49 protein-coding genes and 1 pseudogene (1 of these 50 running past the window's edge) are annotated in these 57,671 nt (G+C 52.0%); 18 read left to right on the forward strand and 32 right to left on the reverse strand.

Features of this window, described 5'->3' with window-relative positions:
* Positions 1–143: 143 nt before the first annotated feature.
* Positions 144–299: pseudogene (locus tag EKM90_RS13300) on the forward strand (site-specific integrase); the annotation flags it as partial.
* A gap of 157 nt (positions 300–456) precedes the next feature.
* Here EKM90_RS13300 and EKM90_RS04115 read toward each other — a convergent pair.
* The 3 genes from EKM90_RS04115 to EKM90_RS04125 all read right to left on the reverse strand — a co-directional run bounded on the left by EKM90_RS04115 (position 457) and on the right by EKM90_RS04125 (position 2,559).
* Positions 457–1,659, reverse strand: a complete 1,203-nt coding sequence (locus EKM90_RS04115; protein ID WP_125579964.1) for a tyrosine-type recombinase/integrase — start codon at positions 1,657–1,659, stop codon at positions 457–459.
* A complete protein-coding gene (locus tag EKM90_RS04120) occupies positions 1,652–1,864 on the reverse strand; it encodes a DUF3173 domain-containing protein (RefSeq protein WP_125579966.1) in 213 nt (70 codons plus the stop codon). The genes EKM90_RS04115 and EKM90_RS04120 overlap by 8 nt, the downstream gene beginning before the upstream one ends.
* Before the next feature lie 173 nt (positions 1,865–2,037).
* On the reverse strand, positions 2,038–2,559 hold the full coding sequence (locus EKM90_RS04125) for a helix-turn-helix transcriptional regulator (RefSeq protein ID WP_125579968.1): 522 nt from the start codon (positions 2,557–2,559) through the stop codon (positions 2,038–2,040).
* Positions 2,560–2,981: 422 nt separating this feature from the next.
* Between EKM90_RS04125 and EKM90_RS04130 the strand changes: the two genes are divergently transcribed.
* Complete coding sequence (locus EKM90_RS04130; RefSeq protein WP_125579970.1) at positions 2,982–4,127, forward strand: replication initiation factor domain-containing protein; 1,146 nt, start codon at positions 2,982–2,984, stop codon at positions 4,125–4,127.
* A gap of 57 nt (positions 4,128–4,184) precedes the next feature.
* Positions 4,185–4,571, forward strand: coding sequence for a hypothetical protein (locus EKM90_RS04135; protein WP_125579972.1), 387 nt, complete (start codon positions 4,185–4,187; stop codon positions 4,569–4,571).
* Between the two features lie 50 nt (positions 4,572–4,621).
* Here the strand turns inward: EKM90_RS04135 and EKM90_RS04140 are convergent, their stop codons facing one another.
* From EKM90_RS04140 to EKM90_RS04150, 3 genes are all read right to left on the reverse strand, one after another.
* Positions 4,622–7,387 (reverse strand): DNA methyltransferase, encoded by a 2,766-nt coding sequence (locus EKM90_RS04140; protein ID WP_125579974.1) that lies wholly within the window; start codon positions 7,385–7,387, stop codon positions 4,622–4,624.
* Positions 7,388–7,509: 122 nt separating this feature from the next.
* Positions 7,510–7,788: a helix-turn-helix domain-containing protein gene (locus EKM90_RS04145; RefSeq protein ID WP_016363707.1), complete on the reverse strand. Its 279-nt coding sequence runs from the start codon at positions 7,786–7,788 to the stop codon at positions 7,510–7,512.
* A 1-nt stretch (position 7,789) separates the two neighbouring features.
* The gene (locus EKM90_RS04150; RefSeq protein ID WP_125580175.1) at positions 7,790–8,149 is read right to left on the reverse strand and encodes a type II toxin-antitoxin system RelE/ParE family toxin; all 360 of its coding nucleotides are present in this window, start codon (positions 8,147–8,149) and stop codon (positions 7,790–7,792) included.
* A gap of 209 nt (positions 8,150–8,358) precedes the next feature.
* Between EKM90_RS04150 and EKM90_RS04155 the strand changes: the two genes are divergently transcribed.
* Positions 8,359–9,192, forward strand: a complete 834-nt coding sequence (locus tag EKM90_RS04155) for a DUF6414 family protein (protein ID WP_125579976.1) — start codon at positions 8,359–8,361, stop codon at positions 9,190–9,192.
* Positions 9,192–10,337 carry an AAA family ATPase gene (locus EKM90_RS04160; RefSeq protein ID WP_125579978.1) on the forward strand — a complete coding sequence of 382 codons (1,146 nt, stop codon included), beginning with the start codon at positions 9,192–9,194 and terminating at the stop codon, positions 10,335–10,337. The genes EKM90_RS04155 and EKM90_RS04160 overlap by 1 nt, the downstream gene beginning before the upstream one ends.
* A gap of 174 nt (positions 10,338–10,511) precedes the next feature.
* On the opposite strand, the gene guaA is transcribed toward EKM90_RS04160, so the two are convergent.
* Together guaA and coaA are read right to left on the reverse strand one after the other, a co-directional pair.
* On the reverse strand, positions 10,512–12,062 hold the full coding sequence (gene guaA, locus EKM90_RS04165) for a glutamine-hydrolyzing GMP synthase (protein ID WP_125579980.1): 1,551 nt from the start codon (positions 12,060–12,062) through the stop codon (positions 10,512–10,514).
* A 92-nt stretch (positions 12,063–12,154) separates the two neighbouring features.
* Complete coding sequence (gene coaA / locus EKM90_RS04170; protein WP_125579982.1) at positions 12,155–13,078, reverse strand: type I pantothenate kinase; 924 nt, start codon at positions 13,076–13,078, stop codon at positions 12,155–12,157.
* A 344-nt stretch (positions 13,079–13,422) separates the two neighbouring features.
* Here coaA and EKM90_RS04175 point away from each other — a divergent pair, with 344 nt between their 5' ends.
* Complete coding sequence (locus EKM90_RS04175) at positions 13,423–14,436, forward strand: NAD(P)-dependent oxidoreductase (protein WP_125579984.1); 1,014 nt, start codon at positions 13,423–13,425, stop codon at positions 14,434–14,436.
* A gap of 52 nt (positions 14,437–14,488) precedes the next feature.
* On the opposite strand, the gene EKM90_RS04180 is transcribed toward EKM90_RS04175, so the two are convergent.
* The 10 genes from EKM90_RS04180 to helD form a co-directional block, all read right to left on the reverse strand.
* Positions 14,489–15,511 (reverse strand): branched-chain amino acid aminotransferase, encoded by a 1,023-nt coding sequence (locus EKM90_RS04180; protein WP_125579986.1) that lies wholly within the window; start codon positions 15,509–15,511, stop codon positions 14,489–14,491.
* A 107-nt stretch (positions 15,512–15,618) separates the two neighbouring features.
* Positions 15,619–16,434 carry a DUF2785 domain-containing protein gene (locus EKM90_RS04185; protein ID WP_225422716.1) on the reverse strand — a complete coding sequence of 272 codons (816 nt, stop codon included), beginning with the start codon at positions 16,432–16,434 and terminating at the stop codon, positions 15,619–15,621.
* A 98-nt stretch (positions 16,435–16,532) separates the two neighbouring features.
* Complete coding sequence (locus EKM90_RS04190) at positions 16,533–17,348, reverse strand: MurR/RpiR family transcriptional regulator (protein ID WP_125579988.1); 816 nt, start codon at positions 17,346–17,348, stop codon at positions 16,533–16,535.
* A gap of 54 nt (positions 17,349–17,402) precedes the next feature.
* Complete coding sequence (locus EKM90_RS04195; RefSeq protein ID WP_125579990.1) at positions 17,403–18,698, reverse strand: PTS sugar transporter subunit IIC; 1,296 nt, start codon at positions 18,696–18,698, stop codon at positions 17,403–17,405.
* Positions 18,699–18,703: 5 nt separating this feature from the next.
* On the reverse strand, positions 18,704–20,230 hold the full coding sequence (locus EKM90_RS04200; protein WP_125579992.1) for a DUF4127 family protein: 1,527 nt from the start codon (positions 20,228–20,230) through the stop codon (positions 18,704–18,706).
* A 3-nt stretch (positions 20,231–20,233) separates the two neighbouring features.
* Positions 20,234–21,013 carry a Cof-type HAD-IIB family hydrolase gene (locus tag EKM90_RS04205; RefSeq protein WP_225422717.1) on the reverse strand — a complete coding sequence of 260 codons (780 nt, stop codon included), beginning with the start codon at positions 21,011–21,013 and terminating at the stop codon, positions 20,234–20,236.
* 16 nt (positions 21,014–21,029) lie between these two features.
* Positions 21,030–21,716: an N-acetylmannosamine-6-phosphate 2-epimerase gene (locus EKM90_RS04210; protein ID WP_125579994.1), complete on the reverse strand. Its 687-nt coding sequence runs from the start codon at positions 21,714–21,716 to the stop codon at positions 21,030–21,032.
* A 447-nt stretch (positions 21,717–22,163) separates the two neighbouring features.
* A complete protein-coding gene (locus EKM90_RS04215) occupies positions 22,164–24,725 on the reverse strand; it encodes a BspA family leucine-rich repeat surface protein (RefSeq protein WP_164507847.1) in 2,562 nt (853 codons plus the stop codon).
* Between the two features lie 133 nt (positions 24,726–24,858).
* On the reverse strand, positions 24,859–25,326 hold the full coding sequence (locus EKM90_RS04220; RefSeq protein WP_125579998.1) for an acyl-CoA thioesterase: 468 nt from the start codon (positions 25,324–25,326) through the stop codon (positions 24,859–24,861).
* A 4-nt stretch (positions 25,327–25,330) separates the two neighbouring features.
* Complete coding sequence (gene helD, locus EKM90_RS04225; protein WP_275403564.1) at positions 25,331–27,619, reverse strand: RNA polymerase recycling motor HelD; 2,289 nt, start codon at positions 27,617–27,619, stop codon at positions 25,331–25,333.
* Between the two features lie 767 nt (positions 27,620–28,386).
* On the opposite strand from helD, the gene EKM90_RS04230 reads away from it, so the two are divergent.
* From EKM90_RS04230 to EKM90_RS04255, 7 genes are all read left to right on the forward strand, one after another.
* On the forward strand, positions 28,387–30,210 hold the full coding sequence (locus EKM90_RS04230) for a monovalent cation:proton antiporter family protein (RefSeq protein WP_125580000.1): 1,824 nt from the start codon (positions 28,387–28,389) through the stop codon (positions 30,208–30,210).
* 48 nt (positions 30,211–30,258) lie between these two features.
* Complete coding sequence (locus EKM90_RS04235) at positions 30,259–31,164, forward strand: proline-specific peptidase family protein (protein WP_125580002.1); 906 nt, start codon at positions 30,259–30,261, stop codon at positions 31,162–31,164.
* A gap of 65 nt (positions 31,165–31,229) precedes the next feature.
* Positions 31,230–32,069, forward strand: a complete 840-nt coding sequence (locus tag EKM90_RS04240) for an aminoglycoside 6-adenylyltransferase (protein WP_164507848.1) — start codon at positions 31,230–31,232, stop codon at positions 32,067–32,069.
* Positions 32,070–32,444: 375 nt separating this feature from the next.
* The gene (locus EKM90_RS04245) at positions 32,445–33,107 is read left to right on the forward strand and encodes a histidine phosphatase family protein (RefSeq protein ID WP_125580006.1); all 663 of its coding nucleotides are present in this window, start codon (positions 32,445–32,447) and stop codon (positions 33,105–33,107) included.
* Between the two features lie 10 nt (positions 33,108–33,117).
* On the forward strand, positions 33,118–33,672 hold the full coding sequence (locus EKM90_RS04250) for a TetR/AcrR family transcriptional regulator C-terminal domain-containing protein (RefSeq protein ID WP_225422719.1): 555 nt from the start codon (positions 33,118–33,120) through the stop codon (positions 33,670–33,672).
* 146 nt (positions 33,673–33,818) lie between these two features.
* Entirely contained in the window at positions 33,819–33,962 is a 144-nt protein-coding gene (locus EKM90_RS12755; protein ID WP_164507849.1) for a hypothetical protein, read from the forward strand.
* 30 nt (positions 33,963–33,992) lie between these two features.
* Entirely contained in the window at positions 33,993–35,687 is a 1,695-nt protein-coding gene (locus EKM90_RS04255) for an oleate hydratase (protein ID WP_125580010.1), read from the forward strand.
* 79 nt (positions 35,688–35,766) lie between these two features.
* Here the strand turns inward: EKM90_RS04255 and EKM90_RS04260 are convergent, their stop codons facing one another.
* The 3 genes from EKM90_RS04260 to EKM90_RS04270 form a co-directional block, all read right to left on the reverse strand.
* Positions 35,767–36,291, reverse strand: a complete 525-nt coding sequence (locus EKM90_RS04260; protein ID WP_125580012.1) for a hypothetical protein — start codon at positions 36,289–36,291, stop codon at positions 35,767–35,769.
* Positions 36,292–36,626: 335 nt separating this feature from the next.
* A complete protein-coding gene (locus EKM90_RS04265) occupies positions 36,627–38,438 on the reverse strand; it encodes an FtsX-like permease family protein (protein ID WP_125580014.1) in 1,812 nt (603 codons plus the stop codon).
* 11 nt (positions 38,439–38,449) lie between these two features.
* Positions 38,450–39,208, reverse strand: coding sequence for an ABC transporter ATP-binding protein (locus tag EKM90_RS04270; protein WP_125580016.1), 759 nt, complete (start codon positions 39,206–39,208; stop codon positions 38,450–38,452).
* Between the two features lie 311 nt (positions 39,209–39,519).
* Between EKM90_RS04270 and EKM90_RS04275 the strand changes: the two genes are divergently transcribed.
* The gene (locus tag EKM90_RS04275; protein WP_125580018.1) at positions 39,520–41,163 is read left to right on the forward strand and encodes an APC family permease; all 1,644 of its coding nucleotides are present in this window, start codon (positions 39,520–39,522) and stop codon (positions 41,161–41,163) included.
* Positions 41,164–41,316: 153 nt separating this feature from the next.
* Entirely contained in the window at positions 41,317–42,966 is a 1,650-nt protein-coding gene (locus EKM90_RS04280; protein ID WP_125580020.1) for an APC family permease, read from the forward strand.
* A 305-nt stretch (positions 42,967–43,271) separates the two neighbouring features.
* Here the strand turns inward: EKM90_RS04280 and EKM90_RS04285 are convergent, their stop codons facing one another.
* On the reverse strand, positions 43,272–44,366 hold the full coding sequence (locus EKM90_RS04285; RefSeq protein WP_125580022.1) for a DUF871 domain-containing protein: 1,095 nt from the start codon (positions 44,364–44,366) through the stop codon (positions 43,272–43,274).
* 167 nt (positions 44,367–44,533) lie between these two features.
* On the opposite strand from EKM90_RS04285, the gene EKM90_RS04290 reads away from it, so the two are divergent.
* Both EKM90_RS04290 and hflX read left to right on the forward strand, forming a co-directional pair.
* Entirely contained in the window at positions 44,534–45,460 is a 927-nt protein-coding gene (locus EKM90_RS04290; protein WP_125580024.1) for a diacylglycerol/lipid kinase family protein, read from the forward strand.
* Positions 45,461–46,092: 632 nt separating this feature from the next.
* A complete protein-coding gene (gene hflX / locus EKM90_RS04295) occupies positions 46,093–47,370 on the forward strand; it encodes a GTPase HflX (protein ID WP_125580026.1) in 1,278 nt (425 codons plus the stop codon).
* Between the two features lie 59 nt (positions 47,371–47,429).
* On the opposite strand, the gene brnQ is transcribed toward hflX, so the two are convergent.
* On the reverse strand, positions 47,430–48,812 hold the full coding sequence (brnQ, locus tag EKM90_RS04300; protein ID WP_125580028.1) for a branched-chain amino acid transport system II carrier protein: 1,383 nt from the start codon (positions 48,810–48,812) through the stop codon (positions 47,430–47,432).
* 465 nt (positions 48,813–49,277) lie between these two features.
* Here brnQ and EKM90_RS13180 point away from each other — a divergent pair, with 465 nt between their 5' ends.
* Positions 49,278–49,361, forward strand: coding sequence for a type I toxin-antitoxin system Fst family toxin (locus EKM90_RS13180; protein WP_225422724.1), 84 nt, complete (start codon positions 49,278–49,280; stop codon positions 49,359–49,361).
* A 187-nt stretch (positions 49,362–49,548) separates the two neighbouring features.
* Here EKM90_RS13180 and EKM90_RS04310 read toward each other — a convergent pair whose 3' ends face one another.
* From EKM90_RS04310 to EKM90_RS04350, 9 genes are all read right to left on the reverse strand, one after another.
* On the reverse strand, positions 49,549–52,242 hold the full coding sequence (locus EKM90_RS04310; RefSeq protein ID WP_225422725.1) for an alpha-mannosidase: 2,694 nt from the start codon (positions 52,240–52,242) through the stop codon (positions 49,549–49,551).
* Positions 52,242–52,649: a hypothetical protein gene (locus tag EKM90_RS04315; protein ID WP_125580034.1), complete on the reverse strand. Its 408-nt coding sequence runs from the start codon at positions 52,647–52,649 to the stop codon at positions 52,242–52,244. Before EKM90_RS04315 ends, EKM90_RS04310 begins: the two co-directional genes overlap by 1 nt.
* A 263-nt stretch (positions 52,650–52,912) precedes the next feature.
* Positions 52,913–53,566, reverse strand: a complete 654-nt coding sequence (locus EKM90_RS04320; protein WP_125580035.1) for an amino acid ABC transporter permease — start codon at positions 53,564–53,566, stop codon at positions 52,913–52,915.
* A gap of 15 nt (positions 53,567–53,581) precedes the next feature.
* Positions 53,582–54,226 (reverse strand): amino acid ABC transporter permease, encoded by a 645-nt coding sequence (locus tag EKM90_RS04325; RefSeq protein WP_125580037.1) that lies wholly within the window; start codon positions 54,224–54,226, stop codon positions 53,582–53,584.
* Complete coding sequence (locus EKM90_RS04330; protein WP_125580039.1) at positions 54,226–55,050, reverse strand: transporter substrate-binding domain-containing protein; 825 nt, start codon at positions 55,048–55,050, stop codon at positions 54,226–54,228. Before EKM90_RS04330 ends, EKM90_RS04325 begins: the two co-directional genes overlap by 1 nt.
* A gap of 11 nt (positions 55,051–55,061) precedes the next feature.
* Positions 55,062–55,799, reverse strand: coding sequence for an amino acid ABC transporter ATP-binding protein (locus EKM90_RS04335; RefSeq protein ID WP_125580040.1), 738 nt, complete (start codon positions 55,797–55,799; stop codon positions 55,062–55,064).
* Positions 55,800–56,090: 291 nt separating this feature from the next.
* On the reverse strand, positions 56,091–56,924 hold the full coding sequence (locus EKM90_RS04340; protein WP_125580042.1) for a DUF6681 family protein: 834 nt from the start codon (positions 56,922–56,924) through the stop codon (positions 56,091–56,093).
* A 15-nt stretch (positions 56,925–56,939) separates the two neighbouring features.
* Complete coding sequence (locus EKM90_RS04345; protein WP_125580044.1) at positions 56,940–57,371, reverse strand: hypothetical protein; 432 nt, start codon at positions 57,369–57,371, stop codon at positions 56,940–56,942.
* Between the two features lie 115 nt (positions 57,372–57,486).
* On the reverse strand, positions 57,487–57,671 hold the 3' portion of the coding sequence (locus tag EKM90_RS04350; RefSeq protein ID WP_125580046.1) for a Fur family transcriptional regulator. 253 nt of this gene lie beyond the right edge of the window; only the last 185 of its 438 coding nucleotides appear in the window; its start codon lies off the right edge, out of view; its stop codon occupies positions 57,487–57,489.

Genomic DNA, 57,671 nt, shown 5'->3' on the forward strand with positions numbered 1-57,671 from the left:
AGTTGTTGGTAATGCTTGTGGGTGTTAGTCTGAGAGTGGGTCATGAAGATTCCTGCTTTCTTGTTTAGCTAGTACTAACAAGAATAGGTCTTCATGGCCTTTTTGGTCTAGTCGTCAGGGTGTTGCACTTGAATTGTAAACTGGGGCTCGGAACTTACGGGCATTTATATCCGAATATGAACTTTGAGGCCGCCAAACGGCTGAATGGTCTAGTCGAAATTTCGACCGCTAAATCAGACGTGGCGCAGGTTCAAAACAACGGTGTTACCGCTGGACTTGCGCCAGAAGTTGCACGATAGTTGCACGAACGGGTTAGGCAGTCATCAAAACGTTGATATACCGGCGTTTAAAAGCCGATTTTGTCTATTCCCATTCGAGGAAAGTTGGCCCTCATGAAACGTTGCTACATCAGTGTTTAGAGGCTTCCACTTTCCATTTTGGCAGGGTTTTGGCAGGCTAGTATTTTATTGACTGATTACCATTAAAATCGACGCCTGATTCAGTCGCCGAATCAAATTTGATGTTGCCACTCATCTTCGCCGCAAGTTCCTCATCGCCACGGCTCCACAAGTGCGAATAATGCTTCAACGTGATCTCTGGTGATGAGTGGCCTAATCGTTTCGATACATGTAACACATTCGCGTTAAATTCGTTGATCAAGTAACTCACATGTGAGTGCCGTAGACCTTTAGCTTGAATGTCTACAACATCTGCCAGCTTCGCATAACGCGTGATCACTTTCATCACAGTTGAGCGGTACGTCGGCTTGCCCGTTGCACTCATCACAAAATTCTTCACGCCATGTGCTTCTTGAACGGCCTGCCACTCTTTCAATACAGCGATCGTATCGTCATCAAGCGAAATGGTGCGCATACCCTCTACTGTCTTGGTATATGGTTTGCGCGTCCAATCATTTTGGTTTCTCATATCAAGCGTATGATGAACGCGCATTTTCTTACTACCAAAATCAATATCGCTCCACCAGAGCGCCAAACCTTCGCTGACACGAATGCCGGTCATGTAATACACCCACAGCATGACGAAACACATATGCTCGTAGAAGTCCTCGCAATAGATTTTTGACAAGACTGCTTCAAACTCGTCCTTCGTCCAAAACGCGACGGCAGCTTTACCTTTAGGAATGGCCTTAGTTCGCTTTGAAATATTACTTGATAGAAAGTTGAGTGTCACCGCATAATCTAACGTTGTTCGCAGCATTGTGTACACCAGCGACGAGTAGGCTTGCGATAGCCCTGAATCATTAAGCAACCAGATACGGAACCGCTCACAGTCGCCAACTTCGATGTCACGTAACTTCATTTTACCGAAACGGTCAGTAAGAATCTTCATGGTTGATTGCCGAGAGTTCCACGTACTATCTTCAACAATCGAGCGATAATATGGCTTATAGGTCTGAGCCATGAACTCGTCATAGGTCAAATTATAGTTGATCAGCCCGTTTGAAAGTTGATACTCATGCTTGACGCGAATCAGCTCTTTGTGCGCGGCATAGGCGGTAGCAAACGGCTGACCTAACTGATCTTTACGGCTTTTACATTGAATGCGCTCGCCAGTTGCTTTATCTACCCCCAATTCAGTTTGATAGAAGAACTTTCCGTTGGCGTCCGAGTAGACACCGGTATATTTAGTTTTAGACATGGTCTTGCTCCTCGTTTCCGAGTGAACAGCCAATGATTTCTTCGACAACGCTAAGCGGTACGTCACCTAGCCGACGATTACTGTAAAACGGGTAGCCTCTTTGCACCATGATGATCTTGGCTTGACGGATGATCATCATCGCGGTGTGTTCGCGGTAATGACCAAGCCGCATCAATTCGGCTTTATTGATTGTACTGTTTTTCATGGTTACCTCACTTGTAATGTTTTCCCTGCCTGTGAGATAATCAATCCAGATAGGACCCATATCTTATCTGTGTGAGGTGACTACTTGCTTTGGACGGCGTAGTCGCCTTTTTGATTACCCACGATTTCTTATTATTGACGCACTGCCCTTTGCATACGAATGGCCGCACGATTCTAAAGCTTGTCCTCATTCTTCAACACATAATCAATTTTCTTGACGATCTCATCCAGTTTGTCTAACGGCAATCGGGTAATCTTGCCTGGGAACATCCGCACCTTGTTATCATCGTCTAGAATTGGCATCGCATCCTCATCGTAAAGTGGATGCGGCGCAAAGAAATTCATCACATGATCGACTTGGTAGGCAATCTTGTCTAGATCAGAAGCTGAGTAATGATCCATCAACGTGCCAATCTGGAAAATAGTTCTGATTCTCTCATCGTATGCGTCAATGCGATCTAAGATTACTGGCACATCATTCAAGGCCACTTCTTTTGGCGAACCAAACAACTCAACTGGTGTTGCATTAAACACCTTGGCAAATTTCTCAAGCGTCTCAAACGTTGGATAGCGCACACCGCGCTCAATGTTTGAGATGCTTTGTTTTTTTACACCAATCTTGTTCGCCAGATCCTCCTGCGACATATCGTACTGCTTTCGCAGACGCGCAATGTTACGGCCAAAATTTTCAATCATTCTAATCACCTCGTTTTTATTCGGGAAGTCCCCGTAAGCACATCATAAATGGAGTTGTTTGTAAAGTCAATATGGATAGTCCACAAAGTTACCAAATAGTTCAAATTGTTTTTAATTGACATCTATACTTAAATGGATTATTCTGTGTTTACGAACTCAATAGTTTTCACATGAGTTCTAATTGAACTACTAGAAAACTAAAAAGGAAGGTGAATACGAATGCTAGATGTATTTCAAGAGTCGCTCTCAATATAACTCTGAGTAGTATGCCCCGGTCGGCACGGCCAGCGGCATAAGTGCCGGCCGAGGGCAAATCACAATTCAGGGTGCCTTTCTAATAGCACCCTGTAAGGAAACAAATAAATGCGCAAATTAACCTGCGCATAAGCATCAATACCGTGTTGTATCAGATTTTCACGACAATGTTAAAAGTTGCAACTAGTCGCAACTTTAAGGAGGTGAACAATATAGTTACATCGCAACCCACTACGCAAAACGTACTCGGCAAAGTCGACTGGTTACAAATCATCTTCGTAAATGTACAATGGCAAACCATCTTCTCTGACGTCTTGTTGATCACACCTGACTGTGTCACCAGTGAAGCCGGTTCGTTAAAGCACGAAGAGTATGACATTGTTTACGCTTGCGGATCAATCCGCTACTACACAACCGAAGACCACGGCACACGCGGTACTCTAGTCATGAGCGGCCAAGCCTGTACCATGTATGAATGGGGTATGTTGGCAGCCGATACCCAACAGAACGTTTTCCAAGAACTTGCCTTACGGATTATCGAGCTGGCAACCAACCACGCCGCCACGTTTGAAATCAGTCGCCTCGATCTGGCGCTAGATGATTATAATACCAAGCCATTCTTTGGCATTGATACCATCATCGGCAAGGTACGCCGTAAGCAGTTCTTATCCAAGGGTCGTTCCGCACAACTAATTGATAGTGAGTTCGACAAGCGTACTCGATCTAAGACCCAACAAATCGGGTCTCGTGGCTCCGACTGCATATTCCGGTTCTATGAGAAAGCTAAGGAATTGGCGCATAGTCTCTCTGGCGTTGACCGCGAAAAAATGCTGGACGAAGCACCACAAATTCGGCTTGAGGCAGAAACTCGACACGATACTGCCAAAAGCCTGCTAATGGTAATCGCGTACATGACCCAAGAGCAAACGCTAAGTAATCTCATTCGCGGTTTTGTCAAAACCGAACTGAACTTCTACACATCAACTGACTACACAACCGTCGCCCGCTGGTGGATAAACTTTCTCAAGCCTTGTTTTGTACCGACGATTCGTCGGCAAAAACCACGAACAGATTTTGACAAATCAATGTACTGGTTTGAGCACCAAGGCGGTTTTGCAATCACCCAAGCACTATACTTCTTGGTCAGCCACCAAATGATTGTTCCACCTACACTGCTAGCGGAGGATCCAGAATATCTGTGGAACTCAGAGCTTGCCAACAAGTTGATTGATTTTGTGATCATCAATGACCGGCCAGACTTGGTTCCATTGATCCAAAGACGCATCAAAAAACCGCTCACTCCTGAACAGTGAACGGCTTAGGAAAATACCCAATAACAAGTATACTCAACTTCGAAAGGAAATTACACTATGGCTAAAATGTTAAGCATGCGCGATTTCGACTACTCCAAGATCGGCAACATCTTTGAACTAGACGAAGTCACCCCTAAAATGGCTACGGAAGAACGCCTTGATGATTCTGGCAACAAAATCATGGGCAATGATGGTACACCGCGAAAATTCAACACTGATGAAATTGTCGGCTATAAGTATTCCGTCACGATTCTGGAAGGTGAACATCGTAAGAAGTCCACTCAGATCACCGTTTCTGGTCTCGATTGTCCAATCAACAACGCGGAAATCATGAAACGTGACAGCGTGAAATGCCGCTTTACCGGTTTAGAACCGAGCATGGTCGGCAACCCAATCTACTACAAGGCCGAAAAGATTGAATTAGTGGCCCCACAGGCCAAATAAAAACACTCTGGGCTACCCAATCTAAACGGGTAGTCCTTTTTCTCGAAATTCTACTTGGTCAGTTGCCGATAACGTTCAAACAGCATGGCGACCGTATCACTCTCGGTGGTGCCTTTAATTGTCAGCCCATATGCCCGCATAACGGCTCGATCGTTATCTTGGTGTGCCTTGCGCAGTTCAGGAACCGTCGCCAACGGATCATAAAGATCAGCTAAGCTACTATCTGGATAGAGCTTACGGGCATCCAGAATTCCTTGGGCGGTTTGTTCAATTTGCGTCTTTTGCTTGTCATCAACTTCCGGCCACGGGAAATTTGCATAGACGGTTGGCGAGTAACTGTAATCGCTCTTCATCCTACCAGCAACCGCACGCATCCACGCCATATGCACATTAGAAGTCATCACGCCGAACATATACAGGCTGGCATTCGGAACGAGATACAGCTTGTTGCTGGCAATAATATCTGGTGGCATCCACCCCATCGGCACATAACGGCGGTTTTCGCTCGAAACCTCGGGGACCGCTAGATAGTTTGAATCCGGTTGACGAATTTCAGTGAATAACATGGGCATTTCCGCCAATGCCTTAACTGACGGCGTAGGGCTCTTCAATCTTGCTTCGGTGACGGCCGCTAATCGTTCCATGATCGGTGGAACAGAGCGAAACTGACTTGGTGAGACACCCTTTAACCAAATGCAGTAACGCTCAACATTATTGATAAAGTCTCTGGAGCCAACATAACGTCGAATATAACTTTCAGTTTGCGGGTACTGCTTAATTAACGCCGCTCGTTCCGCTGGAGAAAGAATCAAGTTACCACCATCAACTGGTTTACTACCCTGCGACATCATTGGAAATTGAGAACCAGACACACTAATCTTTCGCCGAGGTTGTGGGTAAACATTCGCTCCCTCGGTAAGATACGCATTGATGTGATCAACCAGCTTCATCTGGCCGCCTTCAAACAGACGCTTATTTCCCTTGCGTGGGTAGCCGGTGAACCCAATGATGACCACATGAACTTGCGCTTTTTCCTTGGCTTCACTGCTCCAGCGGAATGTCCGGTACGCGAATTGAATCTCGATCCCTTTTTCGAATAGCTTTGGCCAAAGTGTTGGGGCTTGCTCACCTTGGGTGATCGAGTTAGTCGAAACAAAGGCGACTTCGGTCGTTTTACCTTGAATGAAGTCTGCCGCTTTGTTGTACCACGCCGCGACATAATCCAGCTTGCCGTACTTGCTAAAATCATGGAAGGCAATATCCATATCTGCAGCTTGCGCACGTGTCCGCTTCTCGTGACCATAAAATGGTGGATTGCCAATGATATAAGTAATCCGTTCACCGCCAACTACCGTTTCCCAATCGAGACGGATGGCATTGCCTTCTGTGATGTTGGTATATGTCTTCAGGGGTAAGAAGTCCATATTCGCGTAGACAATCGCCGCCGTTTCTTCCATCATCTGCGATTCAGCGATCCACAACGCTGTCTTGCCGACGGACACCGCAAAGTCATTGATTTCAATACCATAAAACTGTTGAATGGACACCTTGATCAAATCGTCATCAACTGCCAACATACTTTCATTCCCGTAAATCAAGCTGATAACCTGGTTTTCGAGCTTCCGCAATGACAAATAGGTTTCAGTCAGAAAGTTACCTGACCCACACGCTGGATCAAAGAAACGCAACTTACCGAGCCGGGCTTGAAAATCTGTCGCGCGTTGAATCATGGTCTTACGTTGCTTAATTTGCTTGATTTCAGTCAGCTCATCTCGGAGACCGTCTAGGAACATTGGATCAATGACTTTATGAATATTGGCAATCGAGGTATAGTGCATGCCACCTTCACGTCGCGTGTCTGGGTTCAAGGTACTCTCAAACACCGCACCAAAAATTGTTGGGCTGATCTCAGACCAGTCAAACTCCTTGCTGGCTTGATCTAGAATCAAAGCGCGCAACGAATCGGTGAATTGTGGAATCTCAACTTCCTCATTAGCAAACATTCCGCCATTCACATACGGAAACTCAGCCAACTTTTCTTCCAGATATGGGTCGCGTTTATCGATTGGCGTATCCAGCACACGAAACAGGTCTATCAAGGCCGTGCGCAGATGCCGCGTCTCAAATTCATTGAGATAGTCGTGAAACATACCATGACGGCCAAACATGCCAGCATCTTCAGCGTACAAGCAAAACACTAGACGCACCGACAACTCGTTGATACTACGCTGACTGCTGGCATTAGTAGGATCGCGATATTGCGTGAAAAGTTCATCGTAAATCTTGCCGACCAACTCACCAGCTTGCATTGAAACTTCCATCTCTTTATCGAGATGTGGGTTCAACTGATCAACGATAAAGTCCAGACGGTAATACTCGGTCGGTAAGTCCTTAAGCTGGATCACTGCCGGCTCGCCATTAGGTTGCTCCATATCATACACGAAGAACTGGGTGAAGTTGCTCGTGATAATCCAGCGCGGCCGCTTAGAGTACGGTAAATTGGCGGAGTATCGTTTTGCTTGCTCAAACGGAGACAGCAAACTGCCGTCAGATTGCCGTATGCCATCAAACAAGCTCTTATTTCGGCCTTTCTGTTCAATCAACACCTTGGTTGTGTCAATGAAACCGTCAATAAAGCTGGTGTGATCCAGCATTACTCGGTCTTCAAAACTGATGTACTCGCCAGGATTAGGAATATCATAGACAGTCTCCAGCAAGTCCAACCAGAAGGTCTGACTATCCTGTCGTTCATTACCACGATCTTGCCAACGCTTGGTAAAAGCCGTAGCAGCTCGTTTTTGATCTGCTTCCTTCATGAAACAGCCTCGATTCGTCAGTATTATGTTTCAAGTATCACGCATCAATCATATAAAGAAAAGCGCCAGTCTCGAAGTTCCGAAAACTGACGCTCACAAACATTAGGACACATCTCTATATTTTAAGTGAATTCAACTTTGAGCTTTTTTCCCAGTGCAAAGGCAATCTTGCTCATGGTATCGAAGCTAGTATTCTGGCCATGTTCAATTCTTGCAATCGTTGACTGCGGCACATCTGCACGCTCTGCCAGTTCCCGTTGGGTCAAGCCAGCACGTTCACGCTCGTTCATCAACGCCACCGCACTCTCAAGTTTAGCAGATTCGGCATCAAAGCCTGCCTTGAATTCAGGGTCTTTAAGTTGTTCAGCGAGATAATCGTCAAAAAGAATGTTCTTTGCCATGTTACTTACCTCCCAAATTATCGTAGTATTCTGTCCTGAGTTCTTTGGCATGATTAAGTTCAGACACCGGCGTCTTCTGGGTCTTCTTCGTGAAGCCATGCGTAATCACATAATGCGGACCTTCAACGTGGAAGTACAAGCCGCGCTGGATATTAGATCCCGTTGTCCGAAGCTCAAAGATGCCATCTGAGATTTTTCTGATCCACATTTGGCGCGCCGCCACCTGCAAACCGAATTTCTGTGTCTTAGCAATAACGGTGACCAGCTTCTGCTTTTCCACCGGTTTCAAACTATCTAAGAATTCTTGGAATTCATTGTGTCCACTGGGACGCGTGTAAAACTCGAACTTAGGATTTTCCATGAGTTCAGTATACACCCAGCGAGTCATAATATCAATATATGCTATCAGCATTCTAAAATCCACATTTCAAAACTTCGTAGTCTCTAAATGAGTGAATTAAAAGATCAGCGCACTCGGGAACGCTTGTTCGAGAATCAACCATATAAGCCTTCTACTCTGCTATAATACGTATGAATCAATAAAAATTATATAGATAAGGCGGAACACACATGAAGAAAAACCTGCCACGAAAAATCATCTACTTTGATGAAACCTCCGCTGTAGATTTATTACAGGTTCGTCAAAAAGGACATCTGACGAGAACCGAGGAAACAATTCGATCTATGACTGGGAAAATTGGCGCAGATGCTGACATAAAAGCACAACTAGACGAAGGCGTCGGAGTCAATAAGCTGATGAGTCATATCTCTGGCTTATCCGCCGGCATCAACTCAATGATGGGAGCAAACGGATCTCTCAACGGAAGTAAAATTGCCAGAACCGTCATTGAGAATTCTTTGCTTTATGATTTCTTGGAGGCCGCTGAATCGAAACGGGGAACGCCATTATTAGATATTAAGGAAGGCTACGCACTCTCAATTCCGAAGGATTCAATGACTTACTTCGCAACCATAGCACCTCTAACAGAGATGATGGAGGGACATCAGCAGCTCGACAATCCAGATATTACCATGGCAATTTCAAAAATGAACAGCGGCATCCGAAACTCTAAAGGTTACTACGAAGTAGTCGGAGAAAAAACTGATTCAAAATTTGGTAAATCCATCATCACTCAAAAAGTATTTCGTTTTAACATTGATGCTTTTAAGAACAATTACCGCATTCAGGATTTGCCTAAAATGAACTTAGTTCTGTATGCTATTCACGTCGGTACAACAAGGCTATCCCAACTCGATTTTGAAACAGAATTCAATCTTGACAGTCAGCAGTCCGAAGTCGGATTTAGCGGTTTAGCCAAGCAGGCTCAATCCCATCAGGATGCTGATTCTAACGACGAAAAATCGCTTGATGTTTTCGATGTCGTTTTAGCGGGGGTTCGCTAATGGCAAATATTCAATTATTCTACGGATCGAGCAAAGATTTCCACTCTCTACTTAATCGAAATCAAGTAGAGGACAATTACACACCATTTATGGAGCTGATTCGTCAATATAACGTAACAGTCCGCGCCAACGATACTATGGGCAACAAAGATGCTGAATTTAGCCGCGATGAAATTGACAACGTAGTAATTTTTGCTGATGACTTTGCATCGGTCACAGAACACGTAATCTCAAATTTCTCGAATATTGTACTACTTGGTCACGAGATCGAAAACTTGTATATTCAAAACCCTCCGAAACGAGTTGAATACTCTATCAGATCCAACTTTAATGAAGATGAGATTGATGAAGCAAGGTCGCCATATTTTTCACCCAGTACGACCGAAGTCACAAAACTTTACTCTCAACTACTAACCGGAAAAGTTGTTGGCCAAAACAACGCTAAACGTGAATCGTGCGTAGGATTGTATAAAGCGGCGTACCATCATCAGAAAAAACCTACCGTCATGATGTTCTACGGTCCCTCTGGCGTAGGGAAAACTGAATTAGCTAAGAACATTAGCAACTTCTATCATGGTAAGTTAACACGAATTCAGTTTTCAATGATGCAAACCGAGGAAGCCTTCAAATATGTTTTCGGTGATGAACATGCTCGGCCATCCATGGCTAGGGACTTACTATCGCGCGAATCAAACATAGTCCTTATCGACGAATTCGATAAGGTATCCCCCAGCCTATATAACGTATTTTATCAAATGTTTGATGAGGGTATTTTCGAGGACATCAATTACAAAGTGGACGTATCTAGTTGTATATTCATCTTAACGTCTAATTTCAACGATGAGGAAACTATTGCGTCCACAGTGGGCCTTCCAATATATTCAAGAATTGATCAAAAGATTAAATTTGAAAAACTAACCAAGGAGGAAATCTCCACGGTCATCTCTAATGCCTTCAAGCGAATTCTGTCAGAACTCACCCCGGAGGATCAGAAATTTATTAGCGCCTCAAAATTAGAAGAACACTATCAAGGAAATTTGCAGATTTTTTCAAACGTTCGCATGCTTGATTCATTTATCGAAAATGACGTATATACCATGTTGCTTGAGCAACAAATAACAGTTAACTCAAGTTCAGATGAATAGTAGTACCCGACCCCACAAAAAGAGCCATATCTCAAGCAATTCGCTATGAGTATATGGCTCTTTATTTGGCAGGATTTTGGCAGGGAACCAAGTAAATTCTACCCATTTCAACCCGTTTCACTTCGTCTGAAATGCCGTTAAACCAAGCTTTTCACTTCAAGTGATACCTGCATTTTATTCCCATTCAATGGTTGCCGGCGGCTTAGACGTAATATCATACACGACGCGGTTAACATGCCCCACCTCGTTGACAATCCGGGCCGAGATCTTCTGCAGTACATCCCAATCAATGCGGGCAAAGTCGGCGGTCATACCATCAATCGAAGTGATGGCACGAATGGCGATGGTGTAATCATACGTGCGGCCATCCCCCATCACGCCAACGCTGCGGAAGCCTGGCAGGACCGTGAAGTATTGCCAGATACTTTCTTGCAGGCCGGCCTTGGCGATTTCATCGCGCAGGACCCAGTCGGAGTCGCGGACAATTTCCAGTTTGTCCTTGGTCACTTCACCCAGCACCCGAATGCCGAGGCCAGGGCCTGGGAACGGCTGACGCCACACGAGATCATGCGGCAGGCCGAGACGTTCGCCGAGGTCGCGGGCTTCATCTTTGAACAGTTTGTTCAGCGGTTCGATGAGCTTAAACTTCAAGTCTTCTGGCAGGCCGCCGACGTTATGGTGCGACTTGATGGTTTGGGCCGTATCGGTACCGGACTCCACCACGTCGGTGTACAGCGTGCCTTGGGCCAGGTAATCGATGCCGTGCAGCTTGCGGGCTTCATCATTGAAGACCTCGATAAAGTCGCGGCCGATGATCTTACGTTTTTGCTCAGGGTCGGTGACACCGGCGAGATCGCCAAGGAAGCGGTCCGCGGCGTCCACCTTGATGATTTTGACCCCGAGGCCTTTGCCGAGACTGTCCATCACTTGGGCCGCTTCATTCTTGCGCAGCAGGCCGTGGTCAACGAAGATGCAGGTCAGCTGGTCGCCAATCGCCTTGTTGAGCAGCGCCGCGACAACGGAGCTGTCCACGCCGCCAGAGAGGCCGAGCAGGACTTTCTGGTCGCCGACTTCGGCGCGGATTTCCGCGATTTGGTCGTCGATGAAGTCGCCCATGTTCCAGTTAGCTTCCGCGTGGCAAATGTCGAAGGCAAAATGGTGCAGGATTTCATGGCCATACTGCGTGTTTTGAACCTCGGCGTGGAACTGAATCCCGTAGAACTTACGGTCATCGTCGTCCATCGCGGCAATCGGGCAGTTCGTGCTGGTGGCGGTGGTGCGAAAACCTGCCGGCACTGCCCGCACCAGGTCGCCGTGACTCATCCACACGGTTTGCTCTTCAGGCAAGCCGGCGAAGACCTTAGCAGTCGGGTCGGTGACGGTGATGTCGACTTTACCGTATTCGCGGTTGTCTGCGGCTTCCACGTCGCCGCCGAGGCGCTGCGCCATCAGCTGCATGCCGTAGCAAACCCCCAGAATCGGGATGCCCAGCTTGAAAATCTCGTCGTCGACGCCAAGTGCGCCTTCGTCGTACACCGAGTTCGGGCCGCCAGAGAAGATGATCCCTTTTGGCGCGAGCTGGCGGACTTCTTCTGCTGTGATCGTATGCGGCTTGAGTTCGGAATAGATGCCGAATTCACGAATGCGCCGCGTGATCAATTGATTGTACTGACTGCCATAATCAAGGACGATAATTTTGTCGTAGTCCTGGGCCTTGGTTGCCAAGTTTTGCCACACTCCCTTTATTGAATTGTTACTATTCTATGCAAAAAACGCCAGCGGGTCAATCTGGGATGAGAATCTGCTCAGATTACCGCCTAGAATTTCCGCAGCCGCACTTCATCGATCAGATGATGGGCGGTTTTGTGCAATATGACATCCGCCCGATTTTTGGTCGGCAGAATGTACTCGGTCAGGTTTTTCAAGTTGACGTCGCGCCAGACCTGTTTGGCCATTTTGAACGCATCTTGCCGGTCCCCGATGGCGTACTGGTAATAGTAGTTGGTCGGGTCAGTGAAGGCCGTATCCAGCAACATGCCGAAACGTTCCAGGTACCACTGCTCGATGTTCTTAGGGTCGGCGTCGACGTAAATCGAAAAGTCGAAGTAGTCGCTCACGTAAATCGGTGCCTTGCTTGGCAGCTGCAGGACGTTAATGCCTTCGACAATCAGGATGTCCGGATGGTCGATGACTTCTTCTTCCCCCGGCACAATGTCGTAGATCTGATGGCTGTACTTCGGCGCCCGCACGACGCCGTTGTTGTTTTTGACGTTGTTGAGGAAATGAATCAGCAAGTCCATGTCGTAGCTTTCCGGGAAACCCTTGCGGTTCAAAATCCCGCGCCGCTCCAGCTCCTGATTCGGGTACAAGAAGCCATCCGTGGTGATCAGCTGAATGCGCCGGTCCGGATACGCTCGCGAAAGCAGCAGCTGCAGCAGGCGGGCGGTGGTGCTTTTGCCTACCGCCACCGAGCCGCAAATGCCGATGATGAACGGCCGGGCGTGATACGGAATGCTCAGGAACTGACTGAGGGTCCGCGCGTCGTCTTGGTAGTCGTTGTAGCGGATGTGAATCAGGTGGCGCAGCGGTGAGTAGACGGTTTTGACATCGTCCATGCTGATGATATCGTTCAGCGATTGCAACTGGCTCAGTTCGTCGTCAGAGACGGAAGCAAAGTTGTGGGCGTGAAAATTCGCCCACTCGTCGCGGCTGAACTTGTAGTAATTCATTTCGGATTCCATAACTGCTCCTTGAGGCTGAGATTTACTCTAGTTTAGCGCTTTCGCCGCCGGTTTTGGGGATTTCGGGGAAAACAGTTGCCGGGTTGCGGGAAAAATCTGCGGCGCCGCAATCATACAGTCCACCCGCCTTGATGAAACGGGGGCGGCGCCGGTCTGCTTGCTGACATCGGGCTCAAGCCACTTACTTTTACCACAGATGACTGATGCTGTTTATGATCAGCCGATATTATGCCTGTCATCAACCGTTAAAAGTTTTATTTAAGAAAGATGTTGTCGCTTTCATTTGGCTGCTTCGTTCTGGTACACTTAGGTTTCTATACCAACCCGGAAGGAAGTCATTCCTGATGAAAATCACTGCTTTCGGGGTGCGGCCAGATGAGCGCCAGCACTTCGAGCGATGGACGAATCACACCGGCGATGAAATTCGCCAAACTGCAGAGCTGTTAACCCCGGAAACCTTGGCCTTGGCCAAAGGCAGCCAAGGTATCACCAGTTTTCAAACTGTCCCTTACGCCGCCGGCATTTTCAAAGCCATGCGGCAGCGCCACATTCCTTGGCTCGCGCTGCGCAACACCGGCGTAGACAATGTCGATTTTGCTGCCGCTGAGCGCGAAGGTATTCGCATCACCAATGTCCCGGCCTACTCGCCGAATGCCATTGCCGAATTTGCCTTGGCCGATATGCTTTACCTGCTGCGCCAAACCGGCCTGGTGCAGCGCGACCTGCAGGCTAATCAGTATCAGGCCGCAACCCAGCACATCGGCCGCGAGCTGCGCACGTCCACTGTCGGCGTCATCGGCACCGGTCGCATCGGCCGCAGCCTGATTGCCAGTCTCAACGGCATTGGCGCCAAAGTACTGGCCTTTGACCCGCATCCCAAAACCGATGCCAGTTTGCAGTATGAATCCGTGTCGTTTCAGACCTTGCTGAAGCACAGTGACATTGTGACACTGCATGTGCCTGGCACGCCGGCGAATACCCATTTGATTGACAAAGCGGCGCTGGCGCTGATGAAGCCAGGTAGTCTGCTGATCAATACCGGAAGGCCGAATTTGATTGATACCACCGCCGTCATCGCCGCCTTGCAAAGTCGCCAGCTGGGTGGCGTCGGCATTGACACCTTTGAGCACGAGGCCGACGATCTGTTGGCCCTAGACCAAGCTGGCCAGTTCAATGATCCCCAGTGGCAAACGCTGCTGGCGATGCCGAATGTCATCTTGTCGCCGCACATTGCCTACTACACCGACACCGCGGTACGCAACATGGTCGAATGCGCCTTGCAGGCTCTCCATGACCTGCAGGACCACCAGGCCAGCAACTGCGAGGTTTATCCAGAAGGCATGGCCAAAGCGGAATAAACTGAAGACCCGTCACCTATTTTGCGGTGGCGGGTCTTCTTGTATGCTCTTGCTAGTCAACGGTCACAATCCACCCAGCCGGCGCTGGCACATCGCCGAATTGGATGCCGGTCAGCTCATCATACAGCCGCTGGGTTACCGGCCCGATGCCGCCATCCCCGAATTGATGGACTTGGTCATGGTAGGTGATGCTGGCGATTGGCGTAATCACCGCCGCTGTGCCGCAAGCGCCAGCTTCAGCGAAGTCAGCGAGGCTCGTGATGGGAATCTGGGTTTCCTCTGCATCCAAGCCGAAGCGGTCACGGGCCAAGGCGAGCAGCGAACGCCGGGTGATGCTTGGCAGAATGGACGGCGACTGCGGCGTCAAGAACCGTTTGCCGTCCCTGGTGATAGCAAAGAAGTTAGCACTGCCAACTTCTTCAATGTACTTGTGCTCGATCGGGTCGAGGTAAATCGCATCCCCGTAGCCGTGCTCATGGGCATACTTACCGGCTTGCAGGCTGGCGGCGTAGTTGCCGCCGACCTTGCTTTGCCCGGTGCCATAATGCGCCGCGCGGTCGAAATGATCGGCCACGATGAACTTGGTGGGCACCATTCCGCCTTTGTAGTAAGCCCCCACCGGCATCGCAAAAATCGTGAAGAGGTATTCCTTGGCTGGTGCCACCCCGATATTCGGGCCCACGCCCAGTAGTAGCGGCCGCAGATACAGCGTCGCGCCGGTGCCATAGGGCGGAACATAGTCAGCGTTGGCGGCCACGACCTGCTTAGCGGCGGCGAGAAACTGAGCCGTTGGGACTGGCGGCATCAGGAGCTTGCTGGCGGAATCTTGCAGCCGCTGGGCGTTAAGCGCCGGACGGAACAGTTGAATAGTGCCTTTTTTTGTGCGATAGGCTTTCAAGCCTTCAAAGGCAGATTGGCCATAATGCAGCGCCGGGCTGCCGACGTTCAGCTGCAAGGTATTGCCTTGCACCAACTTACCTTCATCCCACGCGCCATCCTTGTAGTGCGCCTCATAGCGACAAGGCAACTCCATGTAATTAAAGCCTAATACGTTCCAATCGATAGCCACTGCCACGTTGCTTCCTCCTCTGAAAGACTCATCTGTTCGCATCGTACAAAGGAATGCGCCCACTTGCAAGCAATTTGGCCAAACCGCAATCGGTTTTTAATGATTGGTTGGGGTTAATCGCGGAAACCCATCTGTTGGAAATATGAGTCAATTTCGGCTTTGGCGACGGCTTGCAGGTTAGGGGTCAGGAAATAGAGCGCCTCGCACACCCGCTTAAACGTGCTCACTCGGTAATAATACTGAATATCCGCTGGCGTCTGCTCGTAACTGGTCCAAATCTGTTGGCTGCACGCCTGCAGCTGGCCAATGACTGACGCCTCGCCACCCTCCAGCTTAGCGATACTACTCCACACCACTGCTAGGCGTTCCTCTTCATCATCGGCAAAAGGCGCGGTGGTGGCAAGTAGAACCGCACTGACAGCCTGCGCCGCGGCCGGCAGTTGCGCTGGCGGAAAGGCAGGATGTTGCACTGCTGCATCCAGGAAATCACTGCCATGCGCAATCGCATGCGCCCAGCCGTGGCCTGGCACATAACCGCGGCGGTCGGTTTCGCTTGGCAGATACTTCAACGCCTGCGCAAACCAGATCTGGCGTTGCTCCCTCGTCAGAAACGCCGACTCTGCATCTGCACTGAGTATCAAGGCGCCAAGTAGCGCCGTGAAACTGCGGGTGAAGATTAAATCAGATTCACTACCCTGCCCGGTGAAAAGCGCCTCACCGGCTGTGGTTTGGCGAGCAATCAACTGTTTTTGGCCAGTGGTGAACCCGCCGGCCATGAAGCCCCTGGCTAACAGCGTATAGACCAGGTCGTCGCGGATAGCGCCGTCTGGATCGCCGATGTGGTCAAGCAGCCACTGGATTTTTGCTTCGGTGAAGCTGAGTGGATCAGGTTGTGTCAACAACGCTTCAAGCTCATTTTTCATCTGCATCCTCGCCTCGTCTTTCTAATCTTGCCTTGATTATATCGAAATCCTTACCCTACGCAAAAAGACACCCGCAGAGGCGGATGTCTTCATAAACGTTTCAGTTAGTCGACCCGGTTGATCAAGGCATCGTTGATGCGGTCCTTGAGCAACTGCGTACGTTTTGGATTGAGCTCACGGAGCTGCTGACAAATCAGGTCGATAATGGTGAGCTGGCCAAGCACCGGCAGAAAGTCGGAACTGTCGCGACCACTACCAGCAGGCGGGGCCAATGTAAAGTCGCTCGCTTGGGTCAGCTTAGTGTTCAGGTAGTTGGTGATGGCGATGATGTCCACGCCGAAGCGCTTGGCGATAGCGACGTTTTGTAGCAAATCGCGGGTATTACCGGTGTTAGAGATTGCGACCACCACATCATCCGCTTGCAGCAAGGCAATATCGATGGCTTGCAGATGAATGTCAGGGTCAAAAATCACAGCGACCCCCATCCGCGTCAGGCGAGTTTTGAAATAATTCCCGACCATGGCGGAAATACCGGCACCGAAGATGCACACCGCATGCGCCTCATCGATGGCTTTAGCCACTGCCGCCAAATGTTCCGGCAAAACCGCTTTTTGCAGCCGCTTCAGGTACTCCACATACTGGCTGGTGGGCAGCTCGTCTTTTTCATCCGGGGTTTCCTGATTGACCGAGATCACGGCTAAATCGCGGGCTAGTTGCAGTTTAAAGTCTTGGAACCCCTTGAAATGCAACTTGCGACAGAACCTGATGACGGTGGTTTCCGCGACTTGGGCTTTCGCCGCTAAGTCACCAATCGATAGATGTTGCACATCTTCTGAATTGACCAGCACATACTGGGCAATTTTACGTTCGGCTTTCGTTAGTGATGGATAAAAGCCGTTAATCGTGGTTAAAACATCCATCCTGTTCACCCCTTCACTCTCTGCTATGAATTATAGCACAGCGGAGGGACTAGCTTAGTCCTTGGTGCGATTAGCGAAGCGAACGAATGGGAAGTAGATTAACGTCCCAATGGCGATCAAGATGATTTGCAAAATAGAAGCGCGCCAGTCACCATTCGTGGCCAGATAGCCGGAAATGACTGCAGGCGTGGTCCATGGCGTCATGACAGAGGTGCGGGCAACCAGACCAGCCGCTGTGGCGAAGTATGCAATGGTGGTGGTCACCAATGGCGTGATGACCAGCGGAATACCCAGAATTGGGTTGAAGACCACTGGCATCCCAAACATAATTGGTTCCGAAACGTTGAACAGTGATGGCACCAAACCAACCTTAGCAATGGTCCGGTAGTCTTCACGCTTGGAAGCAAGCAGTACGGCCAAAATCAGGCAAAGGATCATACCACCGCCACCGCACCAAGCAAAGGCATCCAAGAATGGCTTGGTCACAATGTTAGGCAAAGCTGCATTGGCCTTCAAAGCATCCATGTTTTGCTGCAGAGACGTCAGCAGCACTGGTTCGCCGATGGAGCCCAGAATGAAGGTACCGTGCAAACCAAAAGCCCACAGGAAGTTGCTCAAGAAGACATACATCAAAATCCCGGCCAAACTCTGGAAGCCGCCAACCAATGGCGCCTGGAAGAATTTAACAATCAAATCTGGCCAATTGGTGTTCAATCCGACTTCAACGGCGAAGTCGACCACACCAAAAATCAAGGAAACTAGGAAGGCTGGAATCAAGACGTTGAAGGACTTAGCTAATGCTGGTGGCACCGAGTCTGGCATCTTGATGCGCAGCTTGTCGATTTTGTTGAATTTGCACAGCAAGGTTACCCCAATCAAGCTGGAAATAATGGCCAAGAACATGCCGGTAGCACTAGTCTCGTTCTGGGAGAAAATCGCCGCAACGGTCACGTTCTTACCAGTGGCTGTGGTCACTGCCAAGCTAGCTGGCAAAAGCACGAAGAAGCTGATCACGCCGAAGACCCCACCGAAGGAAGGATCATCGCCTTTGTACGCGCGAGTCAGGCGTTCGCCAATCGTGTACGCGATCAAAATCGCGAGGATGCCGAGTGTCGCATTGTAAACCTGGCCGCCAATCAAAGTCAGCTTAGCCGCCCAGGCGAATTTACCAAGGAGCCCATTAGCACCGAGCACCAGGTTATTAATCAGGACCCAAAATGACGCAATGATGGTGGCGGGCATCAACGTGATGAAACCATCACGAATCGCCATGATATGTTTCTGTTCCGAGAACTTATTCGCGCCGACCAGCAGCGCTTGAACAAAATGATTGCTGTCTTTATTTTCCATGTTTATCACACCTCCAAGGTGGTATAGGCACAATTAATTTCAAACATGCGGTTCCAAGGAAAACTGATTCGCAGCTGGAGCTTGGCCCCAGCCAATGAATGTTGCAACGTGGTGGCAGCCAGCGCTTCAATCTGCTTAGCTACTTCAGCCCCCACGGCCTCGGCCTGGTCTTTCAGGTCGAAGTAATTGAGTCCGAACCGAGGCAGCCAGTTGTCGGTGACCTCGCCGCGGACGACGCTTTGATAAAACGCATCATCCAAGAGTGCGGTCAAAATCTCATGCCAGCGTACTGCCGGCGTGGCCTTACGCTGAATCATCGCGGCGCTGATGGTGCTGCCCAGCGTGTTGCAGTTGGTGTTCCACCCGCGATATGCCGCCAGCTTAGGGAGCAAGCCTTGGGTGTCCAACATCTCGATAAGCTCGAGGTCGGCACCATTGGCATAGGCACTGTCTGCCACTGCTACGGCTTTGCCGGCATCGAGTAACACACCAATCTGCGAAACAAAGGCGCGAAGATTGCGGTAAGTATCATAGGTGACATCGGCATGGGTACGCTGATCACGCGCTTCGATCATCTGCTTGCCTGGCGTGTTCACTGCCAAGATCAAATCAGCGCTCTCTGGGCTTAAGGCCACTTGCGCCCCAGCCGACAGAATGTGCGACTTCACACTTTCGCACAGCGGCCGATCTTCATACAGAGGGATTTGAGTTTTACCAATTTCACTGGCATACAGCGGATAGATGCTGAAACTGCCGCCGGTCAAGCCTTGCACCGCCCGCGCCAGTAAGGTGTACCCTGCTTCATCGGCACCAGGATAGGTGCCGATGCGCGCTTGCAGCCGCGTTTTCTTGATCAGCGGATAAACGGCGGCCTGGTCATGCGCGGTATAGCCATAAGGGGCGCTGTCATCTTGCGGAATGGCTAAATAGTCAATCACGCCGGCCTGGACCAAATCGATATTGGCCAAATTGACCTTGAGATTATTCTCGCGGCGCTGCTCGTAATCGGTGATATCCTCTGCTGGCACGGTGCGGCTTAACTGCCGCTCCTCGGCGCGCTCGGCGTCATCCAGGCCTTCGCGGTTTTCCTTATCAATCAGCCAGCCGTAGCGAAAAATCTCCGCGCCATAATCTTCATAATAAGCCGGCTCCTCATCCCCACTGCTGTAGCGAGGGGTACGCATGATCAAGTTCGAGCCGTACAGTTTTAGCGCTGGATTGGTAGCCTTCAGCCCTTTCAAAAATGCTTTATATTCGGCGATATCAGGTTTTTCCGTTTCAGGATAAATCCGAGAAGGCAACAAGCCCCCATAAGCCAGCATTTCAGTGGAATACACCACCGCGTCAGCGTCGGCGCTTTCCGCCTTCAAGAAATCCCGTAAAGCGCTCACATTTGCTGGTAGCTTTTTGTGGCCCAGCAGAGACGTTGGCGGCGCCACCACCGTGACATTCTCAAGCTGGGTAAATAACCGCAGCGGATAATCGAGATTACATGGCCGCTCATCCAGTGGGATATAAACAATTTTGCTCAACAATTAGGCCATCCTTTCAATCAATTCGGCGATACTATCAACATGCGCGCTGGCGGCGGCAATCGTTGGCGCGTCTGCCAACTTACCCACAGCAAAGCTATTCGGCGTCAAGCCAAACATCGTGGTGTCGTTCTCAGCATCCCCGGCCACATAAACCTGCTTAGGGTCAAACTGGCGCTGCTCGATTAGGGCTTGAACGGCTTGCCCTTTGGAGGCTTGCGGCGAAAAAATTTCCAGTGAACTGGGACTGGTTTGTTGCACATTGACTTGATCCCCTAACGCCGCCTTCAGTGCTTTGATCAGCGGCTTAAAGGTGGCGGTATCACCAAAAATCAAATAAATGACAGGGTCGAAGCTCGGCTGTTCGATAAAGCCAACAAGGTCGGGCTTTACTATAGAGGTATCAACGAATTCGGCGACCTGTGAAGGATCGCGAGGTGATGGAAAATAGCGATGGTTGATATCGGAAACTTCGACGCGCAGACCTTGGCCAAACACTATGCCGTTAATCGTCGGGACCAGTGCATGGGGAATGGTCGCTTGACTCACTAGGTCGCCAGCTTGATCACGCACCACGGCGCCATTTTGACTGATGCGATAAGCGCCAGCCACGCCGATTTGACGTTCAACATACTTGATGTCTTCATCGAGGCGACCGGTGCAAACGACGAATTCGTTGCCGGCTTGCACATAGCTTTTCAACTGAGCCAAGCTGACGTCATCAATCTGATTATGGGCATCCAATAATGTCCCGTCTAAATCACAAATCAATAATTTCTTCAATATGATCAACCTATTTCTATTTAGCGTTATATGCAGCGATGGTCTTAGTGTAGCGCGCGGTAATCTGCTGCGGCCGCGTGATGGCACCGCCGACAACGGCGGAATATGCGCCCAGTTCAAACGCATGGGTGACATGTTCGGGTTCATACGTGTGACCTTCGAGGATAATCGGTGTGGTCACGGCTTGGGCTAGCTTGCTCAACAAGTCAAAATCCGGCAAGTCCCGTTGCGGCGTGTACGGCGTGTATCCTGACATGGTCGTCGAAATCAGATCAAAGCCCAGTTTGCTAGCAGCCACCCCTTCGTCGAAATTCGAGATATCTGCCATCGCCAGCCGACCCGCGGCGTGAATGGCGGCCACGAGGTCTGGCAGTTGCTCATCGTGCGGCCGCTTGCGATTCGTGGCATCAGTGGCAATTACCTCTGCCTTGGTTCCGTCAATCAGTTCGCACACCTCCTTCATCGTGGCGGTGATATACACTTCCGAATCGGAATAGTCGCGTTTGATAATGCCGATAACGGGCAAATCAACTTGCCGCTCAATTTCCTGAATATCCGGCACCGAATTGGCACGAATGCCCTTAGCGCCACCTTCTTTGGCCGCAATCGCCAGCCGACCCATGATGAAACTGCTGTGTAGCGGTTCATCCGGCAATGCCTGGCAAGAAACAATCAACTGATGATGAATCTGATTCAAGTCCATTTGACCTCCTCCTTTCACCGCATATGGTACCCTGTTTTGATTTGGAAGTAAATATCCTTTTTATATATATTTATGGAGTTTAATTGCATTATTTGATTTTTGTGCCTGGTAATCCTTGATAGCATACGCTTAGGCGTATAAAAATAGCGGCCAAATTAGACCGCTATTGTCCGTTTCTTCGGCAAAAAGGTGCCCAGCACCTTTTTAACCAAGCTGTTGCGTTAGCTCTAGTTGTTGCAACGACGCTTGCACGGCCGGGGTTTGCGCCTGGCCTTGCGCAATGACCTGTCCTGCCGCGATGTGCGGGTCCAGGCCAGTAGTAAGTTCAATAAAGACATAGTCGGAATAATCCCGTAGAAAAGATGGCCCATCCCAGCAGCAGTCGGGGATCGGGCCATCATGTGTTTGATTTATTTTATTGGTACGCGTGACACACTTACTTGTGTTTTAACTGCGGTGACGCTTGCGCCAATTGATGCCGAGTAAGCCGAGCAAGCCTATGCCCAAAGCGGCTAGACCGTTTGCAGCGACGCTACCGGTCTGTGGTAGGCTACCATAAGCGTCTTTATTTTTGTTGCCAATGTTGGTACCACCGTTGCTAGCATTCCCGCCATCATTTGCTAACTTCGTATAGTGAACTGTCACATCCTCAGCATTTACCAATTCGGTAATCGGTTCGCTGGTATCAATAGTTTGGGCAGCCACAGTGGTTACCTCTGCCTTGTATCCCGGAACTGATGGGACCGAATAGGCCTCGTAATGATTTTGTGGTAAATAAGCCAGATATTCGTCGTAATCACGCGAGATTTCTTCATCTTCTTCATCCGGGCCATACCAATTCCAGTGCCACTGCACCTTTTGAACCACGTCCTTTAGCATACCCGCAGGCAAACCGGTAAATGTAATGCGACGAGTGGTGATTTTTGGAATTTGTTTGATACCGATTGCTTGATACTCAATCTCGCCGTCTTCGTCCAATGGTGCTAATGTCAATTTCTCATTCGGATCTACAAGCTCGTAACCATCTGGCAAATTAATTTGACTCAGGTCTGCTGTCGCACCAATCTCTCCGTATAACACCCCTCCTTCTCCTCGATCTTCACCTAGCGTATGATCGTCGAACCAGATGCCGAGATAGCCAAGTGCTCCATCTTGAAGGCGATAGGTGTCGCCGAACCCGCCGTTGTATTGTAGGCCAAATTGATGGCCAGTCTTCTCCCCAGTCCAAACTTGACCTGCTGGGGCCCAAAAGCGGTCTAGATAATTTTCGTCATTGATGACTAAAATCTCCAGTTGATTAACTTCATTAATCAACTCAGGCGCAGAACTGGGATAAAATTTGAGTCCTGTGATATCAAGGCGCTTAAGAGCAGGCATATCAATAAACGAGTTGCTGGCATAAACCTCTTTTCCGTTCCAATTGGATAGATCAACCTCCCCGACCCCGCTTTGGCTCAGAAAATTACTCATATCGCTCAAATTGTCCACTTGCCAATTTGAAAGATCTAGTTGAGTCAAGCTACTTGTGCCGGAAAAGACGGAATGCATCGACCTGACTGAACTGACATCCCAAGAATTAATTCGAATTTCCGTTAGACTTTCACATCCATCAAACAGCCATGCCATTTGCTCTACTTTAGCTGTATTCCAGTTTTCTGCTTCAACGGTTTCTAGACTCGAATTGTAGGTAAACATACCGCTAATATCTTCGACCTGGCTCACATCAAGTCTGTCAAGATGCTCAATCTCGGTTAAACCATCAAGATAGGCGAACAGGTAGGATGAATCTCTTGGGGCCTCAATTTGGCCATTAAGAACAATCCGAGTAATTAAACTACCAAATACCCACCATGGCGAGCGCAATTCGGTATCCAACCCTGCGCCACCTTCAAGCGACAGAGTGCCATCCTCGTCCACCGTCCAGGCTACTGTCCCCCATGTTCCGCTCCTCGGCGCTGGTGTCAGTGTATATGTATCTGCATATCCGCCAGCATAATTGTCGAAAAAGGTGTGGCCCTTTGTGGTGCCTTCCCATTGCATCCCGTCTTTGATTGGCACATTAGCCAGGCGTGTTTGGCTGCCTAATACCAGTTTGTCGACACTTGAATCTCGAGCTTCAAATGGTTCCTGCGGATCAGCGAATACCGCATTTCCAAAATTAACTTCAGTCAGATCAGTGCGAGCGAACATTCGGTCCAAATCGACTTCCGAATTAAACTGCCAAGAAGACAAATCAAATGAATCAACACCAGAAAAGCCAAACATCCAGTACATCGATTTAACATTAGAGACGTCGAAATTGCTCACGTCAAGCGAAGACAGCTGGGTTGTGGCATAAAACATGCTCCCCATCGAAACCACATTACTTGTATCCAGCAACTCGATATTAATGAAATCTGTCACCTGGTAAAATTCCGAGAATAGACTTGAACTGTCATCTGGCGCATAAACAGTATCGAGGAATATCACCTGCTCAATCTCACGGCTAAATTCCTCCCACGGAGATTCTCCGTCAGTATCTACCCCTTTGCCACCGTGAAGGATCAGTTCCCCTTCATTGGTCAGCGTCCAGTCAACCGTTCCCCAAGTACCCTGCGCACTAATCGGCGCCCCGGCCTTCTCGTCCTGGCTGATTTCAGCGGCAACGTCTACTGTTGCGTCATCTGAAGTTGGGGCCGGCTGATTGTCAGTTATGCTCGCCTCGTCAGACATTGAGGTTTCTGCGCCTGGCATATTCGCTTCAACCTCTGTTTCTATCTCCTCCTCAAGGTCAGCCGAGGTTTCGCCTTCGTCATCATCACCAATCACCGGCAGATCTACTGCCGATTCGCTATCAGTCGCCGCACCATCCAGCGAAGGTGTCACCAGCACGGAACTGGTCGCTTCCCCTGGTGTTTCCCCTTCCGCATGGGCCACCACTGGCGCCATGCCAGTCAAAATAGTGGTGCTCGCCAGCACAGTCAGCGCCAGTGAGGCGCAGAGGCGGCGGGTTCGTTTCTCTTTTGTCATGGGGTCCTCCCTTATCCAAACCTTATGCATTTAATAATCCCTTACAAATATAATTGTAAACGAATGCAGTCATAGCTTGTCCAGTCAGACGGGTTTGCGTGCACCAAAAAACGCCCTCCAGAGAGGGCGTTGGTTAGTCGATGGTTATGTCCGGCATCGCCTGCCGGGCCACGCGATTGGCAGCAACGCGATCAGCGTAACCGGCTGCGAGCTCAGCGCCCAGCGGCAGGTCAGCTTCCAGACTTGGCAAGGTGCTACCGGGATTGATCACAAAGGTCATCAAGCTCCAGGCGGCCAGGTACTGTTCGCCGGTGTCGAGGTCTTCTCCGACCAGCTTGGTGAACACTTCCAGCGAGCGCTTGCCGCAACCGGTAACGAAGCTGGTGTAGGTCAAAGCGTGGCCGATGAGCACCGGCTTCACATACACCAACCGATCCAAGGAACCGGTGACCATTTTGCTACGGGCGAAGCGATGCGCTGAGATGCTGGCAGTTTCATCCAGCCAAGCCGCGGTTTGGCCACCGAACAAGCTGGCATGTTCATTCATTTGCCCCTGAAAAATCCGGTGGGTGGTCACCGACAGGGTTTCCGACATTAACATAAAGTCACTTCATTTCGTAAAGGTCAGTTGGCACGTCTGCCAGCAGTGGCGATAGTGCCGGACTGGCAAAAATGGTCAGACGATGCATCGCCCGGCTAGCAATGGTATACAGCAATTCACGTTCGTCTTCATGGTGGAAGTTGGCGGCATTGGCTTGCCACAGCACCACGGCATCGAATTCCAGCCCTTTGGCCAGATACGATGGCACCACGATGACGCCGGCGGCCAGGCGCTGATTCTCAGAGCGAATCAGCGTGGTTTTCACGCCGGCCTGTTGCAACTCGGCTTGAACCTGCTCCGCGGCTTCCAGGGTCTTGGCGATGATGGCCGTGGTTTGCTTGGCGGCGTTATCGATGTTGATTTGCTTAACCAAAGTAGCCAGCAGCGCCTGTTCGTCGGCGCGTTGGTACACAATCGGCAGCGGGCCTTGGCGGTTGAAGGCTTCGATTTTCTGGCCGGCTTTCAAAATGGCCTTGGTGAAGTCGGTGACCTGCTTGGTAGAGCGATACGACCGGGTCAGCTGCACCACCCGCGTCTTTTCCGGGTCGAACAGTTTGGACACATCGGCAATCAACGTATGCGAGTTTTCCTTAGTGAAAATCGCCTGGTTGAGATCGCCGAGCAAGGTGAACTTCGCTTTCGGGAAGCTGCGCTGTAGGTAAGCCAGCTGGAACGGCGTGTAGTCTTGGATTTCATCAATGAAGACATAGCGCATGTTGCGTTCGCCATGACGGCCGGTCATCAGATCATACAGGTACAAATATGGCGTCGCGTCGGCCATGGTGAGCTGGCGGGCTTTGAAAGCCTCAACGAACTGATCGACTTCCTCGTCCCATTCGGCGGCGGTCAGGCCGTATTCGGCCAGGTTCAGGTAATGCGGCGCTTCGCGTAGGAAGTGCACATACTGCGCGCGGACGTTCAGGAAGTGATTGCGAACGATGGACTGCTGAATGGTTTGGAAAGCGTCAATGACGATTTTCCGGGCATAGAACTTGTACTCGGCGTCGGAATCCTTGAATTCCTTCTGACCATTCTCCTGCAAACTGCGAATCTGTTCTTCCGACAGGTTTTCGACGGTATCTTGCACCCAGTCGGCCTTCATTTCACTGTCCACTTTGCGGTTCAGCATCGAAAGTAGGCGTTCCTTGGTGGCGCTCAGGCGGTTGCCCAGATGATAATTTTCGTTGTAACTATAGAAAATATCGGCAATGCGTTTACGCGAAATAAAGACCTTACCTTGGAACTTGATGTCGCGGAAGCGCATGTTGGCCGCTTCCAGCGTTTGGGCGTACTGCTCCGTGGCCTTGAAAAAGGCCAGACTGCCCTTAGCTTTGGCGATGGCTTTTTGCGGCTTGGTCAGTTTCGCTTCAAACTGCGAGAACAGGTCCTGTACCTGGATGTTCGGCACACGGCGCGTCACATATTGATAGAAGGTAAACTGCACCATGTTCTGTTCGCCTAATTCCGGCAGCACGTTGCCGATATAATCAGAAAACAGCTGGTTCGGGCTGAACATGATGACTTGACTGGCGGACAAGTTGCCGCGGTAACGGTACAGCAAGTAAGCCACCCGCTGGAGCACCGCCGAAGTCTTCCCGGAACCCGCGGCCCCTTGTACGAAGAGCAAATCAGCCGAGGTGTCACGAATGATTTGGTTTTGTTCGCGCTGAATGGTGGTGACGATACTCTTCATTTGAGTATCGGATTTCTCGTTCAGCACTTCCAGCAGCATCTGATCACCGATCGTTTCGGTGGTGTCGAACATGGTTTGAATCTGACCATTTTCGATGACAAACTGGCGCTTCAAGGAGACGTCAACGGTTTGCGGGCCGTCCGGCGTTTGGTAAGTCACCTTACCCAAGCCGCCGTCATAATAGATGGAACTGATCGGCGCACGCCAGTCGTAGATCAAGAACTTGCCGTTTTTGTTGGTAAAACTGCCGAGGCCGATGTAGATGGTTTCGGGTTTTTCTTGGCCTTCTTGAAAATCGATCCGCGCGAAAAAGGGATTGCCCTTCAGCCGGCGCACCGTGTCCAGTTGCATGGTGGATTGACGCCAAGCATTGCTGCGCTCGTCCAGCAGCTGTTGTTGCTGCTGGATGCTGGCCGCGGTTTCGATGGTTTCAGCGTCATTGGACAGGTTAATTGAGGTGTCAGCAAAAAAGTTCTTATTCAGACTGGTTTCTTCCGCTTTGGTCCGCTCAATTTCCTGGCTCAGGCGATCATCGGCTGCGTCTAGTTCTTTCATCGTCCGATCAAGATGCGCTTGTTCGAACTGCTTTTCTTTATCCACGGGCGCGCCCCCTTAATTGAAAATAATCGTTGTACTATCATACCACTTGTGAAATATGTTCGCAATCAAAGCAAATCGGAATGGGCCGCGGGGAAGGCCGGTGAGGCGCCGGGGCGTAGTGGTCCTGCTGAGGGGTCGGCTGGAGCCAAAAGGCGGTCTCCAGCCTCAGCTATGAGCCGCTATCGCTACGCTCAGCAGCGTCTCATAGCTGACCCCATTCAGCACAGGAGCAGCCTGAAAAGCCCGCAGTCTCCTCGAGTGCTGAATGTTTCGCGGCTGGACCACCACGCCCCTCTGCCTCACCGACCTCCCCCGCTAAATAACAATATCGTCAACTTTTGAGTACCGGTTACTTGATCGGTCCAAAGCCAACGACGATGTTGCATCAATCTGATTAGAATCAATCCGCGCTACTGGGTTAAGCACATTCGAAGCATTGCTCTCCAGAACCCTTCTGTTATCCAGCGGGTGGTGGCGGAGGGCGGAGCTTGGCGGGGGTCTGGCAGTGAATCGATTAGCGACAGGAAGACCGACGCGTACTTTGCGTGGGGCTTCCCAGAGCTAATCGCGGCAAAGTTGAAGACAGCAGGGAGCGAAGCGAGGCTGGCTTCAACTTTAGGTCTGAGACCGGTTTGTGGCTCAGACCGGCCGCACAGCCAGTACCCCCGCCAAGCGGAGCCCACCGCCACCACCCGCGACCGCACACACAAGCACGCCGAGCCAAGTTGCGGTAAAATAAGCTCAACTTTGCTTGGGAGGCATGTTTTATGGAAAGTACATCCCTGCTCGTCGTGTTGTTTGCGGCGCTACTCATTCCGCTGCTGATGGCACGGTTCAACATTCACAGCGTGCCCACCGCGGTGGCGGAGATCATCGTCGGCATTGTGCTGGGGAAAAGTCTGCTGGGCTGGGTGGCCACCAACAGCGTGCTGGAGGAATTGCGCAGCTTGGGCGTGATTGTGCTGATTTTTCTGTCCGGGATGGAAATCGACTTTTCCTTATTTAAGCCGCAGAAGAATACCACCGGCAAAATTGGTATCGCTAAGCTCGCCTTTCTCGGCTACGGCAGCATCATTCTCGTCGCGCTGGGCTTCAGCTATTTGCTCAAGCTGATGGGCCTGTACTCGCATGTCGGGTTCGCGGCGATTATTTTCGCCACGGTGGCGCTGGGCGTGGTCATTGCCGCGCTCAAAGAAAAGGAGCTGCTCAGCAAACCCTTTGGCCAAACCATTCTCTTGCTGGCAGCACTGGGCGAGGTGCTACCGCTGATTGCCTTGACCGTTTACCAAAACCTCAACGGCACGAGCTCGCGCAGCGTCTGGCTACTACTGTTGATTTTCCTGGCGGCAATCGTGTTGCTGCTCCGGTTCCGCAAGCCTTACCAGTGGTTCGCTCAAATCGATAAAAGCACCACCCAGCTGGACATCCGGTTGGCGTTTTTCCTGATTGTCACACTGGTCACAGTGGCAGAGTCAGTCGGCGCGGAAAATATCCTCGGCGCCTTCTTAGCCGGAATGGTGATGAAACTCCTGCAACCGCGGGAGGAAACGCAAGACAAGCTGACTTCGCTCGGTTACGGCTTCTTCATTCCAATTTTCTTCATTATGACCGGCGCCAACATCGATCTGCGGCAACTGCTGCAGGAACCCAAGAGTCTCGCGCTGATTCCGATTTTGCTGATTGGCTTCTTCGCGGCTAAAGTGGCACTGGTGCCGCTACTGATGCTGCGGTTCCGCAAGCATAACGCGCTGGCAGGGACCTTCTTGACGGCCACCACCATCACGCTGGTCATCCCCGCGCTGTCCGTGGGCCGGAGTCTGGGCATCATCAGCACCACCCAAAGCGGCGCCTTCACGTTAGCCGCGGTGATCACCTGCATCGTCTCGCCGATTTTGTTCAATACCTTCTACGTGGCGGAAAAAGAAGACTTCAAGAAGACCCGCGTGCACTTCATCGGGGCCAACCTCACCACCGTGCCGATTGCCCAGCAGCTGAGCAAGGGCTTGTATGACGTCCACCTGTACACCGACGACCCAGAAAAGTACAAAACCTACAACTCCGAAGTTGACGTCACCCTACTGCCGCAGTTGGACGAGGCCACGTTGCGGGAGGCGCACGCTTTTGACACCGACATCGTGACCTTAGCTTATTTTGACCACACCAAAAACGTGGCGCTGGCCAAATGGGCGCTGGCGGCGAAGGTCCCACGGATCATCGCGCGCTTTGAAGCCAAAAACGCCAGCGATTCCGAATACGATGACCTGGCCGCGCAAGGCGTGGAAATCTACAACACCTTTGAAACCAACATTGCCATGCTGCGCAGCCTGATTGAAACGCCATCGACGCTGAAGATTTTGGAAGACACCGAAGCCGGTATTTTCGAAATCGTCGTCAACAACCGGCGCTTCACCGGCCTCGAAGTCAAGAACCTACCCTTCGTCAACGACATCACCATCAGTCAAATCTTCCGCGACAATCATTTCATCGCCCCGCATGGCGATACTCAGATACACCTCGGGGACCATATTATTTTCTCCGGGGATAAAAAAGGGATTGCGCAAATCCGCGCCCAGTTTGAGAAGCAGAACTAGAGGCGGCGTGCTACAATGAGATTATTCTAATGAAATGCGGTGACCAACATGAAGCAAGGAACCACGATTTTAACGCTTGATAACGGCTACCACCTTTGGACCAACACACAAGGCGAAGGCGACATTCATTTGCTTTGCTTGCATGGCGGCCCTGGCGGCAACCACGAATACTGGGAAAATTTCGGCGAAGAACTCGCTGATCTCGGGGTGCAGGTCCACATGTACGACCAGCTGGGCAGCTTTTACTCGGATCAGCCCGACTATTCCGACCCAGAAATTGCGGCCAAGTACCTGACCACGGATTATTTCCTGGGTGAAGTCGAAGAAGTGCGCCAAAAGCTCGGCCTCGATCATTTTTACCTGATTGGCCAAAGCTGGGGTGGCGCGTTGACGCAGCTTTACGCCCTCAAGTACGGCGAACACCTTAAAGGCGCCATCATCTCGTCCATGATCGACAACATCGACGAATATGTTGAACACATCAACCTCGTGCGCGAAGAGGCGCTGCCGCCTTCCGCGGTGGCTTACATGAAAAAGGTCGAAGCTGAAGGTAACTGGAAAGATCCGAAGTACCAAGGCTTTGTCGATATCTTGAACAAAGGCTACGTCGACCGCAAGCAGCCACCGGCCATCTCTCACCTGATTGATACCACCGGCACCGCGGTTTACAACGCCTTCCAAGGCGACAATGAATTCGTCGTCACCGGCAAGCTCAAGGATTGGGACATTCGCGACCAAATCCACAACATTCAAGTGCCAACCTTGCTGACCTTTGGGGAACACGAAACCATGCCAATGCGCTCAGCGCAACGCATGGCAGAAGTCATTCCACATGCCCGCCTCGTAACCACCCCAGATGGCGGTCATCACCACATGATCGACAACGCGCCAGTTTACTTCGCCCATCTGAAGCAATTTATCCAAGACGTCGAAACGGGTAACTTTAACGATTAATCTGATTAGCCAACTTAGCGGCCCTTGCTGTTAAGTTGGCTATTTTTAAAGCTTGGAGGATGCTCATGACCGATTTACAAACCCTCATTGCCTTGGCCGAAAAGAACCCCAATATCGTCGCCATCGGCACAGAAGGCGCTAGCAATAACCCGGCGCTTGAACCAGACGTCTGGACCGACCTAGATGTCACGTTATTCTGCCAAAATCCTAGTCAAGAAGACGGCAGGGTGTGGATCAAAGCCCTCGGTGACCCAACCTTGGTGCAACACCTCACCCACCAGCAACTGTTTGACGCGTCTGCTCAATGGGAATGCTGGCTCACCCGCTACCCCGGCACGCGGCGGGTGGATTTCAAACTCGCCCCTGCCTCAGACATGACGGCATACCTCGCCGGTGATCACCTCAATGGCATCGTCTGGCGCCAAGGTCAGCTAGTGGAACCGGGAACCACCGACGCCAGCAGCCATTTTCTCCCTGTACCCAGGCAAGCGGACTATGACGCCGCCGTCAACGAGCTGGTGTGGATCGCCGGCAATGTGGTTAAAGGCCTCGGTCGGCGTAATCTCCTCTACGCCAATGAGCAATTCAATCAACACCTGCGCCCACAGCTCCTGCTTCTGCTGGCTTATCGCGAAACTATTAACGACCACGGCCAATTCGACCCTGGCGTGAACGGGAAGAACCTGTGGCCGCGGCTGACCGCAGCCGAGCAGCAACAACTCGCTGTCACCTATAACCAGGCCACGCTTCAAGCGACAAGAGCCAGTCTGACCCAGCTCCTCACTTTCGCTGATCAGCTGATTGAAGGTTTCGCTCAAGCCAATCAGTTTGTGCAACCTGATTGGCTGGACCGCGCCGAGGAACAACTCTACAACTGGCTTAACGATAACAGTCTGTTGGCTTAACCAGCCAGCTACTGCTAGCTTAGTGTCACCGCTACTGTTATCGAGCGGGTGGCGGTGAGGGGGGCGGAGCTTGGGGCGCGCGGCCAGCAGTGAAACGATGAGGACTAGTCAGACTGTGGTTTTCAGGCTGACCAGTCCTCATCGCGGCAATTCTGGAGACTCAGAATGAGGCTCCAGAATTAGGTCCGAGACCGCTTTTTGGCTCGGACCGGCCGCACAGCAGGCCACGCGCCCCAGGCGGAGCCCCCTCACCGTCACCCGCGGCCGCACAGCCAGCACCCCCGCCAAGCGGAGCCCACTCGCCGCAACCCGCGGCCCGTATCCAACCAGTAGAATGTGCTAAACTAGAGGTAACAAAACGCGGAGGTAAGCACAATGAAAACGGTCACGGTTTACATGGTTCGCCACGGCCAAACGTGGTTCAACAAATTCAACAAAATGCAAGGCTGGTCCGACTCGCCGCTCACCGACAAAGGCATCGCTGACGGTAAGCGCGCCGGCCAAGCCCTGCGCCACATCACCTTCACCCACGCTTACTGCAGTGACACCACGCGCGCCACGCGCACCGCGGAATTCGTGTTGGAAAAGAACTTCAACAGCCCGGTGCAGCTCACCGCCACCCCGTTATTCCGCGAGCAATTCTACGGCTATTTTGAAGGTGAAGACTCACCGAAGACCTGGTACGCAGTCGGCGCTCCGCATGGGGCCAACACCTTCAAGGAATTGATTGAAAAATTCGGCGTCGATGCTTCCAAAGATTTCATGCACGAAGCCGACCCCTTCCATGACGCCGAAAACGCGCTGACCTACTGGAATCGGCTGCAAAAAGGCTTCAAGCTGCTGCGCGATGAAAATCAAAACGGCGATAACGTGCTGCTAGTCACCCATGGCACCACCATTCGCAGCATTATCGACAAATTCGGCAAACCTGATGGCTGGACCGTCACTGACAGCCCGCGCAACGGCTCAATTTCGCGCATCGCCCTCACCGATGAAGGCATCAAGGTGCTCGGCTACAACGAACTCACCCTCGTTTAGGGAGGCCCTCATGGCAACTGACACCAAAGCAGTGCTCGCCCGCACCTTGCGCGACATGATGGCCACCACCGCGCTGGATCACATCACCATCAGCGCGCTGACCGCCAAAGCCGGCGTGACCCGGAACACCTTTTACTACCACTTCGAGGACATTTACTCACTGCTAGCCTGGATTTACGACCAGGAAATTGTGACGCAGATGGCCAAGTACGCCCAGATCACCGAATGGCAAAAGGCCTACCGCGTGCTGCTGGATTACATCGATGATAACCGCAGCTTTTGTATTGCTTCCTTCCACTCGGTAGCGCGTGACTTGCTGGAGCAGTTGCTAGCCACCGTTGCTGATGCCCTGGTGCGCTCAGTGGTCAATGACGCCGATCCTTCACTGCCCAAACCGTTGACGGATGACATCTGCAACTTCTTCGGCCTGGCGATTGTGGCCCAGGTCATTCAGTGGCTGATGGAAGGCATGACCGTGCCGAAAAAGACCTTGGTGCATCGCGCCGACATCATGCTCACCGGCGCCGTCCAAAACGCCATTCGCAATGCGCAAACGCTAGGTTAACCAAACCGCGCCAGCTGGGGCGGTTTTTTGTGTGAATCAGAAAACCATACTATTCCTTAAGCATTTTTTGGGCAACTCGCGTAGGTTGCCCATTTTTTTGCATACGTTTTCTTTCTACACTTAAGACGTAAAGAAAGGTGGTCTGAATGATGAAAAAAACACACACGCTCCTCACCCTAGGTTTAATCGTTGGCGCCGCAGTTGGGGCAACGGTTTACACCTTGAAGAAAATGGACTGGTGGCACGATGACGCCAAAGACTATGCGATTTTCGAATCGCAGCGCGACTAGGCATTCGGCTTAAGGAAAGAAGGCTTTTTGATGATTAAACACAAAGCAATTATGATTGGCGCCGGCTTGGCCAACATGGCCGCGGCCATCTATCTGATTCAGGAAGGCAAATGGGATGGCAGTGCCATCACCTTCTACAGTCTGGACGATCACGGCTCTAACGACGGCAGCGCCGCTACTGAGCAAGCCGCGGACTACTGGAACAAGGAACATCCTGTGGAAAACAGCCAGGGCTTCGTGGCGCGGGGCGGGCGGATGCTGAACTACCGGACTTATGTGGATCTAATGGACCTGCTGAGCCGGGTGCAGTCCGTGACTGAACCAGGCATGACGGCAGCGGAAGATACACGCGATTTTGATGCTAAGCACCGCACCTTGGATAAGGCGCGCCTGCTGCGCCGCGGCGATGGCATTCTGAATGCCGGGAAGTTGGGCTTAAACAATCAAGACCGCATGCTGCTGACGAAACTGGTGATGATGCCAGATAAGGACGAAGAACAACTGAACAACGTGTCCATCGCTGACTACTTCAAGGACGATCCGCACATGTTTACCACCAACTTCTGGTACATGTGGGAAACCACCTTTGCCTTCCGAACTGCCAGCTCCGCGCAGGAACTGCGGCGCTACATGCACATGATGCTGTACGAATTCACCCAAATCGAGCATCTGGTAGGCGTTAACCGTACCCGCTACAACCAGTACGAAAGCATCATGTTGCCTTTGATCAAATATCTGCAAGACCAAGGCGTCAACATTATTTTGGATAAAATTGTCTCCGATTGGACCTTCAAGGACTCCAAGATGCAAGACGAAATCACCGTCACTGGCCTGGAAGTCACCGATGCCAACTCTGGTGAAGTGGAAAACGTGGCCATTGACGACGATACGGCGGTCATTTTCACCAACGGCTCGATTACCGACTCGGCCACGCTTGGCGACTTCAACACGCCAGCGCCAGAGAACATGGACTACGGCATCGCCGCTTCCCTGTGGAAGAAGGCTGCAGCTCACTTCTACAACCTGGGCGATCCTGACAAGTTCTTCGCCGACCGCGATGCGTCCGAATGGGTCAGCTTCACCTTGACCACCAAGGATCATGTGCTGCTCAATGAAATCACCCGGATCACCACGCAGGTGCCAGGCAACGCCTTGAACTCCTTCTTGAGCACGGCACCAATCACGCCGCTGGGCCAGCCGGATGTCAACATGTCCATCGTGGTGCACCACCAGCCGCACTTCACCACCCAAAGGCCAAACGAAAGTGTCATTTGGGGCTACTTCCTGTATCCACGGCGCACCGGTGAATTCGTGCCGAAGCCGTACATCGAAATGACCGGGGAAGAAATGCTCAAGGAACTGCTTGGTCAGCTGAGCATGGTCGACCCTGGCCCAGTCAACATCAAAACCAAGACCGATGCAATCATGGACTCCGTGATCAACTGCATCCCGGTTTACATGCCATACGCTTCCGCCCTGTTCAACAACCGGGCGAAGTCTGACCGGCCGCTGGTTATTCCGGCCCACTCAACCAACTTGGCCTTCACCGGTGAATTCGTTGAGCAGCCTTACCAGATGGTCTTTACCGAGCAAAGTGCCGTCCGTTCCGGCGAAATCGCCGCGTACCACTTCGCCGGTATTCCAATGAGTCATTTGGTGGACACCCCGCGCTACGACAAGGATATTCCAACCTTGCTGCGGGCCACCAAGAAGATGTTCGAATAAGCTTTCACCTGCCGCGTCGTCAAGGCGCGGCTTTTTGATTCAAAAACCGCCGCTGAAGATTCAGCGGCGGTTGCTTGGTTTATAAGAATTGAGGATGGAACTTGAAACTGATTTCAGGATCCGGCGCGGTATCCGTCAGCTGCAAATGGAAGACGTTCTGGCGGTCGAATTTCTTCAGGCCGGAAGCGATGAAAATATACGTGTCCTTCACGTTCAATTCTAGCTGAATGGTTTCGCCATTTTCAATCGGACAGCAAGCGGCATAACCGTTGATCATCACATACACCGTGCTAGCGAGGCGGTTCTTCTCGCGGGTAATGGTCAGCGTGTGCGGCGCCGCCAAGCGTTCGGCTGCGGCTGCCTCATGCGGAATGGCCTCAAAGCGGCGCCCGCATTCCAGACACTGCAGCTCAGCCGGCCGGTACAGCACTGGCTGCACGGAGTTATCCGCCATCACCATTTTCATCCGCAATTTTTTATGCGCTAATTTTACCGGAACAAATTGCGTGCTTTCACAATGCGGGCACTGCATCCCCGCCAAACTTGGGTACGCGATGGTGGCCACTTCTTGGGCCACGGTCCCCAAAGCTTCCTGCTCGATCATGTCTACTCCCCCTGGCGCCAGGATGAATACCACGACGCCATCGCTTTACGCTAAATATTTCAGCAGAGTTACGTGCCAAAAGGCCGGAGCCGAACATGCAGCTACGCTTTACACCGAGTCCAAAGTTCGGACTGGGTGTAAAGCTAGGCTACCTGTCGGCTCCAAGACCGCCTTTTGACACAGCCCCCCGCTTTTAAAAACGAGAGCTAGAATACCGCGCAGGGCATGGCTTGTCAAGCGGTCTTGACACACACCCAGCTAATCGTTGCTACGGCAGGCTTTTAGGCACACAAAAACGCGACTGGCGCGGCCGCCAATCGCGTTTGGGCAAATCATTAATCGGTGGCGATATCTTTCTTCACCACAATGCGTTCGTACAGCCAAACGGTAATCAGGTAATACAGACCGTACAGGACAATGAAGATGCCAAATGGAATATACAAGTTGTGGTAAGGCTGCTGGATCAGGCCCTTGAACAGTTGCAAGCCGAACAGCACATGCACCACCCCTAGTAAGCCAGGGAAGAAGAACAAGGCGCCGATTTCTTGGCGAATGGAGCGCCGCAACAACTGCGGCCGCACGCCGATTTTCTGGAGCATCAGATAGCGCCCTTGATCATAGTTGGCACCACTGAGAATCTTGAACATCAACGTTGAAGCCAGCATCGCCAAGAAGGCAATGCCAAGGAAGAAGCCCATGAAGGCCATCCCAGAGAACATCCCATTGATCAAGGTATAATAGGCAAACTTCTGGCCTGCTTCATCCGCCGACTTGAAGCCGTTTTGCTTAGCAGTGGTCTTGGCGAGCTTTTCAATGACGTCGTAGTTAGCCCGGAAGTCCGATACTTGGTAAGTCGTCGCCACATGGGTTTTACCGCCAAGCGCGGCGAATTGGGCCGCCGAAGCGACGGTCACATTCTTACCAAAATCAGCTTTGGTCAAAAACTGGGTCAACTGCTGTGGCGCCATATCAGCCGCCTTGGCAAAGTTCTTCGCCGTCACTTTGGTGGGCGTCACGCCGCCCAGGCGATAGGTGGTGACCAAAAGCAACGGATTTTTGGCCAACTCCGCGGCATCGAAGTACACGTGCTTTTGATCAGCCTTCAGATGGTAGGCGGTTTGGCTGGTGACGCCAGTCAGCTTTTTGGCTTCAGCCTGGGTGCTGGCAGTGGCGTCAACGGTCACAACATCATAGGTATTTTGCATGCTGGCCAAAGTCGGAATGTCGCGTTCAAAGCCCATCCCGGTGGTAATGGCGCCTAGCGCCAAGGCGAACAGAATGGACACGACCGCCAAAATCTTGGTGTAATCACGAATCCGGAAGCTCAACTGACTCAAGGTGAAGGTGCGCAGGTTTTTGGCCGCAAAACGTTGGTTTTTCTTGAGCAAGCCAATCAGCCACACCAAAAGTGAGTTGAACAGAAAATACGAACCCAGCACGATGGTCACTAACGCTAGAGCTAGGCCGGCCATTTGCAAGGTATTGAGCTGTTGCATCGCCCAATAGCCAATGCCCAGTAGAACCAGCGCCAAAATGGCTTGCAAGGTCAGGCGCAGCGGCTTGAGTTGAAGGCGATTAGGCGTTTGCGCCGCGTGCAGGAGCGACAGCACCGGGGTCTTGAGTAAGTTGTGGGCATTGACGAACGCTGCCACCACAAACATCAACACGAAAAAGGCAAAAGTGGCCAGCAAAGCCGGCAGCCATAGCGCCGCGAAGTGCGTGGCCGCGGCATGTAGTTGGGCCATCAGGAGCTGCCCGACCAAACTAGTCAGGCCAACACCGACCACGACGCCCACTGCCGCGGCCAAAATACCGACCGTGACGGTTTCAATAAAAATCAGTTGGGCGATTTTGCGGCTTTTGGCCCCCAGCATCATAAACATCGCGTAGTCGCGCTGGCGCATACTCATCAGAAACGAGTTCGCGTACACAATGTAAACGGTGGTGATGATAATCAGCAGCACTTCCCCGAGGCCGAAGATGACCGAGGTCATCCCCACTGCTGAGTTTTGACTCAAGAAGTCCTTGTTGGTGGCCAAGGCCATGAACATGTAAAACACCGCACTGGCAATGACCAAACCGGAGAACAGGACCGCATAGTCACGAAAGCGAGATTTGATCCCGCCTAAAGCTAATTTACGTAACATGGGGATCCTCCTTACTGCTGAAAGGTGCCGAGCGTGCTCAGGATTTCCTGATAGAACTGCTCTTGCGTCTTATCGCCGTGCACCAATTCCTGCCCGATTTGGCCATCTTTGATGAACAAAATGCGCTGAGCGTAGCTGGCAGAGAACGGATCATGGGTCACCAGCAAAATCGAGACGTGCTCTTGCTCATTCAAGTGCTTCATCGTGTTCAGCAGCTCGCGGGCGGATTGCGAGTCCAAAGCCCCAGTGGGTTCATCCCCGAACAAAATCGCCGGTTGCTGCACTAACGCGCGCGCCGCTGCCACCCGCTGCTTTTGGCCGCCGGATAGTTCGGTCGGATAGTGATCCAGCACGCCTTCGATGCCCAGCGTGGTGGCAATTTTGTCCACCGCTGCTTGCTGCTGTTTGTGACTGACGTTTTGCAGTGCCATGGGCAAGGCAATGTTTTCGCGGGCGGTCAGGTTCTCCAGCAAATTGAAGTCTTGGAAGATAAACCCGACTTGCTGGGCGCGAAAATCAGACAGTTGATTGCCTTTCAGCCCGGTCACATCTTTGCCGTTGATGGCCACGCTGCCGGCAGTGGGCCGATCCAGCGTGCTTAAGATGTTCAGTAAGGTGGTTTTCCCGGAACCAGAAGCCCCCATAATGCCCACGAATTCCCCAGGTTGCACGTCAAAGGTCACGCCTTTTAGGGCCTGATATTGTTTCTCGCCGGCTTTCCCATAGATTTTCGTCACGTCATGGACACTGACGACTGGTTGTTGTGTCATAATGATTTCCTCCATTTGCTTCCGGCCGCAGCCGGTTTGTCTATGCATCTATGTTACCCTACCGCTGCCGCTTGCGGCCTAACGAATGGCCAGTTTCAGCTAACAGCTTTGTAAGGCATTTAATCAAATCGCAAACTTTTTTCAGAAAATAGCTAGACCTGACCGCAGATTCAGTTAAAATGGCTAATAGTGTCATTATTTTTCACTGCACACTCGCGACAGTCTGCGCAGCGGTTAGGAGTCCCTCATGCTACGCAACAAAGCCCCGGGCCTTAAGTCATTGGCTGTTTCAATTGACTTGAGGAGAAAAAATGCAAACTGAAAATGAAAAATCGCACTACATTCCCTGGTTCATCATTGGCTTGATGGACTTCGTGACTGTCATTGGCTTCGACGATATTATTTACAACTTCCGTAATCAAGGCCTGGTGGCGCTGTTCACTTGGGTCCTGATGACCTTCTTTTACGTGATTCCTTACAACTTGATTGTCGCGCACATGGGCTCGACCTTCTCAGAAGAAGGCGGCGGCATCACTTCCTGGATGCGCCAAACCAACGGCGATACGGTGGGCTATTTTGCCGGCTGGTTCTATTGGATCACCGAACTACCTTACGTGGTGGATGTGGCCAACTCGGTCATCATTTCCGCCGGCTGGATTCTCAACGGCGATGGCAACATTCAATCGCATATGGGTAACGCCTGGTTCGGTATTTTGTCCGCTTTCGTGTTCGTGGTCTTCATCTGGCTGGAGCACTTGTTCAAAAACAAGAGCCTAGAAGTGATGTCCACCATCGGCGGTATTGCGATGTTCGGCATGACGGTGCTGTTCGTCATTATGACCTTCGTGGGATTGAAACAAGGCCGCGCGATTGCGACCCATCCCTTCAACCTGCAAGCCTTCATGCCCAAGCACTTCTGGAGTTTCCGCTTTCTGTCCACGTTCGGCCTGTTCGTCTTTGCGATGAATGGTTCCGAAATGGCGGCGCCTTACACCGGAAACATGAAGAACCCAAGCCGCGACTTCCCGAAGGCGCTCAAGATGATTGCCATCATGACCATGTTTTTGACGCTGTTCGGCACTTTCTCGTTAGGGGTCTACTTCAACGCCCACAACTTGCCGAATGATCTAAAAATGAACGGGAACTACTACGCGTTCCAGCTGATTGGCCATCAATTCGGACTCGGCAATATTCTGCTTTATACCTTCACGGTTACTCAGCTGTTGTATGACTTGGCCCAGCTGGCGATTCTGCTCGATGGCTCGACTCGGATTTTCCTGGCCGATGTCAACAAGCGCTTCTTGCCTAAGCAGCTGACCAAAATCAACGCCGATGGCCTGCCGATTAACGGTTACTGGCTGACCACCGCGATTTGCGGGATTATCATGGCGCTGGGCGGCCTGCTGCCGAAGATCAACGACATCTTCAACTGGTTGCTGGATCTAAACGGCATTGTCTCACCCTTTGCCACCTGCTTCTTATTCTGGTCCTTTATGATGCTGCGGCGTCACGCCAAGGACTTCCCGACGCCGGATTATACCTATATCAAATCCGACCGGGCTGGTTTTCTGGTCGGCCTTTGGATGTTCAGCGTCACCTTTATCTTGGCAGTGATGGGCTTCTTCCCGACTGACTCGGATCCCAAAACCTTCATCACCATGTTATCGCTGAACTTCGCTGTGCCTGCCGGCATGATTATCCTCGGCTTCATGATGCCCTGGCTGGCCAAACGCCAGCAAACCAACGGGGTCGCATTCGGACCGCGGGCTTGGCAAGTGATCACGGTGCTGTTAGCCATTGGGCTGATGGCCGCCACCACTTATGGCATTAACTTCCGCCTGTTCCCACACATCGTCGGTGGTGAAAAGGTGCTCCTGATTGTGCTCGCCGACGCGGTCATGCTGGGCTTGACGCTGCTGGTCACCCGGCACGGGCGCAAAGGCATTACGGCTTAACTGCCGTTCAGGCTTTAATCCCGACTCTGATGAGCCGGGATTTTTTGGCTTGGGGGCTTTTCCTGAAAACAGCCCTGGTGTAAAATGGTAAAGATTTTTTAAAGGCGGTGGCGTCTGGCCGCTGTATTCGATTGAAACTTGGAGGAAACCTGCATGAAAACACCTGACGAGCAGAAACAATATATCCCTTGGGTCGTGGTTGGCCTGATGGATTTCGTCACCGTTATTGGCTTCGATGATATTATTTATAATTTCCAAAATCAGGGCCTCGTCGCTGTCACCTCATGGGTACTGATGACCTTCCTGTATGTCATTCCGTACAACTTGATTGTGGCGCACATGGGCTCCACCTTCTCCGAACACGGCGGCGGCATCACGTCCTGGATGCGCCAAACCAACGGCGATACCGTGGGCTACTTTGCCGCCTGGTTCTACTGGATCACCGGCCTGCCTTACGTCGTGGATGTGGCCAATTCCGTGGTCATTTCCTTCGGCTGGATTTGGAAAGGGAACGGCAACATTCAGGAGAACTTGGGGAATGCCTGGTTCGGCATTCTGACCGCCGTCATCTTCGTGATTTTCATCTGGCTCCAGCATTTCTTCAAGAACAAGAGTCTGGAAGTCATGTCCACCATTGGCGGCGCGGCGATGTTCATCATGACCGTGCTGTTCGTGGTGATGACCTTCGTCGGCCTGGCCAAAGGTGATCCGATTGCGACGCATCCCTTCAACTTGAAGGCCTTCATGCCCAAAGACTTCCTCAGCCTGAGCTTCCTGTCGACGTTTGGCCTGTTCGTCTTTGCGATGAACGGCTCGGAGCTAGCCGCGCCGTACACGGCGGATATGAAACATCCAGCCAAGGATTTTCCGAAGGCCCTGAAGATGATTGCCATCATGACGATGTTCCTCACCTTACTGGGCACCTTCTCCTTGGGCGTGTACTTCAATGCCCACCACCTGCCAAATGACCTGAAAATGAACGGCTCGTACTACGCGTTCTTGGCGATTGGGGAACAATTCGGGCTAGGTAAAGGCCTGATGTACCTCTTCGCCGTGGTGCAAGGCATCTACATGCTGGCGCAACTGGCGGTGATTTTGGACGCCTCCACCCGAGTCTTCCTCTCAGACGTGGCTAAGCGCTTCATGCCGCGCCAGCTCACCAAGAAGAACTCTGATGGCCTGCCGATCAACGGCTACTGGATGACCACCATTTTATGTGCGGTGATCATGGCGCTGGGTGGCTTGCTGCCGCAGATCAACGACATTTTTAACTGGTTGTTAAATCTGAACGGCATCGTGTCCCCGGCTTCCACTTGCTTCTTATTCTGGTCATACCTCATGGTGCGCCTGCATCAAGACCGCTTCCCGAAGCCGGCTTATACCTTCCTCAAAAACCGCACCGTCGGCATCGTCGTCGGCGCCTGGATGCTGGGCATTACGGCGGTGCTGGCCGTGCTGGGCTTCTTCCCCACTGATGCCTCGGCGGATATCTTCGCTTTGGAATTGACGCTGAACATTTTGGTCCCGATTGGCATGATCGTGCTGGGCTTCATGATGCCTTGGATTGCCAAGCGGCAGAACCAGCAAAATGGTAATGCCTTCAGCCCCACCACCTGGCTAGGCTTGACAGTGGTCATCACCGTCTTGCTGCTGGGGCTAGTGAGCTACGGGATGGCCACCAACTTGCTGGTGCACGCCGCCCCGCTGCTGAAATGGGGCGCCATCATCGTAGTCGATGGTGCTTTACTCTTTGTCACCTTGTCCGCCACGCGCAATGGCCGCCGCGGGATCACTGAAGACTAAACCACACGCAAACGGGAGTGCCGAGGCACTCCCGTTTTTGGTTGCAGATGAAGAAGGTTAACGCGTTGCGCGCACTTTCCGTCGGCGCAAGACGGCCACCGTCGCAATGGCGAGCATACCCGCAGCTACCGATGCCGCGATGGGATAGATGTTTGACATGAGCAACACCTCTTTTCTTGTATGGTGTTAGTATGCCAAGCAGATGCGAATAGAATGTGAAGGCTAACCAGTAAAATAATGACCATTCTGGCGTTTTTCTGAGGCCCCGCCCGAAAAAAGGCCCGCCAAGCGGACCTTCACACCAACTAATGATTAGCTTTAACCAGCCGGAACCCGGCCCATGGTTTCAGGCTCTCCAGCAGGAACATTTCTTCAGGGACAACCCGGCCCACGACATTGACTCGGCCGTCATTGACCATCGGCTTCAGCGCAATCTGCAAGCCACCAGCATACCGGTCATAACCCACATTATCGATCAAAAGGTCGCCTGCTTTGATGGGCTCGGTGTGATGCGCCGGAAAATCGCTGGCCTGCTGCTTGCCGCGTTCGTTGGTACTGCGAATTTGATAAGCACTGTGATCGCCGCGATAAGTCTGCCCTTCAGCAAACACCACCGCTTCTTCCGCTGGTGAAATTCCCGGCGTCAGTTCAACGTGAATGCCTGGCGCTGGCGCGTTGAACTCATCGGCCGCCGCCTTGAGCTCCGCCTCGCTGGCGTACGCATTGGCAATGAGCAAATCATCAATCGTATCGAGCATCTTGTAATGTGCCACCTGAGTTTCAATCGGCAAGGTGCGGTGGTCCTCAATCGTGCACATCCCATCTTGCACTGGCCAAGCGCCAAACGTGCCACTTGGAGCGTTGATAAATGCTGCGGTATTCAACCGGTATTTGGTGTAAATCGCCGTGGCCTGATTGAAATAATCCACACTGAGGCCCGTGTAACGCCGCGGATAAAAGTTGTGCGACCCCATCAGGTTTTCGCGGTTAGGCGAGAAGGTCATGATGTTGTCCACATACGGGGTGCCTTGGGACATATTGATTTCAATTTTCAGGTTGTAGGGATTGCGTGTCATCCGCGCTTCTTCCAGGCCGGAAAAGCCTTCGTCCAGCCGCACGCCATAAGCGCCCAAATCATGGAAAAAGCTGAGGTCGTCATAGCTGACACCAAGTTGGGCAAACAGCGCCGGGTTCATGTCCACCATGACCTCCATGCCCAATGCATTCGCCTTGCCGATCACGCGCTTGAAGTTACCGACCACTTCTTCTTGGTCGCCGTTAATTTGCAACAGTGAGGTGAAGACCCGCTTGTAGCCATATTTCGCGGCCAGTTCGAGATACGCCGCGTCCTGTTCATAAGTTGAGCGTTCTGGATAAACGGAAACGCCTAATTTTTTCATCTGTCATCATCCTTTCGCCCCGATTGTAGCACATTGGCCTACACCAATATAGCGGTTTCACAAAATGGTGGGCCCTAATCTTCGAGCTAAAACCACCAGCCTCCGCAGCCTTAAATAACGTGTTACACTGTAGGCAAAACTTATTGTTGCGTTTAGGAGGTAGAAAAATGACAGCTTACGCCTTAATCTACAATCCACACGCCGGTCATAATGGCGCCACGGCCGTCGCCGAACATATTGCTCATCGCATCAAAGCCGCTGGGCACACTGTGATCAACAAGCCCACCAGTCACGCTGGTGAAGCCACCGACCTCGCCTACACCGCTCAGGTCGATGTTGTGGTGGCCATTGGCGGTGACGGCACCATCAACGAAGTCGCAGCTGGCCTTGTCAAACGCCGCACACCGCCGCTGCTGGGCATCATTCCCCAGGGCACGGTCAACAATCTGGCGCGGGTGCTGCATGTGCCGCAAATGGTTGATTTGGCCTTAGTTAATCTGCTCGAAGGCCAGCCCCAGCCGCTGGATATCGGCATCGTGAACGACAAGGTGATGATTTCCACCCTTACGTTGGGCGTGTTGGCCAACGCCGCCGTTTCTGTCTCGCAAAAAGAAAAGCAGAAATTCGGTCCTTTCGTCTACCTTGCCCGCGGCTTGCACAGTCTCGGCAAAAATCAACACTGGCCGCTGATTATCAAAAGCGCTGGCGAAACCTGGCAGAAGGACACCGCCTTTTTGCTGGTGACCATGACTAATTCGGTAGGCGGCTTCCTTAACTTTGCCCCGCAAGCCAAACCTGACGACGGTTTGTTTCACGTCTTCGTGGCTCCGCGCATGACTTGGCGGCGGACCTTGCTCCTATTGCCCTACTTCTTAACCGGCAACTTCAGCAAGCTGCCCGGCATGACCTATTTCGCCACGAATGAACTGACCATCACCAGTACGAAGACCAAATTACGCAGCCGCATCGACGGCGACCCGAGCACTAAGCTGCCGCTGAAGATGCACGTCGCCGCGGGTAAGGTGCAGGTGCTCATCAAGCCTTTCATCCTCCGCGAATGGGTCAATGGCGTCAAAGCGGAAACCTCAAAGTAACCTGGCTATCATCGAGTACGCTCACCATCTAGATTAGCGGGTGGAGCAGTGCTCAAAGCTATGTGGACTAGTAAAATTTAATGCGAACCCGTGTCATCTAACCGTTCACCACACTGTGGGGCAGGGCAACTGGAGCAGAAAGGGGCTCGAGGTGTTGTTGTTCTAATCCAACGATTTTTGTTGGCTTAGAACAAGCCGCGACTTTGAGACTCGCAGAGGCTCAAAGTGCTGGCCACCACGTTCCAGCCCCTTACTGCGGAGGTTGCCCTGCCCGAGCTAATTTGGTTGTTGTAGTCGCGCTACGTGAGGCCAACGCTCGAGCAGCTAGCTACGCGCCAAGCCTCGCCTGCCAAGAACGCTGGCAATACTTGGCGCTAGGCTATCTGTCGAGCTAAAAGCGGCCTCACTTCGCAGCCTTGGTATTTCTCCGCCAAACATGCTAAACTGAACCTAGATATAGGAAAGGAGCTAACTCGCGATGCGTTTAAAAGTTGTTGCCACGCAGTTAATTGGATAATCAGCGTTTTTTGGCGCGACTTGCGAGTTGGATCTACGGAACCAGGATTATTTGGGGAAGCTGATGACAGCTTCCCTTCTTTTGTCTTTTTTCAAGGCGCGCCTCAGGAGGATTTATGGATCAATTACAACCAGAAAAAGTACTCATCACCGGCATCTCCAAGATGCAGGACAATTTCGACTATTCCATGCAGGAATTAGCCGAACTCGCCAAAGCCAACCACTATGACGTGGTTGGCGAAACCCGGCAGAACCTAGACCGGGCCAGCGGTGCCACCTATTTTGGCATCGGGAAAGTCGACGAAATCGCCGAACTGGCTCGGGCCAACGACGCCACCACGGTCTTGGTGAACGACGAGCTCAGCCCCTCGCAGCTGCGCAATCTAGAAAAGCAGATGAAGCTTCATGTGGTTGACCGCACCCAGCTGATTTTGGAAATTTTCGCTAACCGCGCCGCCAGCAAGTCGGCCAAGGCGCAAGTCGAAATCGCCCAGTTGCAGTACGCCTTGCCGCGCCTGCATCCCAGTGCCAACAAGCTGGATCAGCAAGGCGGCGGTGGTGCCGGCGGCCTGGCCAACCGTGGGGCAGGTGAAACCAAACTCGAAATGGACCGGCGCGTGCTCAACAAACGCATCGCCCGTTTGCGCCGCGAACTTAAAGAAGCCGACATCGGCGCCGAGGTGCGTCGGGCCAAACGGACCGAAAATAAACTGCCAGTCGTGGCGTTGGTGGGCTACACCAACGCCGGCAAATCGACGACCATGAACGGCTTGCTGGATCTGTTCGCCGATCATCCGGAAACTAAGCAGGTCTTTGAAAAGGACATGCTGTTTGCCACCTTGGACACCAGCGTGCGCCAGCTGACTTTGCCGGACAATCGCAAGTTCCTGCTGTCGGATACGGTTGGTTTCGTCTCGAAGTTGCCACATAACCTAGTCGACTCGTTTAAGGCAACCTTGGCCGAAGCTGCGAATGCCGATTTGCTGATCCAGGTGGTGGATTACCACGACCCGCATTACCCGGAAATGATGAAAGTCACCGAGGACACCTTGCACAGCATCGGCATAGAAAACATTCCGATGATCGAAGCCTACAACAAGGCCGACTTACGGGCAGACACGCGTTTCCCGGAAGAAAACGGCAATCAGCTGATTTACTCCGCCCGCGATCAAGCCTCGCTCCAGCGCTTGACGGAGATGATCACCAGCCGTATTTTCGCCGACTCGCAGGTCAATACCTACCTCATCCCCTTTGCCCAAGGTAGTGTGGTCGATTTTATCAACCGCGAAACCGGCGTCATCGAAACTGCTTATGAGGAAAATGGCACCCGCATCAAAACCACAGTTAACCCGATTCAGGCGGGCAAATTACGCCAGTACCTGATTGAAGACTAACCCGAAAAAACTCGGTCCTGCTTTACCGCTACAGCGGTGAGGCAGGACCGAGTTTTGACTTATTCCCGGATTTCACTAACCAGTTCAGGCCGCTGCAAGGTGCCGGTCGCTTTGGCCAATGCCACCCCACCAATTAGCCCTAGTAGCATGAAGGGTACAAAGTCCATGGCGTATTGATACCAAGGAATGAAGCGCGTCGCCCATCCGGTAATTGCTTGGATCCAAATCCAGCTCGCCGCGGGTTGAGGCAGCGCATTGAGCGCATCCAGCACTGCCGGAATCACCGTTAGGCCGACAGTAGTTTTGTAAATCAGGCCGTTTTTACCGATGAACGGGTGCAACAGCCCCAAAATAATCAACGCAATCGCCAGCGGATACAGCAACATCAATACTGGCGTCGACCAGGCAATGATTTGATTGAGCCCGATATTGGAAATCAAAAAGGCCCCGAAACAGGTCAGCGGCAAAAAGCGCTTGAACCCAATGTGCGGAAATCGATGGCCCAAGTCCTGTGACAGCGACGTGACCAGGCCAATCGCCGAGGTCAAACAGGCCAGCACGGTCATCGCGGCTAACAGGCCCGTGCCAATGAGGCCCGTGTAATGCGTCATAATGGCGGTAAATGCCGGTCCACCGTTAGCAGTGGTGGCGGTGAACCGCAGCGACAGGACGCCAAGCGCAATCAAGAGCGCATAGATAATCGCTTCCAGCCCCATCGCCAGTGCCCCCACCTTGGCGACATCTTGGCTGCGGCGCCGCGGCGAGGTGACCCCGAAGAAGCCCAGCGCCGCCACGATTGTCACCCCAAAGCCCAAACCAGCTAAGGCATCCATGGTGTTGTACCCTTGCAAAAAGCCATTGGTCAATTGACTGCCAGCCGCGGTGGCATGCGTCGCCGCCAGCAACTGTGGGCCGTCGCCTTTGATGATGAACGCCGCCACAAACGCCGCCCCGAGCAGTAATAGCAACACCGGATTGAGGAACTTGCCGACGTAATCGGTCATTTTGGACGGCTGGCGGGAGAAGAAGTAGGTTAAGGCAAAGTAGACTGCCGAGAACAACAATAGGGCCAGTTGCAAGTGATCCTTACCGATAAACGGTTGCACCCCCATTTCAAAGGCCACAGTCGCCGTGCGCGGGGTGGCAATTAACAGCCCCAAACTGGCATGGGTCGCCACCAGGAAGAAGAGGGCGAACGCCTTTCCCACTGGCCGCGCTAGGTGAAACATGGAATCGGATTCGGTCATCGAGATAGCTAAGATTGCCATCAGTGGCAAGCACACCGCTGACAGCAAAAAGCCCAGCGTGGCTGGCAACCAGTTGCCGCCGGCGATCTGGCCGAGGTGAATCGGGAAAATCAGATTCCCAGCGCCGAAAAACAGGCCGAACAACATGGAACCTAACACCAGATACTGACGTTTCGTTAATTTGGGTTGGGTCATAGCAATGCCTCCATTCGAATTACGGGGACGAAAAAAGCGCCCCTAGTAGCTTAACTACTAAGGGCGCTGAGCGCGGTACCACCTTATCTTGTCAGTTCGTCACCAAACTAACCTCAGAGCGTACGACCAGTAAAAACTGGCGATATGCCGTTGCTGTAATGGGCGCACCCAGCCGCGACTCCTCGCCGCGACAACTCATAGCCTACTTTCACTGCTTGATCAACACCGCTTCCCACTAACCGCGGCTCCCTGAGTTGATGACGGCAACTACTCTGCTAATCTTCGTCTTTGTTGAGAGTTAGCATAAATGAAATTTCAGTGAGTGTCAACCTTAAATTTTAATAATGCTTCAAATCACTCGTGCAAATGACATCACCAGCACTGGGCACTTTGCTCGCAGTTCATCATTTTCATTGGCTACTATCGTCGGCAACCGGCCTCGTAAGGAGGTGTGTTGTATTGAAGATGCTATTTGTGGCAATCATTGCCCCAGCGGTGGTGGGGATAGTAACCGAACTATTCGCCGACTGGTTGGCTCGACGACGATAATCGCCCCGGTTGTCGCTAATCCACACGCTCACATATAAGCGAAAAAAGAGCCATCACTCGCCGAATGAGTGATGGCTCTTGTGTTGCATTGAATTGCTATTTGTACAGCGAGTATACCATGTTCTTCTAGAAAAAGCATGCCCACTTGCTTATCCGAGGCACTTGTTTTGAATTGACATCCGGTCAGTTAGCGCTTAAACGCCAAGGTCACAATCTGATAAGGATGCAAGTTAACTGTCACTGCGCCGTCAGCATTGGCGGTGAGGTCGTTCACGGGGCTTTCATCTAGCCGCACCACCTGCGCCTGCGTATAAGCAAAGTTCGGCGTCAGGCTGACGGTCGTTGTCGCGCCAGAGAAATCATGCAGGCGGATGATCACCGCATCCCCGGCTTCGCTTTGCTTGATGGCATCCACGCCGGCGGTGGTGCTGGCCACCGTGAACAACGCGGGTAGGCTCGCGGCGATGCCTGGCAAGGCTAGTGCAGGATCATTTAGGGCCGCAGCGGCTTCAACCACACCACCAGCCAGGTAGTCGCCTTCGTGCGGCAGCAAGCTGTAGGTGAAGTCATGCTGGCCCTGATCGGCGTCAGGATCTGGATAGACCCCGGCTTTGATCAAGGACAAGCTCAGCCCGGCCGCCGTGGCGGCATAGCCGTATTTGCAATCATTAAGCAGCGCCACCCCATAGTCGCGCTGGCTCATATCGGCCCACTGGTGGCCAACGACTTCGAATTTGGCTTCTTCCCAGGAAGTATTACGGGCAATTGGCCGCGTCATGTTGCCATACTGAATGTCGTAGCGGGCAACATCGGTCATGACGTTAAGGTCAAAATGGGTCCGCAGCAAGATTTCATGCTCATGCCAATCGGCCCTGGTGACAAAATCCAACCGCCGTGAATCCAGCGGAATTTTCAACGTTTGGCTCACCGTCGAATGATGGAAAGTGTAGTGCATGGCCACCTCATAACCAGCTTCGTCAGCGGTGACGGTGATTTGGTCCGCCGCCAGCTCCTGTGACTTGGCTGGATAGTCGGCATCAATATTCCAATTATCAAATGCCGTTGGCCGATCCTCATACACCCGTAGCGCGTTGCCCAAGCCACCTGGCGTTAAGACCTCCCGCTGATGATCACGATCGAACAGCCGCGTCAGCTGACCCTTAGTATTCCACGCCAGCTCGTAATGCGGCGTGGTCAGGTGATCCACAGCCAAAGTCTGCTGGTGCAGCGGCTGTTTCACAGGCACAAAATGCACTTTGCGACTGCTAAAAGGCGCAATCGCCACTTGCGGCAGCCGCCAGCCGTGGCCTTGGCGCAGAGCCGCAATTTGGTTACCACTGTTGTCTTCGAAAATGCCGGCTTCAGGCTGGTCAATATACACCGTGGGATGGGACAATTGCGTGGGATTAAACAAGGTGTACTGATTGGCAGCCCCAGCTGACAGCCGGTCGGCAATAATGTTGGCCACCAGCTGCCGGGCTTCAGCGTACAACGCCTTGGCATCTTCATAGACTTCCCCAATCGCCGAGCCGGGCAGGACATCATGGAATTGATTGCAAAGCAGAATTTCCCAAATCCGATCAAAGGCCGCCTTCGGATAAGCGACGCCCTGCTGCACCCAAGCTGTGGTGGCAATGATTTCAGCCCGCCGCACGGCCAGCTCAAGTTTGCGGTTTTGCCGCTTCATTGCCGCCTGCGAGGTGTAGGTGCCGCGGTGGTATTCCAAGTAGAGCTCGCCATTCCATTCCGGATAGGTAGCCTGGTTAGCGGTAAAGGTTTGCTCCAAATCACTGAAGAAGTCGGCCACGGTTTTATTTTGGATATGCGGCATGCCAGGCAGCCGATCGATCACCTGGATATTTTCAATCATTTCCTTGGTGGGCCCGCCGCCGCCATCGCCGAACCCATAAGGCATCAGCAGGACATTGGTCAGGTCCTTATCTTGGTAGGCGCGATACGAATCCATGATGACATGCGGGGAAATTTCGCCATTGTAGGTGTACTTCCACTCTTTCGGGTTGGTGTAATCGTAAGTTCGCTCGGTAGTCGTGATGAATTCGGTCAGCACCCGGCTGCCATCCAGGCCAGTCCACATGAACACGTCATGCGGCATCCGGTTGGTATCGTTCCAAGAGATTTTGGTGGTGGCAAACCGATCAATACCAAAACCCTGCATGATTTGCGGCAAGGCATAGGAGTAGCCGAAAACATCTGGCAGCCATAGCACCGTCTGGCGGTGATGGAACTTCGCTTCAAAATAACGCGTCCCGTACAAGAACTGGCGGGTCAATGCTTCACCAGAAGGCAAGTTGGTATCGGGCTCCACCCACGTGCCGCCATCTGGCTCCCAGCGGCCTTCCGCGGCCCGCCGCTGAATGGCTTTGAACATCGCCGGGTCATCTTGTTCAATAAATTTGTGGACTTGCGGGGTGGAGTAGAAGAATTTGAACTCAGGGTAACGGTCCATCAAGCGCAGCGCCGTGGCAAAAGACCGGCGCGCTTTTTCCCGGGTATGGCGATACCGCCACAGCCACGCAACATCAATGTGGGTTTGGCCAATTGCGTCGATGTTAAAGGCCAGCTTGCTGCCGTGATGCGCGGTGATGAAGGTCTCAATCAAGGTCATTACCTGCCCACAAGCCTCATCCAATGCGGCGGTTGTCAAGGTCGCCCAGAAGAAGTGGCTAAAAGCCTGCTTCACCAGGCGCTGATAGTCATAGCGTAGCGGATCATCGATATGCAGTTCCGGAATCAGATTCACGATGTTGGCCAGATAGCGGTAGGTCTGCCGCGCCAGCCGGTGCTCAGGACCGAACGCTGCCTGGTTGAAGACAAAATGCTGGGTCTGTTTGGGTCCGCCGCCTTCCAAGCCACTCCACATCAGCAACTGACAGGCGACTTGCTGCCCGGCGTATTCGGAACCAAAGAAGATTTCCTCATGTTGCTATCCACCGCTTGGCGCACTTGACCGTTCACAAACAGTAGCCCTTCAAAGCCCGAATTGTTGCCATCTCCAGTGCGCCCGACATCCAGTTTCGCCACTGTGGCTTCGCTGGCCGCTGACACCGGCACGGTAAAGCGGAGCCAGTTGTAATCGTCTCGGCCAGACCAGTGATCACCGAGCTGAACGGCCTGCCACTGCGCCTCCGCCGGCGGCAACGTGCGGTGATCAGCCCTCGTCTCATGCCACAACGCTAAATCAGAAAGGTTCTGAAAATCCGCGTATAACGCCTGATGCAACAAGCGCAACTGCTGATTGACCTTACGTTGATCAAATTCTGCTGTCATTGTTTTCTCCTTGAATACTTAAATTACGCCCAGTATAGCGCAGAATTTTTAGCAGCAACACATTGACATATCAGGAATTTTGGGAATTGGAAGACACTGATCAAGCATGAGAAACAAGTTGGGCACACAACTATTTCAGAACAGTACGAGCCAAAATGCGACGCCCTAGCCAGATAAGCCAAGCGGCCTGCAAAACCTAAGTTCAGGTTTTACAGGCCGCTTGGCTTATCCTCTGGGCTAAAACCGCATTTTGTCTCAGCCTATTAATTCAACCGGTGATCGATGATGCGTGACCCAACCGATAACGCGTAGTTCACAATGAAGTACAGCACGGCTAACGCCACGAACATCGGAATGGTGTAATTGACGTTCTGCCCATAGATGATCTGTGCATGCTGGGTGAGTTCTGGCAGTAGGATAATCGTTGCCAAGCTGGTATCCTTCACCAGCGAAATGAACTGCGATACCAGCGGCGGAATCATTTTTTTGAAAGCTTGTGGCAAAATGATTTGAAGCATCGCCTGCGAGTAGCTCATGCCATTACTGCGCGCCGCTTCCATTTGACCCACTGGCACGGCGCCAATCCCGGAGCGAATAATCTCGGCCAGCATGGCGGATTCAAACACCGTCATCGCCACGATTGAAGCTGGAATCACCGACAGGCGCAGCCCGATATTCGGCAAGGCAAAGTAGGTGAAGAATAGCAGCAACAGCAGCGGTAGATTGCGAATCAGGTCGATGATGAAGCCGACAATCGCGCTAAAGTATTTGATTTTCACATACCGCGCAATCCCAAGCAAGGTACCAATCAAGAAACTGAAGAAAATCGACACCACGGACACTTCAATCGTGACCCATAACCCACGCAGGAGGTAACTCAGGTTGACGGCTGAATAAGCATTAATAAAATTCTGCATCCTGACTCCCCCTTCCTAGGCCGTGTGCCAACGTTTTTCCAGATACCGCATCGCGTAGGACATCGGCATCGTGATCACCAAGTACAGCACCCCAACGGCCAAATAAGTATCAAAAGTGTTGAAGGTGGCATTGGCAATCAGCTTGCCTTGGTACATTAGGTCAAAGCCAGCGACAAACGCCAGTACCGATGAATTCTTGACCAGGTTGATGAACTGGTTGCCCAGCGGCGGAATCACCAGTTTAATCGCCTGGGGGAACACCACATGCGTCATGGCCTGCATGTAAGACAAGCCGTTGCTGCGGGCGCCTTCCATTTGGCCATTCGGCACGGATTGAATGCCGGCGCGCACCGTTTCGGCAATAAAGGCACTGGTGTAAATCGTCAGGCCAATGGTGCCAGCAGTGAAGCCGTCCATTTGCATAATGAACTGCGGCACAATCACATAAAAGGCCATGGCAATCACCAGCAGCGGAATGTTGCGAATGAATTCCACATAGGCTTTGCCAATTACCCGCACCCATTTGTGCAGGGAGATTTCCATCAAGGCAAAGGCCGTGCCGATAATCAGGCTGGCAATCAAGGCAATCACACTGGCCATTAAGGTGTAGCCAAGGCCAGACAGGAGGGCGTCCCAGTTACTGAACATAATCTTGAACATTAGCCCACCTCCTTAATATCAAAGCCTGGCACATCACCAAACCATTTGTTGATCAGTTTTTCGTAAGTGCCATTTTGCCGCAAGGTCTTGAGGGCCTTGTTCATGGCGTTGGTCAAATTGGTTTGGCCCTTGTTCATAGCAATCCCATACGGTTCTTTGGTGAAGGAGCCGCCCACGACGACATAGCGGGGATCTTGTTGCGACATCCCATACAAAATGCCGTTGTCGGTGGTCAGCGCATCGCCTTGGTGCGATTTCAGGGCGGTGAAGGCTTGGGCATAGTCCGAAAGCTGGAGCACCTTCGTGGCTGGCGCAACTTTGCGAATGTTATCCACGGAGTTGGAGCCTTGCACCCCAATCACCTTGGTGCCAGCGGTCAAATCCTTGACGGACTTGATTTTGCTATCCTTGGGCACCAGTAGCGACTGGCCAGCGTTAAAGTATGAATCCGAGAAGTTCAACACTTTTTGCCGCTCCGGCGTGATGGTCATGGTGCCAATCACGGCATCCACGTTGCCACCTTTGAGCATCGGCACTCGGGTATCAGAGGTGATTTGCACCAACTCCGCCTTCCCCTTGCTGCCTAAAATTTGCTTGGTGAGCGCCTTGGCCATATCAACTTCAAAGCCTTTGATCGACCCAGTTTTCACATCCATCAACCCAAACAGCCGGGTGTCGGCTTTAACGCCCCAAACCAGGGTGTCCGCCTTTTTGGCGCGGGCCAAGGCGTCTTGATCCGCCAATGGCTTCCCGCAACCTGCTGCCACCAAGATTAAAAACCCTGCGGCGAGCAGGACGCTCATGCGTTTGAAAAGTTTTTTCATGCGCGCCCCTCCTAGTGATTCAAAATCTTACTGATGAATTCCTGGGCCCGTGGTTCCTTAGGATGATCGAAGAAGCCCTTCACATCGGTGGCATCTTCCAAGATTTGGCCATCTGCCATGAAGACAATGCGATCGCCCACGCGCTTGGCAAAGCCCATTTCGTGAGTCACCACGACCATGGTCATGCCTTGCTTGGCGATTTTCTGCATGACATCCAGCACATCACCGATCATTTCCGGATCCAGCGCAGAAGTCGGTTCGTCAAACAAAATGGCGCGCGGCTTCATGGCCAAGGAGCGCGCAATCGCGACGCGCTGCTTTTGGCCGCCTGACAGCGCGGCTGGGAACTTTGGCGCCTGATCGGCCAAGCCAACCATGTCCAGCAGGGCCATGGCTTCTTTTTCTGCCTGCGCCTTATCGGCCTTGAGCACCAAGGTGGGGCCGAGGGTGATGTTTTCTAACACCGTTTTGTTGGCATACAAATTAAAATGCTGGAACACCATGCCGACGTTTTTGCGAATCTTATTCATGTCGGTTTTGCGGTCGGCTAAGTCATAGTCGTTGACGATCAATTGCCCGGAAGTAATCAACTCAAGGCCGTTAATGGTCCGCAGTAAGGTACTTTTCCCAGAGCCGGACGGGCCGATGATGGTGACCACTTCCCCGCGATCGATCGTTAAATTAATATCCTTCAACGCGTGGAACTTGCCGTAGTACTTCTCGACGTCATGAAATTCGATCATTGACATCTGGATTCCCCCTTTTGCGCAATTCAGGCACTGCACAGACAATGCTTGTTTCCAGCATACGCCGGTCCAAGGCCGGTTGGCAAGAAATAAGCCTTTTTGCCGGGGCTTGGTTCACCCCGTGACCGGTTTAGTTCACCCTGGTTAATCATCTGTTTAATTGCCTTTAATTGCCACTATCGTGTTTAGATTAAAAACATCTGTATGTGTAGTTCGAACAAATTGGCATAAAAAAAACGTCAACGCTATCAGTTTTAATAAATAATACTACCGATAGCGTGAGCGTTTTGCAAATCAATTTTGTTGGCCTGTCACATCCGCGCGTGGTGAATAGGCGAATTGCACCACAATTTCATAGGGGTGGTTTTCCTTTAACAAGCCGTGCCGGCCTGGCCGCTGATGCTCACCGCCTTGCAGAAAAACGTGTCCCGCGGCGAGCTGATAATCCTTCAGTGCGGCTTTCACTGGCATCAACCCGACCTGGGTCACATCCCCTAGCGAGACCGCGTTCAGGGCATTGAGGCCACCGAGCACCTGCACCTGATCGCCTTGAATATCCAAGCGGTAATAAGGCAGTTCCACTGGCCCCCCCATCGCCGACACCGGTTTGTGCGTCTTTTGGGCGACCCGCTGAATGGCATGAGCATCCAGGCCCTGATAATTCGTGGTAATGGTCCCAGCCGTGGTTAAAAGTTGGATCAAATTTGCCAGATTTTCCTGCTGCTTGGGCGTGGTGGTCAGCACGGTAGGCAGTAGCTCTTGTTGGGCAAAGACGCCGCTGGCAGCACCGATCTGGTGGCCCTTGGTTAAAGCCGCCTCCGCCGCCTTCATGCGCTCAGGATTGCCGCCTAGCCGTTTTTCAATCAGCGGGGAAATGTCCAGCTTGGTCGTTTTGTTGGTGAAGTAATACAGCACATTCAAGGCGATGAAATACAGCAGCACAATGAACAGGAGCAAAAACAGCACGCCTTGAATGCGGTAACCCGCATAACGCAGCGAGCGAATGGCCAAGTACAGGACATAGAAATTGGCCACGCCGGCCACTACGGTGAAGGCTTTGCCTTTCGCCTTATCCTGAATATTGAAATAGCCTAAAAAACGGTTGAGTAAATCCAATGCTGTCAGCATGGCTTAGCCTCCTTCCTACTCTTGATTGTTGTTATCGGCCGTACTGGAGGAGCTGCTGGCGCTCGCACTGGATGAGGACGAGCCCGACGCGCCGCTGGACTGCGTGTTCCCGCTACCTGAGGAGCCGCTGCTGGCCTTTGAACTGTCTGAGCTACTCTCCTCTTGACTCGAACTGGAAGCCTCAGGTTGGCTACTGGAGCTGGCCTCAGGCGCACTAGAAGCACTGGCGTCACTGGCACTAGATGCCGGCTCGCTGCTACTGCTTGAGCTACTTGATTTGTCCGCCTTGCTTTGATTAATACTGGAGATCAGCGCACTTTGCGAGGCCTCAGATTTGGGGGTACTCGTCGGATTGACGGTATTGTTGACCCAGTTATACCCACTGACTAAAACGATAATGGAAACAATGGCCGCTGGCGAGAGCAACGGCGGGGTCCGATAAGCCATAAGCGCCCTCCTTTTCAAACTAATTATATCGATTGTAACCTAAATTCCGCTTGGCACGCCTTAAGAAAAGGCAAAAACGCCATGACGCCCAGCTACTAGCCGGCCATCACCGCGTTTAGTCAGTCGCTGCTTGTTTTTGCGCGCAGTCAGCACACAGGCCATACAGTTCGAAGTTATGGCTTGCGATTTTGGCGCCAGGCAGCTGATTTTCGAAATAGTCTAACGGACACATTTTCAACTCTTGCACCCGATGACAATTCGTACAGATGAAATGGTGATGATGTGGATGCTGGAAATCAC

Origin of the sequence: Lacticaseibacillus suibinensis (genome assembly GCF_003946175.1) — a bacterium.
GTDB classification, from domain to species: domain Bacteria; phylum Bacillota; class Bacilli; order Lactobacillales; family Lactobacillaceae; genus Lacticaseibacillus; species Lacticaseibacillus suibinensis.

What these genes read in the sequence shown, in the direction of transcription:
- EKM90_RS04175 (WP_125579984.1), top strand. Translation starts at nt 13,423, where the DNA reads ATGAAAATCACTGCTTTCGGGGTGCGGCCAGATGAGCGCCAGCACTTC.
- EKM90_RS04125 (WP_125579968.1), bottom strand. Translation starts at nt 2,559, where the DNA reads ATGATTGAAAATTTTGGCCGTAACATTGCGCGTCTGCGAAAGCAGTAC.
- EKM90_RS04310 (WP_225422725.1), bottom strand. Translation starts at nt 52,242, where the DNA reads ATGTGGAGTGGCTTGGAAGGCGGCGGACCCAAACAGACCCAGCATTTT.
- EKM90_RS04345 (WP_125580044.1), bottom strand. Translation starts at nt 57,371, where the DNA reads ATGGCTTATCGGACCCCGCCGTTGCTCTCGCCAGCGGCCATTGTTTCC.
- EKM90_RS04260 (WP_125580012.1), bottom strand. Translation starts at nt 36,291, where the DNA reads ATGATCGAGCAGGAAGCTTTGGGGACCGTGGCCCAAGAAGTGGCCACC.
- EKM90_RS04145 (WP_016363707.1), bottom strand. Translation starts at nt 7,788, where the DNA reads ATGGCAAAGAACATTCTTTTTGACGATTATCTCGCTGAACAACTTAAA.
- EKM90_RS04265 (WP_125580014.1), bottom strand. Translation starts at nt 38,438, where the DNA reads ATGTTACGTAAATTAGCTTTAGGCGGGATCAAATCTCGCTTTCGTGAC.
- EKM90_RS04255 (WP_125580010.1), top strand. Translation starts at nt 33,993, where the DNA reads ATGATTAAACACAAAGCAATTATGATTGGCGCCGGCTTGGCCAACATG.
- EKM90_RS04330 (WP_125580039.1), bottom strand. Translation starts at nt 55,050, where the DNA reads ATGAAAAAACTTTTCAAACGCATGAGCGTCCTGCTCGCCGCAGGGTTT.
- EKM90_RS04340 (WP_125580042.1), bottom strand. Translation starts at nt 56,924, where the DNA reads ATGCTGACAGCATTGGATTTACTCAACCGTTTTTTAGGCTATTTCAAT.
- EKM90_RS12755 (WP_164507849.1), top strand. Translation starts at nt 33,819, where the DNA reads ATGATGAAAAAAACACACACGCTCCTCACCCTAGGTTTAATCGTTGGC.
- EKM90_RS04315 (WP_125580034.1), bottom strand. Translation starts at nt 52,649, where the DNA reads ATGACAGCAGAATTTGATCAACGTAAGGTCAATCAGCAGTTGCGCTTG.
- EKM90_RS04140 (WP_125579974.1), bottom strand. Translation starts at nt 7,387, where the DNA reads ATGAAGGAAGCAGATCAAAAACGAGCTGCTACGGCTTTTACCAAGCGT.
- EKM90_RS04215 (WP_164507847.1), bottom strand. Translation starts at nt 24,725, where the DNA reads ATGACAAAAGAGAAACGAACCCGCCGCCTCTGCGCCTCACTGGCGCTG.
- EKM90_RS04150 (WP_125580175.1), bottom strand. Translation starts at nt 8,149, where the DNA reads ATGGAAAATCCTAAGTTCGAGTTTTACACGCGTCCCAGTGGACACAAT.
- EKM90_RS04275 (WP_125580018.1), top strand. Translation starts at nt 39,520, where the DNA reads ATGCAAACTGAAAATGAAAAATCGCACTACATTCCCTGGTTCATCATT.
- EKM90_RS04190 (WP_125579988.1), bottom strand. Translation starts at nt 17,348, where the DNA reads ATGGATGTTTTAACCACGATTAACGGCTTTTATCCATCACTAACGAAA.
- EKM90_RS04235 (WP_125580002.1), top strand. Translation starts at nt 30,259, where the DNA reads ATGAAGCAAGGAACCACGATTTTAACGCTTGATAACGGCTACCACCTT.
- EKM90_RS04285 (WP_125580022.1), bottom strand. Translation starts at nt 44,366, where the DNA reads ATGAAAAAATTAGGCGTTTCCGTTTATCCAGAACGCTCAACTTATGAA.
- EKM90_RS04220 (WP_125579998.1), bottom strand. Translation starts at nt 25,326, where the DNA reads ATGTTAATGTCGGAAACCCTGTCGGTGACCACCCACCGGATTTTTCAG.
- brnQ (WP_125580028.1), bottom strand. Translation starts at nt 48,812, where the DNA reads ATGACCCAACCCAAATTAACGAAACGTCAGTATCTGGTGTTAGGTTCC.
- EKM90_RS04290 (WP_125580024.1), top strand. Translation starts at nt 44,534, where the DNA reads ATGACAGCTTACGCCTTAATCTACAATCCACACGCCGGTCATAATGGC.
- EKM90_RS04210 (WP_125579994.1), bottom strand. Translation starts at nt 21,716, where the DNA reads ATGGACTTGAATCAGATTCATCATCAGTTGATTGTTTCTTGCCAGGCA.
- EKM90_RS04270 (WP_125580016.1), bottom strand. Translation starts at nt 39,208, where the DNA reads ATGACACAACAACCAGTCGTCAGTGTCCATGACGTGACGAAAATCTAT.
- EKM90_RS04280 (WP_125580020.1), top strand. Translation starts at nt 41,317, where the DNA reads ATGAAAACACCTGACGAGCAGAAACAATATATCCCTTGGGTCGTGGTT.
- EKM90_RS04160 (WP_125579978.1), top strand. Translation starts at nt 9,192, where the DNA reads ATGGCAAATATTCAATTATTCTACGGATCGAGCAAAGATTTCCACTCT.
- EKM90_RS04245 (WP_125580006.1), top strand. Translation starts at nt 32,445, where the DNA reads ATGAAAACGGTCACGGTTTACATGGTTCGCCACGGCCAAACGTGGTTC.
- EKM90_RS04115 (WP_125579964.1), bottom strand. Translation starts at nt 1,659, where the DNA reads ATGTCTAAAACTAAATATACCGGTGTCTACTCGGACGCCAACGGAAAG.
- EKM90_RS04135 (WP_125579972.1), top strand. Translation starts at nt 4,185, where the DNA reads ATGGCTAAAATGTTAAGCATGCGCGATTTCGACTACTCCAAGATCGGC.
- EKM90_RS13180 (WP_225422724.1), top strand. Translation starts at nt 49,278, where the DNA reads ATGCTATTTGTGGCAATCATTGCCCCAGCGGTGGTGGGGATAGTAACC.
- EKM90_RS04130 (WP_125579970.1), top strand. Translation starts at nt 2,982, where the DNA reads ATGTTAAAAGTTGCAACTAGTCGCAACTTTAAGGAGGTGAACAATATA.
- hflX (WP_125580026.1), top strand. Translation starts at nt 46,093, where the DNA reads ATGGATCAATTACAACCAGAAAAAGTACTCATCACCGGCATCTCCAAG.
- EKM90_RS04230 (WP_125580000.1), top strand. Translation starts at nt 28,387, where the DNA reads ATGGAAAGTACATCCCTGCTCGTCGTGTTGTTTGCGGCGCTACTCATT.
- EKM90_RS04325 (WP_125580037.1), bottom strand. Translation starts at nt 54,226, where the DNA reads ATGTTCAAGATTATGTTCAGTAACTGGGACGCCCTCCTGTCTGGCCTT.
- EKM90_RS04195 (WP_125579990.1), bottom strand. Translation starts at nt 18,698, where the DNA reads ATGGAAAATAAAGACAGCAATCATTTTGTTCAAGCGCTGCTGGTCGGC.
- EKM90_RS04120 (WP_125579966.1), bottom strand. Translation starts at nt 1,864, where the DNA reads ATGAAAAACAGTACAATCAATAAAGCCGAATTGATGCGGCTTGGTCAT.
- EKM90_RS04320 (WP_125580035.1), bottom strand. Translation starts at nt 53,566, where the DNA reads ATGCAGAATTTTATTAATGCTTATTCAGCCGTCAACCTGAGTTACCTC.
- EKM90_RS04185 (WP_225422716.1), bottom strand. Translation starts at nt 16,434, where the DNA reads ATGCAGATGAAAAATGAGCTTGAAGCGTTGTTGACACAACCTGATCCA.
- coaA (WP_125579982.1), bottom strand. Translation starts at nt 13,078, where the DNA reads ATGGAATCCGAAATGAATTACTACAAGTTCAGCCGCGACGAGTGGGCG.
- EKM90_RS04240 (WP_164507848.1), top strand. Translation starts at nt 31,230, where the DNA reads ATGACCGATTTACAAACCCTCATTGCCTTGGCCGAAAAGAACCCCAAT.
- EKM90_RS04155 (WP_125579976.1), top strand. Translation starts at nt 8,359, where the DNA reads ATGAAGAAAAACCTGCCACGAAAAATCATCTACTTTGATGAAACCTCC.
- EKM90_RS04250 (WP_225422719.1), top strand. Translation starts at nt 33,118, where the DNA reads ATGGCAACTGACACCAAAGCAGTGCTCGCCCGCACCTTGCGCGACATG.
- EKM90_RS04335 (WP_125580040.1), bottom strand. Translation starts at nt 55,799, where the DNA reads ATGTCAATGATCGAATTTCATGACGTCGAGAAGTACTACGGCAAGTTC.